Genomic DNA, 55114 nt, shown 5'->3' with positions numbered 1-55114 from the left:
CACGGTGCCCTCGAAGCAGACCTGCCCGCCGCCCGACCCCGCCGCCGGACCGAGGTCGACGACGTGGTCGGCGATCGTGATCGCCTCCGGCTTGTGCTCGACCACCAGGACCGTGTTGCCCTTGTCGCGCAGCCGCAGTAGCAGCTCGTTCATCTTCTGGATGTCGTGCGGGTGTAGCCCGATGGTGGGCTCGTCGAAGACGTAGGTGACGTCGGTGAGCGAGGAGCCGAGGTGGCGGATCATCTTGACGCGCTGCGCCTCGCCGCCGGAGAGCGTGCCGGAAGGGCGGTCCAGGGAGAGGTAGCCGAGGCCGATCTCCACGAACGAGTCGAGCGCCTCCTGGAGCGCGGTCAGCAGCGGCGCGACCGAGGGCTCGTCCAGGGCGCGGACCCACTCGGCCAGGTCGCTGATCTGCATCGCGCAGGCGTCGGCGATGGAGACCTTGCCGATCTTCGAGGACCGGGCCGGGGCGGCGAGCCGGGTGCCCTCGCACTCCGGGCAGGTGGCGAAGGCGACCGCGCGGTCCACGAAGGCCCGGATGTGCGGCTGCATCGCCTCCTTGTCCTTGGCCAGCATGGACTTCTGGATCCTCGGCACCAGACCCTCGTAGGTCATGTTGATGCCCTCGATCTTCATCCGGGTCGGCTCCCGGTAGAGGAAGTCCTGCAGCTCCTTCTTGGTGAACTTGGCGACCGGCTTCTCCGGGTCGAAGAAGCCGGAGGAGGCGTAGAGCCGGTAGTTCCAGCCGCCTGCCTTGTAACCGGGCACGGTGATCGCCCCCTCGGCGAGCGACTTCGCGCCGTCGAAGAGCTGGGTGAGGTCGATGTCGGAGACCGAGCCGCGCCCCTCGCAGCGCGGGCACATGCCGCCGGTGATGCTGAAGCTGCGCCGCTCCTTGACCTGCTTCCCGCCGCGCTCGACGGTCACCGCGCCGGCCCCGCTGATCGAGGGGACGTTGAAGGAGTACGCCTTGGGCGAGCCGATGTGCGGCTTGCCGAGACGGCTGAAGAGGATGCGCAGCATCGCGTTGGCGTCGGTCGCGGTGCCGACGGTGGAGCGGGGGTCCGCGCCCAGCCGCTGCTGGTCGACGATGATCGCGGTGGTCAGACCCTCCAGCACGTCGACGTCGGGCCGGGCGAGGGTGGGCATGAAGCCCTGGACGAAGGCCGAGTAGGTCTCGTTGATCAGTCGCTGTGACTCGGCGGCGATGGTGTCGAAGACCAGCGAGCTCTTGCCCGAGCCGGAGACCCCGGTGAAGACGGTCAGCCTGCGCTTGGGGAGGTCGACGCTGACGTCCTTGAGATTGTTGACGCGCGCGCCGACCACACGGATCAGTTCGTGGCTGTCGGCGGCGGCGTCGTTGACCGCGCTGGTCTTCTTGGTCCGGGTGGCCATGCTTGTCGTGTCTCCGTCTCTTCGGCCCTGCGACGGTCCGTCCATCGCTGTCACTCTAACGACGACGGGGAACACCCGACTTCTTGAATCCTGACCGAACCGATCAGTCGCTCTCGCCCTGGCCAGGGGTGATCAGACCGGTCTCGTAGGCGAGGACGACGGCCTGGACGCGGTCGCGCAGGCCGAGCTTGCCGAGGATGCGGGCCACGTGGGTCTTCACCGTGGCCTCGGAGAGGTGCAGGTGCGCGGCCAGTTCGGCGTTGCTGAGTCCGCGGGCGATCAGGCGCAGCACCTCGGACTCGCGGGCGGTCAGCGTGGCGAGGTTGCGGTGGCGGGTGTCCGGGTCCTGGCCGCCGACCGGGAGGGGGACGTCGTCGCGGCGGGCGAAGCGGGCGACCAGGCGGCGGGTGATGGCGGGCGCGAGCAGCGCGTCGCCGGAGCGGACCATGCGGACCGCCGAGACCAGGTGCTCGGGGCTGACGTCCTTGAGCAGGAAGCCGCTCGCGCCCGCGCCGAGCGCCGCGTAGACGTACTGGTCCAGGTCGAAGGTGGTCAGGATGATCACGCGGGGAGCATGCGCGCCGCCGGTCGAGCGGACTCCGCTCGACACGATCTGGCGGGTCGCCTCCAGGCCGTCCATCCCGGGCATGCGGATGTCCATCAGGACGACGTCCGGCAGGGTCCGCCGCACCGCGGCGACCGCGTCCGTTCCGCTCTCCGCCTCGGCGGCGACCTGGATCCCCTCGGACGCCAGGATCATCCGGAACCCGGTGCGCACCAGCGCCTGGTCGTCCGCGATGACGACGCGCAGGGCGTCACTCACTGTTCCTCCAGCAGGTCCGGGGTGGCCAGGGAATCGAGGGTGTCCAGCGGGATGGTCGCCGTGACGCGGTAACCGCCGGTCAGGCGCGGGCCGTTGTGCAGGGTACCGCCGTGGACGGCGACGCGTTCGCGCAGACCGACCAGGCCCTTGCCGCTGCCGGTGTCGGCCGCCGCGCCCGGTCGGCCCTCGGTGTTGGCCACGTCCACCGTCAACTCCCGTGACCCGTAGTCGACGTGGATGTCCGCGCCGGCCCCGACGGCGTGCTTGACCATGTTGGTCAGCGCCTCCTGGACCACGCGGTAGGCGGTCAGTTCCAGGCCCGGAGACAGCGGGCGCCGTTCGCCGGTGACGGCGAGGTCGACGGCGATGCCGGTGAGGCGGATCCGCCCGGCGAGCGCGTCCAGGCCGTCGAGGCCGGGCTGGGGCGCGAGTTCGGGCTTCTCGGCGAGTGCCGAGTCCGCCGTGTCGCCGCCGTCCGGACTCTCCATCGTCAGCAGGCCCATGACCTGGCGCAGATCGGTCATCGCGGCACGGCCGCTGCTCTCGATCGCGAGCAGCGCCTGCTTGGCGAGCGCCGGATCCTTCTCGACGACCATCCGGGCGGCCCCGGCCTGGATCACCATGACGCTGACGTTGTGGGTGACCACGTCGTGCAACTCGCGGGCGATGCGGGCGCGTTCGTGCTCGACCGCGCGGCGCAGCGACTCGATCCGCTCCAGTTCCATGGCGCGCAGCCGCTGTTGGTTCTCCTCGACTCGGCCGGCCCACAGCCGGTGGCCCAACGCGGCGGCCACAACCGGGAAGAGAAGCAGCACGCCCACCACTTCGTTGGACAGGTGGGGCATCTTGACGCGGGGGGAGAGCAGCACCAGCACCGTGCCGGCGAGTGGCAGGCACGCGAAGGTGAGCTGCCGGTAGGGGCTGTGGGCGAGGGCGCTGTACAGCGCGATCAGCGTGCCGAGCGCGGCGGCGAGCAGCACGTCCGGATATGCGTGGCGGAGCAGGAGCGCCACGCAGAGCGCCAGTTGGACGCAGAGCGCGCCCAGCGGCGCGCGGCGTCGCCAGGCCAGGGGCAGCGCCGCCGCGGCGGCGAGCAACGTCAGATCCGGCGGCGTGGACGGCACGTTCGGCGCGGTGAGCGCGTACCGGACGCCGATCAGGGCGAGGGCCACGGCGAGCACGCCGTCGGCGATCCGTCGGCGCAGGGTAGGCGCGCGCGCGGCACCGACCGGTCGAGTGAAGCGGCTGAGACTGCTCCCCACGCTGTTCTGCCCCCTCACGCGACCTGCTCCCTCACGCGACCTGCTCCCACCTGCCGGACTACATCGGAAGGATGACGGCGCGGACGGTCATCCTCGAGCGGTAGCGGAAATGCCTCTGCCGACCGATGAGGCCGATGATCACCGAACCCTAGCGTTACCGGTGTCGCGACGAGCACGCACGCATCGGAACTTGGGAGAGGAAACGACGATGACCGGCACCGGACCTGTGATCCAAATGGACGGAGTGAACCGCCACTTCGCGGACGGACCGGCCGCACTGCGGGACGTCTCGCTGACCGTGGAGGCCGGCGAGGCGGTGGCGATCCTGGGTCCGTCCGGCAGCGGCAAGTCGACCCTGCTCAACATGGTCGCCGGTCTGGACCGCCCCGACTCCGGCACCGTCACGGTGGCGGGCGTCCGCGTCGACCGGCTCGACGAGACCGGCGCGGCGCGCTACCGCCGGACCCGGATCGGCATGGTCTTCCAGTTCTTCAACCTGCTCGACGACCTGACCGTGCTGGACAACGTGGTGCTGCCCGCCGAGATGACCGGCGTGGCCCGCGGCGAGGCACGGCGACGGGCCAACGGACTGCTGGACACCCTGGGCATCACCAAGCACGCCCGCGTCTACCCCGGACGGCTGTCCGGCGGCGAGCGTCAGCGGGTCGCGGTGGCACGGGCACTGATGAACCGTCCGCCGCTGCTGCTGGCGGACGAGCCGACCGGGGCGCTGGACTCCGCCTCCGGCGAGGAGGTCAGGGCGCTGCTGCGCGAGCTGCACGCCGACGGGCAGACCATCGTGGTGGTCACCCACGACGAGAGCCTGGCCGAGAGCTGCGCGACCCGCACTGTCCGGATCGTCGACGGCCGGATCGCTTCCGACGTCCGCCACAACGTGCCTTCGGCGGTGGCCCGATGAGCGGCGAGCTGAGGCGTAGCGGAGCGCAGCCGATGCGGAGCGCGGAGGAGGAGGCATGAGCGCCCTCGGTACCGTGATGCGTGCCGGTGTGCGGCGGCGCCGGGTGCAGACCGCCGTCACCGGGCTGGCGGCGATGATGGCGGTGACCGCGTCCGTGCTGGGCGGTTCGCTGCTGGTCGCGTCGAACGCGCCGTTCGACCACGCCTTCGCCCAGCAGAACGGGGCGCAGCTGGTGGTCCAGTTCGACTCCGCCAAGGCGAGCGCCGACCGGGTCGGCGCGACCGCGCACGTGGCCGGGGTGACCGCGACGGCGGGCCCGTTCCCGACCGCCTCGGTCAACCCGAGCGGCGTCGTCGGCATGGAGCTGCCCGCAGGGCTGAGCGTCCCGCCGATGGAACTGGTCGGTCGCGCCGACGCGGGCGGTCCCGTCGACGACGTCAGCTTGACCGCCGGGCACTGGGCCTCGGGGCCGGGGCAGCTCGTCGTGTCGGCCGACTGGACGGGGCCGCAACTGTCCGTCGGACAGAAGGTGGAGGTGCCTGCCGCCTCCGGCGGGACCGCGGAGCTCGACGTGGTCGGCATCGCCCGGTCCGTCAGCGCGACCGGTGACGGTTGGGTCGCGCCGGACGAGATCCCGGCGCTCGCGGCTGCGACCAGCCGTGAGGGCGGCAGCACCGGACTGCAGATGCTCTACCGCTTCACCGCCGCGTCCACCGCGGCGCAGCTCGCCGCCGACCGGGCCGCCGTCGCGGCCGGTCTGCCGTCCGGTGCGGTCAGCGGCAGCCGCGACTGGCTGGACGTCAAGAACAGCAACACCAGCTCCACCGGGATCTTCATCCCGTTCCTGACCGCCTTCGGGCTGCTCGGCGTGCTGATGTCGGTGCTGATCGTGGGGAACGTGGTGGCCGGCGCGGTCGGCTCGGGCACCCGTCGGATCGGGGTACTCAAGGCGCTCGGCTTCACTCCGGGCCAGGTGGTCCGCGCCTACGTGGGACAGGCGCTGATCCCGGCCGTCGTCGGCACCCTGCTGGGTGCGGGGCTGGGCAATCTGGCGGCCGGTCAGGTGCTGGGCGCCACCGAGCAGGTGTACGGCACCACCTCGCTGACCGTCGCGCCCTCCGTCGACGTGGCCGTGATGGCGGGCACCTTGCTGATGGTCTCGGTCACCGCCTGCCTCACCGCGCTGCGCGCCGGTCGGCTGCGGACCGTGGACGCGCTGACTGTCGGTCGGACCCCGCAGCCCGGCCGGGGGCGGCGTGCCGCACGGATCGCCCGGGCGCTGCCGCTGCCGAGACCGGTGACCATGGGCCTGGCCCAGCCGTTCTCCCGCCCGGCGCGCAGCATGGCGATGGTCATAGCGATCCTCTTCGGGGCCGTGTCGGTCACCTTCGCGTACGGCCTGGGCACGTCGCTCCAGCGGATCCAGGACGCCAAGAAGTCCAACGCCGACGTGACCGTCCTCAGCGTCGCCCCGCCGCTCCCCGGGAGCACCGGCGCGGGTGCGGCGAAGCCGGGCTCGGTCGATACCACGGCCATGACCGCGGCGATCGAGGCCCAGTCCGGCACCCGGGCCTGGTTCGGCGCCGCGCAGTCCCAGGTCACCGCCGGTGGGACCACAGTCGCGGTCAACGCCACCGCGTTCTTCGGGGACGCGTCCTGGTCCGGCCGCCAGTTGGTCTCGGGCAGCTGGTTCACCCGTCCCGGCGAGGCGGTCGTGTCCACCCCGTTCCTGACCGCCACCGGTACCAAGGTGGGCGAGACCGTGGTGCTCAACGACCACGGCAAGGCGATTCCGGTGAGGATCAGTGGTGAGGTCTTCGTCGCCAGCAGCGGCGCGGCGATGAGTGTCCTCACCGACGCCCGCACGCTGGCGGCGGCCGAGCCGGACCTGCGCCCGCAGGTCTTCTCCATCGCACTCACGTCCGGCACCGACCCGATCCGCTACACCGACGCGCTCAACGCCGCGCTCCGCCCGACCGGAGCCGTGGCCCAGGTCGGGGACGGCGGCGGAGCGAGCCAGATGGTGATCCTGCTGGACGCGCTCACCGGGGTGCTGACCCTGATGCTGGTCGTCGTCGCGGGGCTCGGCGTGCTCAACTCGGTGGTGCTGGACACCCGCGAGCGGGTCCGCGACCTCGGCGTCGTCAAGGCGCTGGGCATGACCCCACGGCAGACCCTGGCGATGGTGATCGCGTCGGTGTCGGTCGTCGGCGTGGTGGGCGGAGTGGTCGGGGTGCCGATCGGGGTGGTCCTGCAGCGGATCGTGGTCCCGGCCATGGGGCAGAGCGCGGGCCTGCGGCTGCCGGGCGAGGTACTGGACGTCTACCACGCGCTGCCGCTGACCCTGCTGGCGCTCGGCGGCCTGGTGATCGCCGTCCTCAGCGCGCTCCTGCCCGCCGGATGGGCGGCCAGGACCCGGACCGCGGTCGCGCTGCGGACCGAGTAGCCGGGCAGACCGGGCCGGGCAGCGGGCCGGGCATCGGGCAGCAGGCGAACAGGAAAGCTTCGGGCGGGTCGTCGGCGGACGGCCCGCCCGAGCGGTGTGCGGCCGAACCGGCGTCAGCTGATCCGGGCGACCGCCGCGATGGGCGCGCCGAGGCCGCCGGGCTCGATCTCCTCGGCACGCCACTTGTAGTAGGAGACCAGGCCGGGCTCGAGCAGCTCGAACGGCTCCAGCCAACCGGCCACGTCCGCCGGGCGGTAGAGCGTCAGCGCCGAGGAGGCGTGGGCGTAGGCGCTCTCGGCCTTGGCGATCTCCTCGTCCGAGAGCGTGCCGCCGGTCGCGACGGACATGACCATGTGACTGCCCGGCGCCAACGGCTCGGTGTAGGCGCGGACCAGCGCGGCCGGGTCCTCCTCACGGCGGACGAAGTGCATCACCGAGATGAGCAGCAGTCCGACCGGCTGGGAGAAGTCGATGACGCCCGACTCGCGCAGGTGGCCCAGGATCTCGTCGGGTCTGCGCAGGTCGCCGTCGAGCGCGGAGACACCCGTGGTGGCGCGGAGGGCGCGGGTGTGGGCCAGCACGACGGGGTCGTTGTCGACGTAGACGATCCGGGCGTCCGGCTGCTGCTCCAGCACGATCTCGTGGACGTTCGGGCTGGTGGGGATGCCTGCGCCGATGTCGACGAACTGGCGGATCCCGCTCTCGGCCAGCAGCCGCACCGCGCGGACCAGGAACCGCCGGTTGGCCTGCGCGATGTCCCGCGCGGTGGGCTGCGCGGAGAGCAGGTGCTCGGCTGCGGCCCGGTCGGCTGCGAAGTTGTCCTTGCCGCCGAGGAGGTAGTCGTAGACCCGGGCCGTGCTGGGCACGTTGGGGTCCAGAGCGGCGGGGGTCTGGTCGACTTCGGACATCTCGGGGCCGTCCTTTTCGGTGACAGTCGGTCACATGTGCGGGCAGTCTAGTGCCTCGCCCGCCGACCTCTGCCCGGCAGCGACGCCCGGCACTTACCTACGCCGTATGCTCGGCTGGATCCGCGAACCGAGAGGTGGCCCTCGATGACCGCGCCCAGCATTCTCACCGTGTTCGGACACCCGGACGACGAGTCGTTGGCGGCGGGCGGGGTCCTGGCCCGGCACGCGGCAGCGGGCGCGCGGACCGCGATCGTCAGCGCGACCTGGGCGGAAGACACGTGGCGCGCCGAGGAGTTGGCCGAGGCCGCGCGCCTGCTCGGCGCGGAGAAGCCGCGGATGCTCGGCTACGCCGACGCGCACTTCGAGCCCTCGGCCCCGGGCCGCGCGCGCTTCTGCGACGCGCCGCTCGACGAGGCCGTCGGCAGGCTGGTGGCGCACATCCGGTCGTTCCGCCCCGAGTTGGTCCTCACGCACGACGCCTACGGCGGGCTGACCGGCCATGTGGACCACCGGCACGCGCACCGGGTGACCGTGCTCGCGGCCCAGGCGGCCGGACTGGCCCAGCTCTACCCGGAGGCCGGTGACCCCTGGCAGCCGCGCGCGCTGTACTTCTCCACCTACCCGCACTCGTGCGTCCCGGCCTTCCGGGAGCTGGTGGGCGAGGCGAGGACGCTCTACACCGTCCCCGACGAGCAGGTCGACACCGCGTTCGAGGTCGGTCCCTGGATGGACCAGAAGATCGCGGCCGTGCTGGCCCACCGCAGCGAGGTGGAGCGGGGCGCGATGCCCGGCGTGATCTCGCAGATGTCGCCGGACGTGCGGGAGCGGCTGTTCGGTACCGAGTTCTTCATCCGGCAAAGCCTGGTGACCGAAGTAGCCTCTGTACAGCCGGAACTGACGGTCTGACAGGGTCGGACAGGGACTGACAGCGAACCACCCGCGCGGGTCAGTCCCCCCAGCCCAGCTCGTTGAGCTCGAAGACGGGGCGGCCGGAGGCGTCCTCGGCGTCGGTGAAGCGGACCCGTGCGCCCGGCCAGAGCTGGTCCTGCGGGCCGCCGAGGACCCAGCCGTCGACGAGAGGGCCCTCGTCGAGCTGAATCATCGTCAGCCGTGGTGTGGAGACCGGCTTGCGGGCGATGGCGGGGGAGTGGACGACCTGGCCGAGGCCCTGGCTCTCCTCCCAGCGGAAGCTCTCGCTGCGGCAGACCCGGCACATCAGCGCGGGACGCGGCTGCGCCGAGTCGCACCAGGTGCAGCGCTGGAACCGCAGGCCGGTGGCCTGACCCGGAGCGGCCGAGGCGGCGGAGTCGACAGCGGGCGGGGCCGGCACGAACGCGGGCACATAGACGGGCACATAGACGGGCGCGACGGGCGCGAAGGCGGTGGCGGTCGCGGTGGGCGGCGGGGTCATCGGTTCTGTTCCTCCTTCGGATCGGACCGGGATGCGGGCAGGCTGCTGCGGTCCTTGGGCAGGGGAGGCGAGATCCGGCGGGTGGGACCGGATACCATTTGGACGGTACTCAGTTCCACGCCAGGTGGCAAGGGGTAGCGACAGCGGGAAACAACAACCGGAAGCAACAAGCGGAAACAAGAGGTGACGAGTGGTGTCCCAGGCCCGGACGCGTCAGGATGTGGCTCCATGACATCGCGCTCAGCGCCCCCGGCGCGCGACCGGCTGGCCGACGCCGCCCTCTCGCTCTTCGACGAGCGCGGATACGACCAGACCACCGTCGACGACATCGTCGAGCGCGCCGGGGTCGGCCGGTCGACGTTCTTCCGCTACTACGGGTCCAAGGAGGCCGTGGTCTTTCCCGACCACGACGGTCTGCTCGACGCGATCCGCGCCCGGCTGGCGACGTCCTCCGACGCCACCGCCCTGGTCGCGGTCTCCGACGCGGTCCGGCTGGTGCTGCTGCACTACCTGGAGGAGGGCGAGATCGCCCGCCGCCGCTACGCGCTGACCAGCAAGGTCTCCGCGCTGCGGGACCGGGAGATCGCCAGCGTGGCGCGCTACCAGCGGCTCTTCCGCGAGTTCATCACGGCCTGGATGGGCGACGAGGCGCCCGGCGCGGCCCTGCGTGCGGAACTGATGGCCGCAGCGGTCGCGTCCGCGCACAACCACGTGTTGCGCCGCTGGCTGCGCGGCGAGTGCCAGGACCCGCTGGCGGAGCTCGACGCCGCGATGCAGGAGGTGATCGCGCTCTTCACCGCCCCGGCCCCGACGGCCGACGGCGCGGGGACGACCGTGGTCGCGTTCCAGAGCTCGCAGCCCCTCGACGCCCTGCTCCCGGCGCTGCGCCGCCTCCTCGCGGAGGACGGTCCGGCGAAGTAGTGGACGGTCCGGCCAGGTAGCGGACGGTCCGGCGAGGCAGTGGAGACAGGGGCCCGGAGAGACGGGACGGGCGTCACGGTCCGTAGCCGGGTACCTCCGCCACCTGGCTACCGGGCGCCCGAGCGGGGAGCCTTACGGGCATGAACAACTCTTCCAGGAGCACAGCCACGGCACTGGTGACCGGCGCCAACAAGGGCATCGGCAAGGAGATCGCCCGACAGCTCGCTGCGGCGGGGGTCAGCGTCCTGCTCGGCGCCCGCGACGCGGAGCGCGGCAAGCGCACCGTCGCGGAGCTGGACGGCGACGTCCGCCTGCTGGTCCTCGACGTCACGGATCCGGAGAGCGTGGCGGAGGCCGCCCGGCAGGTCGAGCGGCTGGACATCCTGGTCAACAACGCCGGGATGATGGCCGACGGCAACGCCGCGCCGGACGCCACGCTCGACTCCTTCCGCCGCACCTTCGAGACCAACCTCTTCGGGGTGCTGACCGTCACCAACGCCTTCCTCCCGGCGCTGCGCCGGTCGTCCGCGCCGCGCATCGTCAACATCTCCAGCGGCACCGGCTCGCTCACCCAGAGCGCGGACCCGAACCGCGGGTTCGCCCTGGGGCCGGGCTCCGGCGCGGCCTACCGCAGCTCCAAGACCGCGCTCAACGCGCTCACCCTGTTCTACGCCCAGACGCTCGCCCCCGAGGGCTTCAAGGTCAACACCATGGCCCCGGGCCTGCGCCGCACCGACCTCAACGCGCTCGCGGCCGGCAGCGAGGGCGACCCCGCCGAGGCCGCGACGGGCGCCGTCCGCCTGGCGCTGCTGCCCGAGGACGGCCCGACGGGCCAGTTCCTCTCCTGGGACGGAACGCCCGTGCCGTGGTGAGACCGCGCCCGGGAGGGTGAGAATGAGTCCGGGGGCCTGTCTTGCGGATCAGGCGGAGCACCATGACCGAGGTGGCGATCGACTACGAACGGGTCTTCCAGTCGTTGCCAGGGATGGCGGCCCTGCTGACCCCTGAGCTGGTCTACCTGGACGCCAACGAGGCGTTCCTGCATTTCTCCGGCCGAACCCGGGACCAGCTGATCGGCCGGTACCTCTTCGACGTCTTCCCGGACAACCCGAACGACCCCGCGGCCGACGGCGTCCGGAACCTCGAGGCGTCCCTGCGCCGGGTGCTCGCCACCGGCCAGCGGGACGTGATGGGGTTGCAGCGCTACGACGTGGAGTCGGCCGAGCGGCCGGGGGAGTGGGAGGAGCGCTACTGGAGCCCGGTCAACGCCCCGGTCCTCGGTCCCGACGGCGAGGTGGAGCTGCTGGTCCACCGGGTCGAGGAGGTCACCGAGCTGGTCCGCGCCCACGACCGCCCCAACGGTGACCGGACCCGGGCGCTGGAGGCCGAGCTCTACACCCGCGTCCGGGAGCTGCAGGAGGTCAACGCGCAGCTGCGGCAGGCCAACGCCCGCGAGCGGGTGATCGCGCTGTCACTGCAACGGTCGATGCTGCCCGCTCCGGGACCGGTCCGGAACCACCCGGTGGCCGTGCGTTACCAGCCGGCGACCGTCGCGCTCAATGTCTGCGGCGACTGGTACGACCTGGTCGACCTGGCCGACTCCGGAACACCCGGCGGGGACCGGATCGGGGTGTCCGTCGGCGATGTGGTCGGGCACGGGCTGGAGGCCGCCGGCGTGATGGGGCAGCTGCGCAGTGCGCTCAGCGCGGCCATCCGCGTCGCGACGGGGCCCGCGCACGCCCTGGAGGTCCTCGGCCGCTACTCCCGCTCGGTCGAGGGCGCGCAGTCGACGACCGTCGTGACGGTCTTCGTCGACTGGGACCGAGGGCTGATCACCTACAGCAGCGCCGGTCATCCGCCGCCCGCACTGGTGCGTGGCGGGAGGCGGGTGGACTTCCTGGACCAGGCCACCGATCCGCCGCTGGACGCGAGGCCGGAGCTCACCATGCGACCGCAGGCCGTCGTCCCCTTCACGCAGGGGGACACCCTGGTCCTCTACACCGACGGCCTGATCGAGCGCCGCGACCGGGACATCGACGTCGGCCTCAACCTGCTCGCCGCCTCGCTGATCCGCCACCGCGACGCGGAGCCGGAGGCGCTGGCCGACGCCGTGCTGACGGACCTGCTCCCGTCGGCGGGTGTCACGGACGACACGGCGCTGGTGATCGTCCGGCTGTGAGGGCGTGTGATGACGTGTCCTGGACTGTGACTACGGCAGGTCGCGGGGCCGGACGAAGGCTTCGAGCCGCGCACCGGTCCTGCCCAGCCCGGACCACGGATCGGTGACCTCCAGCACGGCGGCGGCTCCGGTCGGGAACTTCTCCCGCAGCAGTGCGGCGGCCGGGTGCTCGTCGGGGCGGTCGCCGATCAGCTCCAACACCAGCTCCTGCACGGCCGGTTGGTGGCCCACCAGCATCAGCGTGGCGCAGTGGGCGGGCGCGGAGCGCGCCACGGCCAGCAGGCCGTCGGCGTCGGCGGAGTAGAGGCGCGGTTCCACGCGCACCTCGGGTCTTCCGCCGAGGCCGGTGGTGACCAGTTCCAGGGTCTCCCTGGTCCGGTGGGCGGGCGAGCAGAACACCAACTCGGGCAGGTGACCCGTGGCGCGCAGCCAGGCGCCGATCCGGGGTGCGTCGCGCCGACCGCGCGGGCCCAGCGGCCGGTCCAGGTCGGCCACGCCGTCGGGCCAGGCGGACTTGGCGTGCCGCAGCACGATCAGGTGTCTGGGAGCAGGGGACACACCGCCACCCTGGTCCTGTGCGGTGCCGGACGCAAGCCGACACGGAGGGGAGGCCGACGAAGAAACCGACGGAGAAACGGGCGGAGAAAACCGACGGGGCGTCGGCCACCGGCCGACGCCCCGTCCGTCACTCACGGGTGGCTCACTCCCGCAACTGCTCCGGGTCGGCCTCAAGGAGCCTGCGGACCTGCTCCAGCAGGACGCTCGGGTCCTCCTCCTTGCCGTCCTCCCGGATGCCGCTGCCGCGCAGGGCGTCGGCGATCTCCTTGAACTGGACGTCCCAGTCGTTCTGGTAGACCTGCTCGTGCTCCTCCTCGGCCGCGAGCGGCGACTGGCGCAGACCGACGGTCAGGTCGACCACCTTGCCGATCAGCGCGGTCATGGCGAACGCGAAGAGCCCGATCACCAGCACGGCGACCAGCTGCTTGCCCAGCAGGCTCCAACCGCCGCCGTAGAACAGGCCCTTCTTGCCCGTCATCACGCCGGTGGCGGCGAGACCCGCCATCACCATGCCGAAGAGGCCGCCCCAGCCGTGGATGCCCACCACGTCCAGGGTGTCGTCGACGCCGAAGCGGTACTTCCAGCTGATGGCGAAAGCGCAGGTCAGACCGGCCAGGAAGCCGATCACCGACGCCCACAGCGGGGTCAGGTCACCGGCGGCCGGGGTCATCGCGACCATTCCGGTGACCGCGCCCATGCTGATGTCGAGCAGCCCGACCTGGCGGGTGCGCCACCAACTGGTCACCGCCCAGCCCGCCATGGCCGCACCGGCGGCGAACTGGGTGTTGACGAACGCCATCGGTGCCGCGCCCGGAACGCCCAGCGAGGACCCGGTGTTGAAGCCGAACCAGCCGAACCAGAGCAGCGCCAGGCCGATCACGACCAGCGGCAGGTTGTGCGGACGGATCGTCTGACGCTCGAAGTCCTCGCGTCGGCCGGCGACCGCCGCCAGGGCCAGACCCGCAGCGCCGGAGGCCAGTTCGACCACCGTGCCGCCGGAGAAGTCGACCGCGCCCAGCTGCTTGGCCACCCACCCGTCGGGCGAGAAAACCCAGTGCGCCATCGGGACGTAGACCAGCAGCGTCCAGACCGAGGCGAAGACCAGCCAGCCCTTCATCTTCGCGCGTCCCGCGACAGAGCCGCTGATCAGGGCGACCGTGACGATGGCGAAGGACATGTGGAAGACGGAGAAGGTGAGGGTCGGGACGGACCCGGTGCGGCTGGTGAGGCCGACGCCGGTCATGAAGACGTGGTCGAAGGAGCCGATCACGCCGAGTCCGCCCGCGTCCTTGCCGAAGGCGAGCGAGTAGCCGACCGCGAACCAGAGGATGCTGACCAGCACCACGCAGCCGAAACACATCTTGAGCATGGCGATGACCTGACTGGTCTTCACCATGCCGCCGTAGAAGAAGGCGAGGCCCGGTGCCATCAGCAGCACCATGGCCGCCGCCATGATCAGCCAGGCGGAGTTGCCCGAGTCGAAGATCTGCGGCATCACTTCTCCTGCTCCCGACGCTCCAGCAGCCGCCGCAGCTCGGCCAGCAGTTCGGCGTCGACGCCGACGCCGCCGGACGCGCTGTCCGTCGTGCCCGCACCGCCGACCGCGACCGGGACGGCCACGCGGGCCTGGGCGAGGCGCTCGCGGATCTCGGCGATGGTCTCGTCGTCGTAGGCCTGCTCCTCCTCCGCGCCGGGGACGTCTTCGTACTCCTCGGCGGCACGGAAACCGACGGTCTTCTCGATCGCCTTGGCGATCAGCCAGGTCACGCCGAAGGAGAAGGCCGCACAGACGACCACGCCGACGGCCTGACGCCACAGCAGGTCGAGGCCGCCGCCGTAGAAGAGGCCCTTCTTACCGCTCATCTGGAAGGTCGCGAACAGACCGATGCCGAGGACGCCGACGACGCCGCCCCAGCCGTGCACGCCGACCACGTCGAGGGTGTCGTCGTAGCGGAGCTTGAGCTTGAGGTTGATCGCGAAGGCGCAGACCACGCCCGCGACGAAGCCGATCACCAGCGCGCCGATCGGCGAGACCTCACCGCAGGCCGGGGTGATCGCGACCATGCCGGCCACGGCCGCCGAGGCGACGCCGAGCATCTCGACGTGGCCGAGCCGCCACTTCTCGATCAGCGGCCAGCCGACCATGGCGCCGCAGGCGGCGAGCTGGGTGTTGAGGAAGGCCATCGGCGCGGTGCCGCCGGTCTCCAGCGCGGAGCCGGCGTTGAAGCCGAACCAGCCGAACCAGAGCAGCGCCAGGCCGATCACGACCAGCGGCAGGTTGTGCGGGCGGATCGTCTCGCGCTCGAAGTCCTTGCGCTTGCGGACCACGATCGCGACGGCCAGACCCGCCGCGCCGGAGTTGATCTCCACCGGCATACCGCCGGCGAAGTCGCGCGCGCCCAGGTGCGCGGTGATCCAGCCGTCGGGCGCGAAGACCCAGTGGGCCATCGGCACGTAGACGAAGAGCGTCCACGCGACGACGAACCAGAGCCAGCCGCGCATGGTGGCGCGGCCCGCGATCGAGCCGCTGATCAGGGCGACGGTGATGATGGCGAAGGCCATCTGGAAGGCGGAGAAGATGACGGTCGGTATGGAACCGGTGAGGCTGTTCATACCTATGTCGTGCATCATCCAGTGGGCCGGCGTGCCGATCAGGCCCCAGCCGTTGACGTCCTTGCCGAACGCCAGGCTGTAGCCGATGGCCAGCCAGAGCACGGTGACCAGCGCCAGGCAGACGAAGCTCATCTTGAGCATGACCAGCACGTGCTTGGTCTTGACCATGCCGCCGTAGAAGAAGGCGAGGCCTGGGGTCATCAGCAGGACCATGGCGGTACTCGCCATGAGCCAGGCGGTGTTACCCGTATCGAGGTGGGAGGGCATCCGAGTCTCTCCGGTCGGGGGCACCGTGCCGGACAGCACGGTGACGGTCGTGCCGTTGTGGGGTCAGGACTTGCGCAGCTCCGGTGCGGGCGCGCCGATCAGCAGGCGGCGGACGGCGTCCCAGGCGTGCCGGAGCGCGGCGGTGACGGCGGGGGAGTCGGCGCCGAGGACCCGGAGCCACGCCCCGCAGTCCCCGGGCAGTACGCTCACGCCGAACAGCAGCCCGCTGCCGAACCCGTCCAGTGCGCGGAACAGCGCGTCGGCGACCTCGGCGGCGGGGGCCAGCGGGGTGACCGCGTAGAAGGTCCCGACCAGGTCGTGGCCGGCCAGCACCGCCGGGCCGGTGACACCGCCGCCGTTCCGGCCGGGGGTCAGCCGGACGGTGTCCAGGGCGAGCAGGCGGCCGTCGGGGCGGCGGAACTCCAGGTCGGAGGCGAAGACCTGGTACGCGTTACGCTCCCCGTGCGCCAGGCGGCCCGCCATCACGGTCTCGCCCGCGAGCACGGTGGCCGAGGGTGCGACGGTGATCACGGTCCGCTGGTAGAAGCGCGAGTCCCGGTAGGGGATGGTCGCGTCCGGCAGGTACTCGACGTAGGCGTCCGCGTCGGCGTGCAGGAAGACCTGTTGCGCGGCGTAGTCGGCGTCCATCCGGTGGACCTTGGTGGCCGCCTGGGTTGTCAGGTGGACGGCCGTGCCCGCGCCGCAGTGCAGGTCCATCCGCAGCCGGTCGGCCTGGACGATGCCGCCGCCGGTGGACATCAGCAGGGTGACGGCCAGGTCCGGCCGGGCCGGGTCGAAGTAGAGCGGGCGCATGATCTGGAGCGGCGACTTCTGGTAGTGCTTCACCAACTCCGTCCGCGCGCCGATCCGTTCGAAGCCCAGCTCCAGCAGCCCGATCTTCCCCGGCCTGCCGACGCCCAGCGCCTGCGGCCGTCCCGCGTACCGCCGCACCTCGGCGGGGACACGGGACGGCTCGTAGTGCGCGGGCGTCAGCCGGTCGGCCCGCCCGCCCGGCCGGACGGCGACGGTCTTCACGCAGGAACCCGTCGGTAGGTCTCCAGCAGGTCCGCGACCTGGTCCAGGCCCTCGCCGGTCAGGCTGTTGGTGAGCACCACCGGACGGCCCTCGCGGACGCGGTCGGCGTCGGAGGACATCACGTCGAGATCGGTGCGCACGTACTGGGCGATGTCGATCTTGTTGATGACCAGCACGTGGGAGTCGGTGATGCCCGGACCGCGCTTGCGCGGCATCTTCTCGCCCTCGGCGGTGTCCAGCACGAAGAAGAACATGTCGACCAGCAGCGGGCTGAAGGTCAGCGTCAGGTTGTCGCCGCCCGACTCGTAGATCAGCGTGTCCACGTCCGGGAACTGCTCCAGGAGTTCGGCGCCCGCGGCCAGGTTCATCGTCGGGTCGTCCCGGACGGCGGTGTGCGGGCACGCGCCCGTCTCGACGCCGACCACGCGCTCGGGGTCGAGCACGCCTGCCAGGTTGCGGCGGACGTGGTCGGCGTCCTCCTGGGTGTAGATGTCGTTGGTGATCACCGCAGGCCGTCGGCCACGGGCGATCAGGACCGGGACGAGCGCCTCGATCAGCGCCGTCTTGCCCGAGCCGACCGGCCCGGCGATGCCCACACGGAGCACGTCGTCCGTCATCTTCTGCCTTCTCTCTTGCATGTCCTGGTGTCGGTGTGGGTGTCGGTCATGGCCGGTCATGAGACGAACATCCGTGCCTCGGCCCGTTCGTGGCGTCCGGACATCGCGTCCGCGACCGGGACGCAGCCGCCCAGGTCCGCCGACTCGCGCTCCAGCGCCGCCGCTACGACCTCCGTGATCACCGGCGCGAGCTCGCGCAGCGTGATCTGCGCCCGGCGGTGGTCCGTCAGGCGCAGCCGCAGCCCGGCGCTGACGAAGCTGACGGCGAAGGCGAACAGGTCGCTCGCCACGGCCTGTTCCGCCGGGACACCGCTCGACGCGTAGGCGACCCCGGCGGCCACCGGCTGGCAGCCCGGTGTGGCCTTCGACGCGACCAGTTCCGCGTAGCGGTCCAACTCCGCGCAGCCCAGGGCGAGGCGGGCGGTGTCGAGCATCTGCCGCCCGGTGCGCGTCGAGGCCTGGCGCGCCTCGCGGTTGAGCTTGCTCGCGAAGAGACGCTGGTCCACCTCGACCACCGCGGCCCAGTCGCCGTCGCCGACCGCGCGGTGGGCCAGGGCCAGCGCGGTGGCGTCCGCCGGGCCGACGGAGTGGCGCAGCAGGTCCTCCAGCAGCGGCGGCATGCCGTCGGCGTCCACCCGCTTGGCCTGGAGGTAGCCCTCCAGGCCGTGCGAGAGGGTGTAGAGGCCGCTCGGGAAGGCCGAGTCGGAGAGCTGGAGGCTGACCAGGAGCTGGTCCAGAGAGCTGCTCATGCGAGGTAGAAGAGGTGGTTGAGCGGGAGCGTCCGGGCCGGCTCGATGGTGGCGGGTTCGCCGTCCAGGGTGACCTGGTAGGTCTCCGGATCCACCTGGATCTTGGGCAGCGCGTCGTTGCGGACCATGTGCTGCTTGCCGACCGTGCGGCAGTCCCGCACCGGCAGCACCCGGCTGTCCAGCCCGAGTTCGGCCGGGACGCCGCGCTCGATCGCCGCCTGCGACATGAAGGAGACCCGGGTCGCCTGCCGGGCCTTGCCCATCGCCCCGAACATCGGGCGGTAGTAGATCGGTTGGGTGGTCGGCAGCGAGGCGTTGGGGTCGCCCATCAGCGCCCAGTTGACCATGCCGCCCTTGATCACCAGCTTGGGCTTGGCGCCGAAGGAGTGGATCGGCCACAGGACGATGTCCGCCAGCTTGCCGGGCTCCAGCGAGCCGATCCAGTCGGCGGTGCCGGTGGCGATCGCGGGGTTGATGGTGAGCTTGGCCAGGTAGCGCAGCACCCGCTGGTTGTCGTTGCGCTCACTGTCGCCGTCCAGCTTGCCGCGCTGGTCCTTGCAGTGGTGCGCGGTCTGGAACGCACGGGCGAAGGTCTCGCCGACCCGGCCCATCGCCTGGGAGTCGGAGGAGAAGATCGAGATGACGCCCTCGTCGTGGAGCACGGTCTCGGCGGCGACGGTCTCCGCCCGGACCCGGGAGTCGGCGAAGGAGACGTCCTCCGGGATGTCGTGGCTCAGGTGGTGGCAGACCATCACCATGTCGAGCAACTCGTCGATCGAGTTGACGGTGTAGGGCAGCGTCGGATTGGTCGACGAGGGAAGGACGTTGGGCTCGCCCGCGATCCGCATGATGTCCGGGGCGTGGCCGCCGCCCGCGCCCTCGGTGTGGAAGGTGTGGATGGTCCGGCCGTCGATCGCGTCGAGGGTGTCCTCGTAGAAGCCGGACTCGTTCAACGTGTCGGTGTGGATGGCGACCTGGACGTCGTACTCGTCGGCCACGCGCAGCGCGGTGTCGATGGTGGCCGGGGTCGCGCCCCAGTCCTCGTGCACCTTGAGGCCGCAGACGCCCGCCTCGACCTGCTCGCGCAGCGCCTCCGGCAGCGAGCCGTTGCCCTTGCCCAGCAGTCCGGTGTTGACCGGCATCTCCTCGACCGCCTGGTACATCCGGCCGATGTTCCACGGACCGGGCGTGCAGGTGGTGCCGTTGGTGCCGTCGGTCGGGCCGGTGCCGCCGCCGATGAAGGTGGTGATGCCGTTGGTCAGGCCCTCCTGGGCCTGCTGCGGGGCGATGAAGTGGATGTGCGTGTCCACGCCGCCCGCGGTGGCGATCAGGTGCTCGCCGGAGACGACCTCGGTGCCGGGACCGATCACCAGCTTGGGGTGCACGCCGCTCTGCAGCCGCGGGTTCCCGGCCTTGCCGACGGCGGTGATGAAGCCGTCCCTGACCCCGATGTCGCCCTTGACCACGCCGAGTACCGGGTCCAGCACCACGACGTTGGTGATCACCAGGTCGAGGGCGCCCTTGAGGTTGGTCGCGGCCGGGTCCTGTGCCATCCCGTCGCGGATGCCCTTGCCGCCGCCGTAGACGGCCTCGTCACCGTAGTGGCCCTCGTTGAAGTCCTTCTCGACCTCGACCACCAGGTTGGTGTCGGCGAGGTGGAACCGGTCGCCGACGGTCGGGCCGAAGAGGTCGGTGTACTGGCTGCGGGGGATGAGCGCCATCAGAGCTCACCCGCCTTGCTGCCCGGGCGCGCGCCGAGGAAGCCGCGCTCGGCCGCGCGGCGCAGTGCCGTGGCGCGCGTTTCGGCGGAGTTGAGGCCGCCGTCGACGAGTCCGCTGAAGCCGACCAGCCGCCGGTGCCCGGCGAAGGCCACCAGGTCCACCTCACGCGTGTCGCCCGGCTCGAACCGGACGGCGGTCCCGGCGGGGAGGTCGAGATGCATGCCGAAGGCCTGCTCGCGGTCGAAGTCGAGGGCGCGGTTGACCTCGAAGAAGTGGTAGTGCGAGCCGATCTGGACGGCCCGGTCCCCGGTGTTGCTCACGCGCACACGCGTCGTGGCCCTACCGGCGTTGATCTCTACCGGCGCCTCTCCGTAGAGATAGGCGGGTCTGCCTGCTGACATGGATGCTCTCTTTCGCGGGCTGCGCGGATGGTGACAACGCCGCGGATCAGGCGCCGATGGGGTCGTGACAGGAGACGAGCTTGGTGCCGTCCACGAACGCGGCCTCGATCTGCAGCAGCGGGAGCATCGCGCGGACGCCGGGCATCACGTCGTCGGCTCCGACGATGTCCTTGCCGAGCTCCATGCACTCGGCGACGGTGCGCCCGTCGCGGGCGCCCTCCAGGATGCCTTCGCTGATCAGCGCGACGGCCTCGCTGTAGTTGAGCTTGAGACCGCGGTCGCGGCGTCGGCGGGCCAGGTCGGCCACCACGTACACGTAGAGCTTGTCGATCTCACGCGGCGCGAGGTTCATGGGGGCGCTCCTTCTGCGGGCGCGGGACGGCCGCGCGAGGAGCCGGGCGGCCTGGGTTCTTCCACAATACGGAAAGTTCTTTCCGTTTGAGAGGAAGGTAGAGGTGTGGCCGCGTGGCGTCAACACGTTGTTGAAGGTCCGAAGACTTTCCTTAATCAGTTCTTGTCCGCCCTGGCGGAAGCTACAGCGGACCGGCGTGATCGGATCGTGAACGCACTGATCAGCCGCCCGAACGCCACCCGCCCGGCCCAACCGGACCCGGGGCGGGCGATAGGATCATGTCCGGCAGCAGGCATGGCAGCCGGCCGGGCAGGAGGTCCGAGATGGGGTACCCGCGGTCCCGTGCAGCGAGCACAGGCGAGGGCACGGGGGATGCCGTCGACGCGGTCGTGGCGGACTGGCGGCGCGAGCGCCCGGAGTTGGACACCGAACCGCTGCAGGTGATGGCCCGGCTGCACCGCACCTTCGCGCGGTACCAGTCGCTGCTCACCGACTCGCTGGAGGAGTACGGCCTCAACATCGCCGGCTTCGACGTGCTGACCGCGCTGCGCCGCGCCGGCGCGCCGTACCGGCTGACGGCCGGGCAGTTGGCAGCCAGCGGGCTGATCACGAGCGCGGGCATGACGCTGCGCGCCGACCGGCTGGAGAAGGACGGACTGATCGTCCGTGAGCGCGACGAGAACGACCGCCGCATCGTCCGCTCGCGGCTGACGGAGCGTGGTCTGAAGCTGGTCGACGAGGTCTTCGCGCGGCACCTGGACAACGAGCGCCGGATGCTGGCCGGCCTCTCCGGCGACGAACGACGCCTGCTCGCCGCGCTGCTGGCCCGGCTGGAGACCTCCCTCGACGCGGCTGCCGAGCAGGTGGGCGACGAGGCCACAGCGCCCCAGGACTGAGACCGAAGAGCCCCGGGCCGGAATCGGCTCGGGGCTCTTCGGCTTGTGCTGCCGACCGCAGTCAGGGCGTGACGGCGGCAGCGGCCTGCTTCTCGGCCTCGGCGCGGTACATCCGGCGCACCCGGACGACGCCGAGGTCGTGCTGGTAGAGGTTCTCCGCCTGGTCGGCGTCGGCGGGGAGGGCCTCCAGGACCAGGCGGTCCTGCTCCAGCACCTCCCAGTGGCGCGGCTCCAGCGTTGTTCGGTAGAGGAAGCGCCACACGTCGCGCTCCCAGCCCTGGACCTTGCGGTAGCGCCAGAAGAAGACGACGCTGCGGTCCGCGTCGATCGGCGTGACCATGCCGACGATGCCGAACGGGCCGCCGGGGCCCGCCGTCGGCGGATAGGGGATCTCCAGGTCGACCCAGTCGACGCCGGTCCGGCAGAGCTCGACCCAGTCGAAGTTGACGCCGCGCTGGTCGGTCTTCTCGAAGAAGAAGCCGCGACCGGTCTCGCGGATCCGGAACTTGGCCGTGGTCTCGCCCGCGAACATGCTGTGCGAGTCGCGGTGCAGGAACGAACCGTGCATGGGGTCGAGCAGGTTCTCCATGCCCCAGCGCCAGTTGGCGTTCCACTCGGCGTAGCAGAGGAACGACGTGACGTCCGGGTCGGTCAGCGGCTCCGGCAGGGTGAGCTCGCACGGCTCGGGGTTCCGGCTGTCGCCGAAGTAGGCCAGGATCGCGCCGCCGACCTCGGTGACCGGCGGGGCCTGGACGAGGGTGCGCCCCTCCAGCGTGCAACCGGGCAGGCCCGGCACGGAGGTGACGGTGCCTTGGCCGTCGACCTGGACACCGTGGTACCAGCAGGCGATCCGGTCACCCAGGTGCTTGCCCTGGGACAGCCGCGCGCCGCGGTGCGGACAGCGGTCGGCGAGCATGTGCACGGTGCCGTCGCCACGGCGGAACAGCACCCAGTCGCGGCCGAGCCGGGTGACCCGGCGCATCCCGCCCGCGGGGACGAACTCGGACGGGCACACGGCGTACCACTGGTTGCGCAGGCCGGTGGCGAAGATCTCGTCGGCGCTGGTGGAGTCCAGCCCGATGGATGAGGGGGTGGTCGTCGGCATGGTCAGGCTCCCAGGCGCTGCATCTCGGCGGTGAAGGTCTGCTCGGTCCAGGCGGCGCCGTCGGGCGCGAAGAGACCGCGGTCGTTGAGCCCGGCGACGAGCCCGGCGAGGTCGTGGTCGCCGCCGCCGAAGACCTCCTCGACAGCTCCGGCGAGCCGGATCTCGTAGGGGGCGGGCTTGCCGTCCCGGGACTGACGGATGTTCAGGTACTGGTCCATGGCTGCTCCGTGGGGAATCGCAGAAGCGGTGGTGAGGCTCATAGGTCGAGCTCACAGTTCGAGCTCAGAGGTCGAGGACGAGACGGGCGGAGCGGGCGCGGGAGACGCAGAGCATCATCGACGTCCCGGCAGCCTTCTCGTCGTCGGTGAGCAGGAAGTCGCGGTGCTCGACCTCGCCGTCGAGGACGGGGGTCTCGCAGGTGCCGCAGATCCCGTCCCGGCAGGAGGAGGAGACGGGGATGCCCGCCGCCTCCAGCGCCTCCAGCGTCGAGCGGCCGGGCCCGACGGTGACGGTCGTGCCGCTGCGGTTGCAGACCACCTCGAAGGCGGACTCACCGGACGGGTCGGCGGGCGCGGCGGCCGGGGCCGCGAAGCGCTCGGTGCGGGCGTCGCAGCGCTGCTCGACGGCGGCCAGCAGCGGCTCGGGACCGCAGCAGTAGACCTGGGTGCCGGGGGCGAGGTCGGTCAGCAGACCGTCCAGGTCGATCCGTCCGCACTCGTCCTCGGGCACGAACGCGACGCTGCCGGAGGAGCCGGACGCGCCCGACTCCTGGGCCAGCGCCCGCAGTTCGGCGCCGAAGGCCATCGAGTCGCGGCGGCGTCCGCCGTGCACCAGCTGCCACGGGACACCACGCTGGGCGGCGTCGCGCGCCATGGCGAGCAGCGGCGTGATGCCGATGCCGCCCGCGACGAAGAGGTAGCGCTCGGCGGCGTGGTCGAGCTCGAAGTGGTTGCGCGGCCCGCGCACCCGCACCGTCTGTCCCGGCCGCAGCGTGTCGTGGACGTGCGCCGAGCCGCCCCGCGAGGAGGGCTCGCGCAGCACGCCGATCCGGTACCGCGTCGGGTCGGCAGGGTCGGAGCAGAGCGAGTACTGCCGCACGTGCGCGCCGACATGGACGTCGATGTGCGCACCGGGCGTCCACGCGGGCAGCTCCGCGCCCTCGGGGTGGACCAGCTCGACGGAGAGCACCCCGTCGGCCTCCCAAGTGGTGCGGTGCACCAGCAGGTCCAGGTCACGCTCTTTCATGTCGCGGTCCTCGGTGCGGCTCATCGGGCACCTCCCGTCGCAGTGGGGACGCTCACCGGGGGCGTGAACGGGACGTTCATCGGGCCGAGCGCGGCCAGGTCGACCTCCACCACGGTCGGGCCGTCGGCAGCCGCAGCCTCACGTAGGACCGCGTCAGCGTCGTCGGCCTGGGTGATCCGGTGGAAGGGCAGGCCCAGCGACGAGGCGAGCAGGAAGAAGTCGGGCGTGGTGAGGTCCACGCCGTGGCGCCGACCGCCTCCCGCCTCCTGCATGTTGCGCAGCACCCCGTAGCCGCCGTCGTTGAAGACCAGCAGCGACAGGCGGGGCCGCTCCTGAGCCAGCGTCAGCAACTCGCCGAGGTGCACGGCCAGGCCGCCGTCGCCCGCGATCACCACGGTCGGGACGTCGGGACGGCCGACCGCCGCGCCGATGCCCATGGCCAGGCCCTGGCCGATGCCGCCGCCGCGCGGGAAGACGTTGGTGGCCGGGTCGGTGAGCTCCAGCAGCCGGTTGCCCCAGGTGGAGGAGGGGATGGTGACGTCGCGGGCGATCACGCTGCCGGCCGGGTAGTGGGCGCGGATCGCGTCGCAGATCGCGGCCTGCGGGCCGATGGCGTGACGCTGCCTGTCGCGTGCCTCCTGCCGGGCCTGGCGCACGCGCTCGGGCCAGGCGGCGTCGGTGCGCGGGGTCACCTGGCGCAGCCGAGTGGCCAGTTCGCCCAGCACAGCGGCGGCGTCGCCGACCAGCCCGTGCTTGGCCGGGTAGACGCGGCCGGGCGCGGCCGGGTCCAGGTCGATCTGGATGTGCGCGTCCGGGACGGCGAGCCGGTAGTCGTGGGTTTCGTTGGAGCGGAAGTGCGTGCCGACGGAGAGCAGCAGGTCCGCCTCGGCCAGCAGCGCCCTGCCCGCCGGGGCGGAGGCGTAGTTGCCCACCACGCGCGGGTCGTCCTCGGGGACCGAGCCACGCCCTGAGTTGCTGGTCAGCAGGCCCGCGCCGGTCAGCGTCAGCAGTTCGGCAAGCTCCGCGCGGGCGCCGGTCGCGCCGCCTCCCGCCCAGATCAACGGACGCCGGGCGGCGGCGAGCAGCGCGGCGGCCTCGTCCAAGGCGGCAGCGTCGGGGAGCGGGGCTGCCACGGCAGCGGCGGGGGCACTGATCTGACCGGGCGTCTGCTCCGCGTACTGCAGGTCGATCGGCCACTCGACGCTGGCCGGGCCACCCGGCGCGGCCAGCGCGGCTGCGGCGGCCTCGCGCAGCACGTCGGCGGCCGAGGCGGCGTCGTGGACCGTGGCGGCGTGCTTGGAGACCGCCGTCAGCATGGCGGGCTGGTCCTTGGTCTCGTGGATGAAGCCGCGGCCCAGGCCCAGGTACGGGGTGTCGATCTGACCGGTGACGTGCAGCACCGACGTCCCGGCGCTCAGCGACTCGATCAGCGAGCCCGCCGCGTTGCCCGCACCGGTGCCGGTGCTGGTCAGGGCGCAGCCGAGACGGCCGGTGGCACGGGCGTAGCCGTCGGCGGCGTTGACCGCGGCGGCCTCGTGCCGGACGGGGACGAAGCGCAGCTCGCGATCGACGGCCTCGACGAGCGGCAGGTTGTGGACGCTGACGACACCGAAGACGGTGTCGGTGCCGTGGGCACGGAGCAGCTCGACCAGCAGGTCGCCGCCGTTGGGTGGGGTCATGGGGGGAGTTCCTTCGGTACGGCCGGTACTGCGGGGGCTGTGCGGGGGCGGTGCGGGGGTGTCAGTGGGTGCCGCGGTGGACGCCGCCGGCGACGTCGACGCTGGCGCCGGTGATGTACCCGGCGCGCGGGGAGAGCAGGGTGGTGACCGCGTACGCGACCTCGTCGGCGGTGCCGAAGCGGCCGAGCGCGATACCGCGCCGGGCGGCGAACTCGGCCTGCCAGGTGGCGTAGTCGATCCCGGCGTCGTCGGCCTGGAACCGGCGGGTCCACTGACCGGTGTCGATCAGGCCCAGGCAGACGGAGTTGACCCGGACGCCCTCGGCGGCGAGCTCCTGGGCCAGCGAGGCGGAGAGGTTGAGGATTCCGGCCCGCGCCGCGCTGGTGGTGATCAGGTGCGGCTCCGGCTGCTTGGCCAGCACCGCGTTGATGTTCACCACGGAGGCCGCGTCGGACCTCCGCAGGTGCGGCAGTGCGGCGAGGGTCGGGTTGAGCACGCCGGAGAACTTCAGGTCCAGCTCGTCACGCCAGTCCTCGGCGGTGGTCTGGTGCAGGCGCTTCATCCGAGAGGCGCCCGCGTTGTTGACCAGTCCGTCGAGGCCGCCGAGCTGCTCGGCGGCGCGGCTGACGAAGGCGTCGACCGCCGCTGCGTCGCGCACGTCGCACGGCGCGTGGAACAGGTGGTCGTCGCCGTAGCGCTCGGCGAGCCCGGCGAGGGCTCCCGAGAGCGCGTCCGCACGGCGTCCGCAGGTGGCGACCTTGGCCCCTTCGGCGAGCAGCATGCGGACGGTCGCGAGGCCGACCCCGGAGCTGCCTCCGGTGACCAGGATGCCGCGGCCGGAGAGGCCCAGGTCCATGGTGTTCTCCCTCTTCGTGGTGCTGTCAGTGCAGTGCTCAGTGCATTGCTCAGTGCATGGTGAAGCCGCCGTTGACGGCGAAGGTCTGGCCGGTGATGTAGCCGGACTCGGGGCCGACCAGGAAGGCGATCAGCCCGACCAGGTCCTCCGGCCGCTGCGGACGCTTCACCGCGCGGTTCAGCCGGTAGAGCTCGTGCCGCTCGGCCGGGATGTCGACCGCGGACTCGCCCTCGGTCAGGCCCGGGGCCACCGCGTTGACGGTGACCCCGGCGTCGCCCGCGTCCCGCGCCATCCCCCGGGTCAGCGCGATCACGGATCCCTTGGAGGCGACGTAGTGCGCGAGGCGCGGCGACCCGTAGAGCGCCGCGTCGGAGGCCAGGTTGACGATCCGTCCCTCGCCCTCGGCGGCCAGCAGCGGCCAGAGCCCGCGCGCCACCAGCCAGGGGCCGCGCGCGTTGACCGTGGCGATCCGGTCCCAGGCCGCGACGTCGATCTCGTGGAACGGCTTGCCGCCCACCGCGTTCGCCAGAGCGGCGTTGTTGACCAGGCCGTAGAGCCGGGTCCCGTCCGCGGCCAGCGCGGCGGCCAGGGCGTCGACCGACTCGGGGGAGCCGGCGTCGAGCGGGTGGAAGACCGCGTCGACGCCGGCCGCCCGCAGCTCGGCCACGGCCTGTTCGCCGCGCTCGGCGTCCAGTTCGGCGACGACGACGCGGTAGCCGTCGCGGCCGATCCGGTGCGCCGTGGCCAGTCCGAGGCCGCGGCCCGCACCGGTCACGACGACCGTGCGCCGTACTGTGTCGTCGGCCATCAGCCGCGCGTGACGCCGTGCATCGGCGAGTGCTCGGGGTAGGTCGGGACCTGCGGCTTCTGGGTGCCGATGACGACGCAGAAGAGCGCGTCGGTGTCGCCCTCGTTCTTGAGCGAGCGGGCCACACCGGCCGGGACCACGATCATGTCGCGGTAGCCGAGGGTGCGGTACTCGATCTCGTCGGCGCCGCGGTGGATGCCCACGCGGACCTGGCCCTCCAGGACGAAGAAGGCCTCCTCGACGTCGTGGTGGGTGTGCTCGGGGCCCTCGGCGCCGGGCGGCAGCAGCATGTTGGAGAAGGTGAAGCCGCCGGAGGGGAGGATCCGGTTGTCGCCCTCGTGGTTGCCGGTCGCACCGGAGCCGACGTAGCGGATCTGGGCGCGGCGGTACTGGTCACCGGCCTTGGCCTGGAACGCGAGGGTGTCCCAGTCGGGCTCGCGCGAGGCCTTGGTGGCGATCAGCGAGTCGGTGAACGAGGCCAGGTCGGAGCCGTCGTGGTACGGGGTGGGGTCGAGTGGCATGGAGATGCTCCTTGCTTGCTGGCGAGTTGATATGACGGACAGTCAGAAAGCTCGGGTGGGTGGTCAGAACGGCACGCGCGCGGTGACGTGCAGGTGTGCGCGTACCCAGGAGTGGAAGGCGTCCGGCTGCTCCTGGTTGGCCAGGTGCCCGGCGTCGGCGATCACCACGTAGGCGACGCGCCGCAGTCCTCCGGCGACGGCCTGCGAGGCCGCCGGGCCGGTGACGCGGTCCTTCTCGCCGCAGACCACCAGTACGGGGGCGGTGATCTGCGGCAGTTCGGGGGTGAGGTCGGCCTCGGCCATCGCCTCGGCGGCGTAGCCGTAGCCGGGCAGGCGGATGCTGTCGGCCATGGTGCGCGCCACACGGTCCACCAGCTCGGCCGGGGCCGCGTCGGAGACCAGGCGCGGTCCGCGCTCGGCGGCGAACGCCTCGGAACCCTGCTCAGCCAACTGACCGGCGCGGGCCCGCATCCGCTGCGTGGCGTCCGGATCGGCGCCGGAGCCGACGCTGCAGTCGGCCACCACCAGCGAGGCGACCAGCTCCGGATGACGGACCGCCAGCCGCAGCGCGATCACGCCACCCCAGGAGACGCCGAGCACGTGGGCGCTCCCACCGCGCCGCCGGATCAACTCCGCTGCGGCGTCCGCGTATCCGTCCAGGCCGGGAGCCTGCTCCGGGTCGGCGGAGGCCGCGTAGCCCGGAGCGTCCCAGCGGACGACGCGGACGCTGTCGGCGAGGTCCTCGGCCAGCCGCGCGAACGAGGCGGAGGAGGAGCCGATCCCGTGCAGGCAGAGCAGCAGCGGCGCGTCCTTGCCGTTGACCAGGCGGGGCCCGGACTCGACGACGTGCACGCCGTCGGCGAGCGCTTCCACATCCATTAGAGGACCATCCCGGAGCGGCCCAGCACCGCGTCCAGGCTGCGCAGCACCGCGTGCGGGACGACCTGGCTGGTGGCCGGGTTGACCGGGTCGGGGCGGTGGTTGACCTCGAACCGGTAGCTGCCGTGGGTGCCCTCGGCCTCGATCACGTGCCGGGTCAGCACCGCCGCCGGGTCGGCCATCACGACCACCTCGACCGCGCGCGGGTCGCCGACGGCGAGGGCGACGGACGCGGCGACATTGGTCGACTTGGGGAACTTGGCCGGAACGTCGCAGGCGGTGCCGCGCATCACCTCGACCGGCCCCTCCGCACGTTCCAGACGCTCCGTCAGTTCCGGGTCCATCCACGGCTGGAGGAGCGTGCGCGGCAGCTTGGTGGTGGTGAGCCGGACGGTGGTCAGCGGGCCGAGTCCGCGCACCGCCTGGAGCAGGTCCAGGCCGCCGACCGCACCGCCGGTGAAGTAGACCCGACCGGGACCGGTCGTGCGCAGCCGCTCGGCGAGGGCGGCGTCGGTCAGCGCGCCGCTGGAGCAGACCATCAGGTCGACGCCCGCGGCGAGCACCCGCTCGCCCCACTCGCGGACCACGGACTGCCCGGCCGCCTCGACGATCAGATCGCAGGACTCCAGCGCCTGCTCGAAGGCGAGCTGTTGGGCGGGGAGACCGGTCAGGGTGCGGTTGTCGACGATGCCGACCAACTCGGCGCCGGGGACCCGGCCTTCGGCCAGCGCGTTGCCGACGACCTGGCCGATCGCGCCCCAGCCGACCAGCCCGACGCGCCGCGTTGCGGTCGTTCCGGGTGCCTCGGTGATGGTGCTCATGCGCGCGCTCCTTCGCGGTTGGCGAGCGGGCCCGGGTCCGGGATCCCGGCCATGTGGCTGCGGACGGTGGTGGACGGCGGTCCGGCCGTGCCCCACAGGTCGGACAGTTCCGGCGTCCGGGGCCAGGTCCGGCAGAGCCACTGGTCCTCGACGACCTGGGCGACGTCGGAGGTGTACTCGCAGACCAGCCCGGCCGGGTCGGTGAAGTAGGAGAAGGTGTTGTTGCCGGGCCCGTGCCGTCCCGGTCCCCACTGCGGGGCGATGCCGTGGTGCTTGAGCCGGCCCAGCCCGCGCATGAAGTGGTCCACCGACGGCATCTCGTACGCGACGTGGTTGAGCGAGGCCCACTCCGCCTGGTGGAAGGCGATGCAGTGGTGGTCGCTGTTGATGCGGAGGAAGGCCATCTGGTGCGCGGACCAGTCCGAGACCCGCATGCCGAGCACCTCGCAGTAGAAGGCGACGGCGGCGTCGATGTCCACGGTGTTCAGCACCACGTGGGTCACGCCCACCGGCACGGGCGAGCCCAGCTGGTCGCGCGGGACGACGGCCTCGACGTCCGCGGAGAGCTCGATCAGGCGGCCCTCGGGGTCGGTGAAGCGCAGCCCGTAGCCGCCGCCGACCTGGTCCAGCCGACCGGGGCCCGCGACCGGGACGATGCCGCGGGCGAGCAGGCGTCGGGCGGCCTCGTCGACCTCGGCCGGGGTCGTCACGGCGAAGCTGATCCGGCCCAGGCCGTTGGCCTCGGCGCGCTGCAGGCTCAGCACGTGGTGGTTGTCGCCGGTGCCGCGCAGCCAGCTGCCGTCGCGGTCCGACTCGACCTGCTCCAAGCCCCAGACCTCGCGGTAGAAGTCGCCGGAGGCGGCGAAGTGGGGGGTGCGCAGTTCGACCGCGCGCAGTCGGCGCAGCCGGGCGACGGGCGGGGGCGGCGCGACCGTCAGGCTCATGGGGATCTCCAGGGGTTGGTGCGGGTGGCTCGGCCTCGATGTCCGACGTGGCATCAGACGGCCGCCCAGGGCAGCGGGTCGGCGTCGGTGCCCCAGTACAGGGACTTCTGCCGCTGGTAGGAGCGGATCCAGTCGCGGCCCTTCTCCCGGCCCAGGCCGCTCTCCTTGAACCCGCCGAACGGGGTGGAGGAGCTGAACTGCTTGTAGGTGTTGATCCAGACCGTCCCGGCCTCCAACCGCCCGGCCAGTCGCCAGGCGGCGCGGGCGTCGCGCGTCCAGATGCCGCAGGCCAGGCCGTAGACCGAGTCGTTGGCCTGGGCCAGCAGGTCCTCCTCGTCCTGGTACGGGAGGCAGACCAGCACCGGGCCGAAGGTCTCCTCCTGGCAGGTGCGGGCGTCGTTCGGCAGGCCGTCGATGACGGTCGGCAGGTAGTAGGCGCCACCGGCGTACTGCTCGCCCTCGGGGGCCGCGCCGCCGCAGCGGATCCGGCCGCCCTCCTTGCGGGCCAGCTCGACGTGGGCGGCGACCGCGTCCCGGTGTCGCGGGTGTACCAGCGGGCCGACGTGGGTGGTCGGGTCGGTGCCCGGCCCTACGCGCAACTGCCGCGTCCGGCGCACGAGTTCACCGACGAACTGCTCGTAGATCGACTCCGGCACGAAGAGCCGGGAGCCCGCGATGCAGGCCTGGCCGCTGCTGGAGAAGATCCCGAACAGCACGCCCGCCAGGGCCTGTTCGAGGTCGGCATCGGGCAGCACGACCGTCGGGGACTTGCCGCCCAGCTCCAGGGAGACCGGGATCAGCTTGTCGGCGGCGTGGTGCGCGATGGTGCGTCCGGTGGTGGTGCCGCCGGTGAAGGTCACCTTGGCGACCAGCGGGTGCCGCACGATCGCGTCGCCGATGACGCTGCCCTTGCCCGGCAGGACCGAGAGCAGACCGGCGGGCAGACCGGCCTCCTCGACGATCCGCCCGAGCGCCAGCGCGACCAACGGCGTCCACTCGGCGGGCTTGAGCAGCACCGCGTTGCCCGCCGCCAGTGCCGGGGCGACCTTCTGCGCCTCGGAGGCGATAGGGGAGTTCCACGGTGTGATCGCGCCGACCACGCCCAGCGGCTCGTGGACGCTCATGGTCAGGTAGGAGCCACGGGAGGGGGTGAGGGCATCCTCCGCGGTCTCCAGCGTGGCGGCGACATAGCGGAAGGTCCCGGCGGCGCTGCGGACCAGGGCAGTGGTCTCGGCACGCGTCTTGCCGGTGTTGGCGGTCTGCAGCGCGGACAGCGTGTCGGTGTCGCGCTCGATCAGCTCCGCGATCCGGTAGAGGTAGCGGGCCCGCTCGTGCGGCAGCAGGCTCCGCCACGCCGGGTCAGCGGCGGCCCGGGCACCCGCCCGGGCGGCCTCCTCGACGTCCTCGACCGAGGCAGCCTGAATGACCGTCAACTCCTGGCCGGTGGCCGGGTCGAGAGGCCGGATGGTCAGGCCACGGCCACGGCGCCAGCGTCCGCCGACGAGGATCTCGTCGGCCGGCAACTCCACGCTGTGGGGACTGTGGGAGGGCTCCGACTGCATGCTCATGCGCACCCATTCCTTCCGGGCGGTCGTTCGGTGCGGAGAAATCTAAGTGCTTAATTATTTCCGCGCAAGGCCCTTGGGGAACTTCTTGCCGTGTCGCGTGGATATGTCCGACTGCGGGTGGAGCGTCCACGAGGTGAGAAGCCGTAATCACTAAGGCCAAAGCTATTGACCGCTTAGATAGCTCCTCTTAAGGTCGGCGACACCCCCGCTCCCATTCGAAGGGAACCCGCATGGCCACAGTGGCGCCCACCACGGCCGTCGCCTCCGTCGCCGCCAGAATCGAGAGACTCCCCCAGTCCCGCTGGCACACCAAGGTCCGTACCGTCATCGGTGCGGTGACCTTCTTCGAGGCCTTCGACCAACTGCTGACCGCGTCCACCCTGCCGGTGCTCACCAAGCAGTGGCATCTCACCGCAGGTCAGGGCACTGAGATCATCACCAGCAGCTCGATCGGCATGCTGCTCGGCGCGGTCGCCGCCGGCTGGGCCGGTGACCGGATCGGCCGGGTCCGTACCGTCGCGCTCGGCGTGGCGATCACCGCGGTGGCGAGTTTCGCGGTCGCCGCGGCCCCGGGCTTCGCCCTCTTCTTCCTGTTCCGGACCATCCAGGGCTTCGGCATCGGGGGTGTGGTGCCGGTGGCGGCGACCTACATCAACGAGATCGCCAAGTCGGAGCGCCGCGGGCGCTTCGTGCTGATGTACGAGCTGATCTTCCCGGCCGGACTCGCCGCCGCCACCCTGGTCGCCAGCTGGGTCGTCCCCACCTTCGGCTGGCGCGCGCTCTTCGTCATCGGCGGAGTTCCGGCCGTCCTGATCGCCTTCCTGCAGCGTCGGATCCCTGAGTCCCCGCGCTGGCTCCTGGCCCGTGGGCGCACCGCGGAGGCGGAGCGCGTGCTCGCCGGGATCGAGGCGGAGATCGCCGCGTCCAGCGGCGAGGAGCTGCCTCCGCCTGCCGCAACGAGCGTGCGGGAGGAGTCACGCGGCAGCCTGCGTGACCTCTTCGCCGGGCGCTACCTCAGACGCACCGCAGTGGTCTCGGCCCTGTGGTTCGTCGCGTACTACGTCAACTACGGCACGGCCTCCTGGCTGCCCTCGGTCTACACCTCGCACTTCCACCTGACGTTGCAGAGGGCGCTGGACTACACCCTGCTCAGCAACCTGACGGGTCTGGTCGGCTGTCTGGTGGTGGCGCTCCTGGTGGACCGCATCGGCCGTCGTCCCGCCCTCGTCCTCGGCATGGGCGGCGCGGCCGTGGCCTTGCTCGTCCTGGCGGGCATGGGCGTCCACAGCGGCGGACAGGTCGCGGTGCTGGCCTCGGTCGCGACGCTGTTCGTCTACGCCACCAACGTGACGCTGTACCTCTACACCCCGGAGCTCTACCCGACCCGCACCCGCGCCATGGGTTCGGCGTTCGGCGGGGTGTGGAACCGCCTCGGCATCATCCTCGGCCCGATCGCCGTCGGCGCGATCCTGAGCGGAGGCGGCGACCTGGCCACCGTCTTCGCCCAGCTCGGCTGCGTCGCGGTGGTCGGCACGGTGGTCGCCCTCTTCGCGACCGAGACCCGCGGCCGCACCCTGGAGGAGCTCAACTCCTGAGCGCTCCTTCGCGGTTGACCGCAACCGCCTGATGGCCGGTGGCCGCCCGTTACCCCGGCGGGCGGCCACCCGCCGGGGTGCCCTCCCGGCGGGCGTCGAACGGAGGGGCCGCCGGCAGGCAGGGCCTGCTGTCCGTTCACGATGAGGGGAAGAGACCGCCGAGGACGGTGTCGAGGTACTCGTCGAGCGCGACCAGGTCCGGCTGGTCGAACCGGTCCTGCTCGGCGGCCCACTGCGCGTTGTCGCGCCCGCATGCCGCGAGCACGTCGCTCTCGGCCGCCCCGGTGCGTCCGGCGATCTCCCGTACGTCCTCCGGGTCCAGACCGGTCGACCGGGCGGCGCTGGTCCAGCACCAGAGCAACGCCTCGGGGATCTCCTGCTCGACGATGCCGTTGGCGCGCACCTGCTGCACTATCCAATGGGTGAATCCGGTATGCCACGTGTCGCTGCTCATGGCCCGCGTCCATCCCTTCCACGACGATCTCTTCGATCTCTTCGCGGACTTGCTACCCGCGTTGCCGCCACTCCGTGCCATCGGCGAACGATTGATCTCTGCCTGAGACAGCAGCGCAGTCCGGCCACTTCGTGCTCACGCCGGGTTCACGCGCCCGCGCGGTTCGCTTTGCCGGGAACGCGGCGACCTCGGGGGTGAACGCGCGGACGTGGTCAGTACGGCGGGGCGGAGCTCGGTGCGCCGTGGATGTAGTGCTCCAACTGGTCGATGGTGAACTGCTGGTCGGCGAGCTGCTGCTTGAGCAGGTCGCCGATGGAGATGATGCCGCTCAGCCGTCCGGCGTCGAGGACCGGCAGGTGGCGCATGCGGTGCTCGGTCATCAGCGCCATGCACTCGTCCGCGCTCTGGGTCGGTTCGACGTAGCGGACCTTCGCGGTCATGATCTCCTCGACGCGTGTGGTGGCGGCCGAGCGTCGGTGAAGTTCGACCTTGCGGGCGTAGTCCCGCTCGGTGACGATCCCGGCGATCTGCCCCTCGGCCATGACGACGAGCGCGCCGATCCCCTTCGCTGCCATCAGCGTCAGTGCATCGAGCACCGTGCGGTCCCTTCCGATGGTGTGAACCGTGCCGCCGCCGTCGGGCTTGGCAGCGAGGACCTGTGCAACAGTCAGGGGCATGTCAGTGATCCTTTCGGTGGCCGACGCCTCCCTTCTCTTCATGCCCACCTCGGGTCCCGGCAGAACGACCCCTTACGGGCGAAGGATCGTTGACCGGGATGCCGGGATGCCGGGATCAGGCGTCCGACGTCACGGAGTCCGGGGGCGCTGAGCCCCGGGCCGGGAGAGGTAGCGCGCGCCTTCGGCGAGGAGGGCGGGGAGTGGGGGCGCGGCTGGGTGCCAGGGTGCTTCGTACTCCCAGGACACCCAACTGTCGGGCGGCAGCAGGGCGAGGCACTCCGCGATCGGCAGAACGCCTGCGCCGAGGGCGAGCGGGGTGAGGTCGTCAGGGCCGGCGACGTCCTTGACCTGGGTGTGGCCGAGATGCGGGGCGACCGCCGCCCAGGAGTCGGACGGGGACTCTCCCGCGAGCCAGGTGTGCATCAGGTCCCACAGTGCGCCGACCGACGGGTGGTCGACCCGGGAGACGACGCGCGCCACGTCGCGGGCGGCGCGGTGGGAGTCGTGGGTCTCCAGCAGGACGCGCACGCCCAGTCGTTCCGCCTCGTCGGCGACGGCGGTGAGGCGGTGCGCCGCGCGCTGGTCCCCGTCCGCGAGCGGGCCGTTCCCGCCGCTCGGGAACACGCGGACGGACTGTGCGCCGAGGTCGGCGGCGAGGCGGAGGTGGGCGCGGAGCGCGGCGACGACCGGTGCGTCGTCCCCCGGGGCGACGACGCCGACGTAGCTCGCCAGGCAGAGCGGTGTGATGCCGGACCGCTGCAGCAGGCGGCGCGCCGCGCGGCGTTCGTCGGGACTGAGCTCAGGATGGATGGATTCGCCTGCGGCGCAACGTAGTTCGAGTCCCTGCCAGCCGTGCTGGGTAGCGAGGCGGACGGTGTCGGCCAGCGGCAGGCCGGGCAGACCGAGCGTCGAGAGGGCGAGGCGCACGGGAGCAGCCTAGATCGCACGAGCGGCATTGGAAAGCGTTTACCGGCATGACCGGTGTTACCGGTGCTAGAGGTACGGCAGCTGCGGATCGCAGGTCTCCGCCTGTGCGAAGCAGTCCGGCAGGCGGTGGCGTTCGGCGCGGGGGAGCGCCGTGAGCTGCGGCGGGGCCGGGACCGTCAGGACCGGGCAGTGGGCGTGGCGCAGGCAGTAGCGGGCGGTGCGGCCGTGCACGAGGCGCTCGGGCCAGGCTTGTTCGCCCGAGCCGATCACCAGCAGGTCGTCGTCGCTCGCCGTGGCGACCAGCAGCACGCCCGCGTCGCCGCGCACGACCGCCGTGTGCACCGGCACGCGCCCGTCCAGCCGTCCGACCGTGACCGCCAGGCTCAACCGCAGGCGCTCCGCCGCCTCGCGGCCGAACAGTGCGACGAGTGACGGGCCCGGTGGCACCCGGTGGGTGACCTCGCCCGCCGGGGGACTCCAGGCGAGCACGGCCAGCAGCGGGCGCCGCGTCTCGGACGCCCGGGCGAAGGCGGCCCGCAGCGCGTGCAGGCTGGTCGGGCTGCCACTGACACCGACCACGACACGGCCGTGTCCGCCGTGTACGAGCGATGGCGCGCTGTTCTCCATGACGCGGACCCGTTCCGGTCTGAGTGCTGAGATCTGGCGGGGTGCTGAGTGCTGAGCTGGGTGCTGAGCTGCGTGCTGGTCCGGCGGGACGGCAGCGGAGTCAGGCTGTGAGGACGCTGCGCGCCCCGCCGTGCAGCTGATTCAACATCGGCGAGCGGCGGTGGTCGGCCTCTCCTCACGCATGCCTTACGCGCCGGCGGGATGTCTTGACGCCGTCTTTCCACCACGGTGCTGTCAAGCGCCCCGCGCGGGTGCTGTGACCGCCCGACGGCGGTCCCGCGAGTGATCGGCGTCACCCGCATGGCACGACGCCGACAACATTGCCGCCGCGCGCGTCAGGAACGCGTCAGGACCGGGCCCAGGCTCGGGAGCAGCGGGAATAGCCTTCGTGGCGCGCTCACCGGCCGCAAGAAGGCAGCCGGGTGACGCCCCCTCACCCCTTCTGTCGAAAGGCGCCCGTGATGCTCACCCCTGTCATCGGCGAGGACCCCGAACCCGGCGAACGCATCCCGGCTGGACTGCTTCTGGTCCCGGTCCGGTCGGGTCCTGCCGGGGAGGTGATCCGCTTCTTCCGTTCGCCGCGCGGTGCTCGGACGGCGATCGCCTTCACCAGCGAGCGCCAGCTCGCCGCGGTGCTCGGTGCCGAGCACCGGTGCGTCCGCCTCTCCGAGGCCTCGCTGCGTGGCATGGCCGCAGCCCTGGGTGTCGCCGAACTCACCGTCGACCCGCTGGTGGTCGCCTCGTCACCGACGGCGTCCTCATCGGCCGAGTCGACCGCCGGATGGGCGCGTTGGCCGGAGCAGGTCCCCGCCCGTGGTGTCCCGTCCCACGTGGTCGTGGGCGTCGCCGGAGCCCCCGTGCCCGGGACGCAACGTCGCCGTCCGGTCGGCGCAAAGCGCTGACGGTTCGGTCCTGCCCGCATGAACCCGAACGCCGACAGTTCGACACCCCCTCGCACCAACGAAAGCGTGAGCCGTGACCGCCGACAACGTGGTGGGCCTGCTGGTGGCAGCTGCCCTGGTGGCCTACCTGACAGCCGCCGTGAAGTACCCGGAGCGTTTCTGATGACCGCCGCCACCCGAACCCCCGCCCCGCCGGACGTGGCGCAGCCCGTCCGACCGCCCGACGCCGACCGGTCGCACCGCGTCGGCGGCGGTCTGCTGGACCCGAAGCAGCTCTGGCGCGGCCTGCCCGCCGCGCTCCGCAAGCTCGACCCGCGCACCCTCTACCGCAACCCGGTCATGTTCGTCACCGAGGTCGGTGCGGTACTGACGACCGGCTTGACGATCGCTCACTCCTCGCTCTTCGGTTGGCTGATCACCGGTTGGCTCTGGCTGACCGTCGTCTTCGCCAACCTGGCCGAGGCGGTCGCGGAGAGCCGCGGCAAGGCGCAGGCCGACTCGCTGCGCCGGACCAGGCGGCAGACCACCGCCCGCCGCCTGCTGGACTGGGCCCCCGAGCTCGGCACCGCCGTCGACGGCTGCCGGGCCGAGGAGGTCGCCGCCGCCGAACTGCGGCGCGGCGACGTCGTCGCGGTCGTGGCGGGCCAACTGGTGCCCGGCGACGGTGACGTGATCGCCGGTGTGGCGAGCGTCGACGAGTCCGCGATCACCGGTGAGTCCGCGCCCGTCATCCGCGAGTCCGGCGGCGACCGCTGTGCGGTGACCGGCGGGACGACCGTGCTGTCGGACGTGATCGTGGTGCGGATCAGCCAGGAGCCGGGCGAGAGCTTCCTGGACCGCATGATCACCCTCGTCGAGGGCGCCGACCGGCAGAAGACGCCGAACGAGCTGGCACTCAACCTGCTGCTGGTCATGCTGACCTTCGTCTTCCTGGTCGCGGTCGTCACGCTGCAGCCGATGGCGATCTTCTCCAAGCAGTACATGGGCGCCGCCCACGACACCGCCGCGCTGACCGGCGCCGGGGTGACCGGCGTCGTCCTGGTCTCGCTGCTGGTCTGCCTGATCCCGACCACCATCGGCGGCCTGCTCTCGGCGATCGGCATCGCCGGTATGGACCGGTTGGTGCAGCGCAACGTGCTGGCGATGTCCGGGCGCGCGGTCGAGGCGGCGGGCGACGTCTCCACGCTGCTGCTCGACAAGACCGGCACCATCACCTTCGGCAACCGGCGAGCCGCCGCGCTGCTGCCGGTCGGGTCCACCCCGCTCGGTCAACTCGCCGACGCGGCACGGCTCTCCAGCCTCGCGGACGAGACGCCCGAGGGCCGCTCGGTGGTCGAGTTCGTCGACGACGCGGGAATCGGCGGCTCAGGCACAGGGGGCCGGGTCGCCTCACCGCCCGACGCCGTCTGGGTGGCGTTCAGCGCCACCACCAGAATGTCCGGCGTCGACCTGCCGGACGGCCGACGGCTGCGCAAGGGCGCGGCGGCGGCCGTCGCCGCGTGGGTCGAGGAGCACGGGGGCGTCGTCCCGGAGGCCCTCGGCGCGCAGGTCGACCAGGTGTCCGCCGCCGGTGGCACGCCGCTGGCCGTTGCCGAGACCTGGTCCAATACGGCAGGCGGGGACGCTCGGCCCGCCCGCGTGCTCGGCGTGATCCACCTCAAGGACACCGTCAAGCCCGGTCTGGCCGCCCGCTTCGCGGAACTGCGCCGGATGGGCATCCGGACCGTGATGGTCACCGGCGACAACCCCGTCACCGCGCGGGCGATCGCCGAGGAGGCGGGCGTCGACGACTTCCTGGCCGAGGCGACGCCCGAGGCCAAGCTGGCGCTGATCAAGCGCGAGCAGGAGGGCGGCCACCTGATCGCCATGACCGGCGACGGCACCAACGACGCCCCGGCCCTGGCCCAGGCGGACGTCGGCGTGGCGATGAACACGGGGACGACCGCGGCCAAGGAGGCCGGGAACATGGTCGACCTCGACTCCGACCCCACCAAGATCATCGAGATTGTCGAGATCGGCAAGCAACTCCTCATCACCCGAGGCGCGTTGACGGCCTTCTCGATCGCCAACGACATCGCCAAGTACTTCGCGATCCTCCCGGCCATGTTCGGCGCGGTCTACCCGTCGCTGCGTGCGGTCAACATCATGCAGCTGCACTCGCCGACCTCGGCGATCCTCTCCGCAGTCATCTTCAACGCGGTGATCATCGTCGCGCTGATCCCGCTGGCCCTGCGCGGCGTGCGGTACCGGCCGAGCAGCGCCTCCGCGCTGCTGACCCGCAACCTGTGGATCTACGGCCTCGGCGGCGTGCTCGTGCCGTTCCTGGCCATCAAGCTCATCGACCTGACGATCGTCCAGCTCATCCCGGGGATCTGACCATGAACACCCTCTCCAGGCTGCCCTCGTGGGTGGCCCAACATCTCGTCGCGGCACGGGTGGTGCTGGCACTGACCCTGCTGCTCGGCCTCGCCTACCCGCTCGGCATGACCGCCGTCGCGCAGGTGCCCGGACTGCGCCACGCGGCCCAGGGCTCAGCGCTGGGTGGTCCCGGCAAGGCGGCTGACGCGAGCTCACTGATCGGGCAGAGCTTCAGCGACGCCAAGGGCGACCCGCTGCCGCAGTACTTCCAGCCGCGCCCGAGCGACGCCGGTGCGGCCGGCTACGACCCGACATCCTCCGGTGCGAGCAACCTCGGCTCGGAGAGCGTGGTCGACCACCTCTCCACCGGCAAGAACGACCCGGCCGTCTCCAGCCTGCTGAGCACGGTCTGTGCGCGCAGCCTGGCCGTCGGCCGGCTCGAACACGTCAGCGGCGCCCGGGCGTTCTGCACGCCGGACGGTGTCGGCGCGGTGCTCGGCGTCTACCGCGCGGACGGTCTGACCGGCACGGTGCAGCGCGCCGTCAGCCTCAACCAGGCCTGCCCGGAGAAGCCGTTCCTGACGAGGTACCAGGGCGTCACCGTCGAGTGCGCCAAGCCGGGGGAGGACTACAGCGGCGCGCTGGTCACCCCGATCCGCGGCGACGCGCCCGCCGACCCGGCCGTCCCCGCCGACGCGGTCACCGCGAGCGCCAGCGGCCTCGACCCCGACATCAGCCCCGCCTACGCGCACCTTCAGGCGGCGCGGGTCGCCCGCGTCCGACACCTGGAGCTCGCCACCGTGTTGCAGCTGATCAGCACCTACACCACCGGCCGCACCCTCGGGTTGCTCGGTGAGCCGGTGGTCGACGTGGTCGAGCTCAACCTGGCGCTGGACCGCTCCTACCCGCTGAACGGCGGTGCCTCCCGATGAGCCTCTACGGATGGATGCAGGCGCTGGCCGTCATCGCGGTCGTCGTCGCGCTGCACGTGCCGCTCGGCGACTGGATGGCCCGCGCCCTGGACGGCGGCGGCCACGGGCGCGCCGAACGCGTGCTCTACCGCTTCTGCGGTGTCGACCCCGACCGCGAGCAGGACTGGAAGCACTACCTGACCGCCGTCCTGGCGTTCTCGGCGATGAGCATCGCCGCGCTGTTCGCGCTCCTCACCTGCCAGCAGTGGCTGCCCTGGTCGCTCGGCCACGGTGGCATGCCGTGGCGGCTGGCGCTCGACACCGCCGTCAGCTTCACCACCAACACCAGCTGGCAGAACTACGCGGGTGAGGCCACCACCGGCCACCTGGTGGTCATGGCCGGGCTCGGCGTCCAGGCCTTCGCCTCGGCCGCGGTCGGCCTCTGCGTCGCGCTGGCGCTGGTCCGCGGCCTGGTTCGGCGCGGCACGGACGACCTGGGCAACTTCTGGGTGGACCTGGTCCGCACCTGCTTCCGGGTGCTGCTGCCGATCGCCGTCATCGGCGGCCTGGTGCTGATCGGCCTCGGCGTCGAGCAGAACCTGACGGGCGCGCACACCGTGCAGACGGTCGCGGGCGGCACGCAGACGCTGATCGGTGGTCCGGTCGGCTCCTGGGAGCCGGTCAAGCTCTTCTCCGGCGACGGCGGCGGCTTCTTCAACGCCAACAGCGCCCACCCCTTCGAGAACCCGAACGCACTGAGCAACGCGATCGAGATCGTGCTGATGCTGGTGGTCCCGGTCGCCTGCGTCCGGATGTTCGGCCGCATGATCGGCAGCCTGAAGCAGAGCTGGACGCTGCTGGCCATCGTCGGCATCCTCTTCGGCCTGCTCCTGGTCGGCGCGAGCCTGGCCCAGGGAGCCCACACCGGAACCGTCGCCCAGGCGGTCGGCGGGCAGACGGAGGGGACGGAGCAGCGGTTCGGCGTCTCCGGCAGCACGTTGTTCGGCGTCTCGGCGACGGGCTCGGCGGACGGCGCTGCGGACGCGTCGTACGACAGCTTCTCCAGCCTCGGCAGCGGCGTGCTGATGGCGGCGATGATGCTCGGCGAGATCGCGCCCGGCGGTGTCGGCAGCGGGCTCTACGGGTTGCTGATCGCGGTGCTGATCGCCGTCTTCATCGGCGGTCTGATGGTCGGTCGCACGCCGGAGTACCTGCGCAAGCGGATCGGCTTCGGTGAGATGCGGCAGGTGGTGCTGTATGCCCTGGTCGGGCCGACGGCGGTGTTGTTCTTCTCCGCGCTGGCCGTCGCCCTGCCGGAGGGGCGCTCGTCGATGGGCAACTCCGGGCCGCACGGCTTGAGTGAGTTGATCTACGCCTACACCAGCAACGTCAACAGCAACGGCAGCGCGATGGCGGGCTTCAACGGCGCCACGAACTTCCACAACCTGCTGATGTGCGCGGCGATGCTGGTCGGCAGGTATCTGCCGATGGTCTTCCTCCTGGCGTTGTCGGGTCGGCTGGCACGTCAGCGCCCCGGAGTGGTGACCGCGGGCACGCTGCGGGCGCAGGGGATCAACTTCATCGCTCTCGCGACGGGGGCGGCGCTGATCCTGGCGCTGCTCAACTTCCTGCCGGCGCTGTCGCTCGGGCCGATCGCGGAGGGGCTGCAGTAGGTGCGACACCTGGGGCGCGGAGCAGAGACCCGCGCCCCTGAGGTGTCGCAACGTCAGAGGCCCGGAACCAGATCCTCCGTGGCGGCGTCCGGCAGGAGCTCGCCGGACTCCGCGCCCGCGCCCGCGCCCGCGCCCGCGCGCTCAGCGCTCCGCCGCCGCGCGGGCGCGCCGCACGCGTAGAAGACCAGCCCGATGACCAGGAACAGGGCCAGCGGCACCACCTGGCTCAGCGTGTACTGCAGCCGCTGCTGCGCGAAGCTCGGCGGCAAGGACGCCGCGGCGGAGCCGCTCGTGCCGAACCAGCCGACGCCGAAGCCCGGCCAGATCAGGTCGACCACGGTGAAGGCGACCAGCCCCGTCGCGAGGATCGTCACCGCCCAGACGCCTGCCATGCCGCCAGGGACCCGGTACGGGCGCGGGGTTCGCGGATACTTGCGCCGCAGCACGACCAGGCTGGGGAAGGTGATCACGTAGGAGATGAACGTGGTGGAGATGGCCAGCCCCAGCCCCGCCGCGAAGTACTTCTCGCCGTTGCCCTGGGTCAGGTTGAGCGCGACCACCAGCAGGACGGACGCCAGCACCGCCGAGAGGACGTTGACCCGCACCGGGGTGCCGTAGCGCTCGGAGATGCTGCCGAACCAGGCCGGGCCCGCCCCGTCCGCGCAGGCGACGGCCTGGGCGCGGTGCGCGCCCATGGCCCAGGTGATGCCGCTGGTGAGCAGGCCGATGATGAGCCCCGCCGCCGCGATCCCGCCGAGGACGGAACCCGCTCCGGTCAGCGTGATCGTGCCGTCGGCGGCGACATGGCCGCCGTAGACGGTGAACACCGCCTTGCACGCGTCGATGAAGCCACCGAGGCCGCCGATCTCCTTGGCCGGAAGCACGAAGAGGATGCCCAGGATCGGGCCGCCGTAGAGGACCAGCGAGGCGAGCCCGGACCGCAGGATGGAGAGCGGGATGTCGCGCCGTGGGTTCTTCATCTCCTCGGCCGCCGAGCTGGGCAGCTCGAATCCGACGTAGTTGAAGATCAGCACGGGGACCAGGCCGACGAACCCGACGTAGGTGGGCGCGAACTGACCACTCGGCAGCGCGTGCACGCCGTGCTCGATCGCGTAGACGACGACGGAGACCAGGAAGAAGCCCAGCAGCACGATCCGGGCGACCGCCCCGGCGATGGGCACCCACTTGCCGACGCGGACCGACTGGACGACGGCGAACGCGCCGATCCAGATGAGGACGAGCCCGGCCGCGTACTTCCACAGGCCGGGCAGCGGGGTGAAGAACTGCTCCCAGGTGGTCAGCGCGATGATGCAGAGGCTGCCGCCGACCCAGACCGGGTTGGAGATCCAGTACAGGACCTGGTTGAGCCCGGCGGTGAACCGGCCGAAGGCCAGCCGGGTCCAGACGTACGGGCCGCCCTGGACCGGGAAGGCCGAGCCGAGTTCGGCGACCAGCAGGCCGTAGGGGAGGAAGAAGACGACGGCCAGGACCGCCATCCAACTGAGGCCCTGCGGGCCTTGGGCCGCGACCGAGCCGATGGTGTCGAGGCCGACGAGGGTGCAGATCAGGAAGAAGAGGACGTCGCGTCGGCGAAGGTCCTTGCGCAGTCGCGAGCGTTGTTCGCCCCAGCCTTCGGACAGGTCAGGGGTGGCGGACTGCGGGTGCTGGGGGGATGGGTGCAGGGGGGACCGTGGGGGCTGCGGTGCTTGGGTCATGGGGGGTGACTCCTCGCGCAACTGACTGAATGTGCAGTTAGTAGGGGTACTGTGGTGCCGCCGCGAGGCGGTGTCAAGAGTCTGAACAGGCAGCCGTATAAGGTGGCGCCGTGGCGAGAGTGCGTTTGAGCGTGGAGGAGCGGCGGGCGGAGATCCTGCGCGCCGCCGTCGAGCAGATCGGGCAGCGCGGCGTCGCGGCGGTCCGGGTCGCCGACGTGGCTGCCGCCCTGGGTGTCAGCAACGCGCTGATCATCTATCACTTCGCGACCAAGGAGAAGCTGGTCGCGGAGGCCTTCGCCTTCGCCGCCGAGGCCGACCTGGCCCGGCTGCGCGAGCTGCTCGGCCGGCGCGGCAGCGCCGTGCAGCGGCTCAGGGCCGCGGTGCGCTGGTACGCGCCGACAGGGCAGGCGAAGGGCTGGACGCTCTGGATCGAGGGCTGGGCGGTCTCGCTGCGCGAGGCCGGGCTCCGCGAGGTGGTGCAGCAGCTCGACCAGCAGTGGAAGGCGGCGCTGGCCGAGGTGATCGGCGAGGGGGCCGCGGCCGGCGAGTACGTCTGCGACGACCCGCAGGGCGCCGCCTGGCGGCTGACCGCCCTGCTGGACGGGCTGGCCGTGCAGATGACCGCCTACACGGGCTCGCTGTCACGCAAGGCGATGCTGGAGTGGGTCGACGACGCCCTCGCCCGAGAGCTCGGCGTGACGCGGGAGGCTCTCTCCCGCTGACGGCTGCCCCTCCTGTGCTCTGACGGTGCATCAGCGGCATCAGCGGCATCAGCGACATCAGCGGCCGTAGATCTGCTTGCCCAGCCACTGCCCGCCGTCGATGGTGAGGCACTCGCCGGTCAGGTACGAGGCCCGGTCGCCCAGTAGGAACAGCGCCGCGTCGGCGACCTCCGCCGGATCGGCGAAGCGGCCCGCCGGGACGGTTGCCAGGACCTGCGCGCGGGCGTTGTCGTCGGCCCACAGCGCCGCCCCCGCGCCCTCCGTCTCCGTCGGGCCGGGCGCGATGCAGTTGAGCCGGATCCCGAGCGGCGCGAGCTCGACGGCCAGGGTCCGCGTCATCGCCAGCACGCCCGCCTTGGCGGCGGCCGAGTGGACCGTGCCCGGATGGCCGTGCCAGGCGTAGGTGGCGATGACCGAGAGGATCGATCCGCCGGTGCCCTGCTCGCGCAACTGCCGTGCCACGGCCCGGGTGCAGAGGAACGAGCCGTTCAGGACGATGTCGATGACGGACTTCCAGCCGTTCGGGCTCAGGTCGATGCCGGGCGAGACGAAATTGCCCGCGGCGTTGTTCACCAGGCCGTCGACGGAGCCGAGGTGACAGACAGTCAAGTCGACCATGGCATCGACGGCGGCGGGGTCGCGGACGTCGGTGGGGACGGCGAGGCCTTCGGCGCCCTGCTTGGCGAGGAGCGCGACGGTCTCCTCCAGCCGCTCGGGGGTACGACCGGCGACGGCGACGCGGGCTCCGGCGTCGCCGAGCGCGAGGGCGATGGCGCGGCCGATGCCGCTGCCGCCGCCGGTGACGATGAACGTGCGATCCGTGAACACGGAGGTTGGTCCTTTCGAAGCTTCCGAGGTCTGCGGCGAATCAGCGGGCGAGCACGGCATGGGCGTCGAGGGCGACCGCGCCGCCCGGGTGGACGAGCAGCGGGTTGACCTCCAGCTCGCCCAGCTCGGGGTGGTCGACAGCGGCCTGCACGAGCGCGGTGACCGCCTCGGCCGCCGCGTCCAGGTCGACGGGCGGTGCGCCGCGCCAGCCGGTCAGCAGCGGGGCGTGGCGCAGCGAGAGCAGCAGTTCGCGTGCGGCGTCGCGGGTGAGCGGGGCCAGGGCGAGGGCGGTGTCGCCGAGCAGTTCGGCGGTGGTGCCGCCGATGCCGACCATGGCGACCGGCCCGAACGCGGCGTCGCGACGCACACCCGCGATCAGTTCGACCGCGTGCGGCACCCGGGCCATCGCCTCGACGGCGGAGCGGTCCGCCCCGGTGGCCGCCCGCATCCGGGCGAAGGCCGAGCGCAGCGCGTCCTCGTCGCGGAGATCCAGCGCGACGCCGCCCGCCTCGGTCTTGTGGGCCAGTCCCATCGCCTTGAGCGCGACCGGACCGCCGATCCGCCGCGCGGCCTCGACCGCCTCGTCGGCGGTGGCCACGAAGGCCGCCTCGGGGAAGGCGAGACCGTAGCCGCGCAGCAGCGCACGCGTCGACTCGTAGCCGCCGTCGGTGAGCACGTCGCCCGCTCGGGCCGGGAGTTCGGGGACGGAACCGGGCTTGAGCCGCGTCCACCGCAGCGCGTGGGCGAGCGTGGCGCAGGCCTGCTCGATGCGCTCGTGGACCGGGACGCCGTGCGCGCGCAGGACCGTCAGGGCCGGGGTGTCCCGGGCCATGGTGTGGACGACGAGCGGCCTGCCGGACGCGCGGACCGCCTCGGCCATCCGCCGGGCGACGGCGCACTCGTGGTCCTGCTGCTGCGGGTTGGCGCTGGCGTAGTCGCCGAAGTAGCCGGTCAGCAGGACGGCGTCCGTCTCGCCGCGCTCCAGCAGGGTGGTGACGATCCCGGCGTAGTTGTCGAGATCGGCCTCGCCCGCTCCGGCCAGGTCCACCGGGTTGGCGGGCACGACGCCCGCCGGCAGGTACGCGGCCAGCCCGGCGCACGCTTCGGCGGGCAGTGGCGGGACGCTGAGCCCGTGGACGGCGAGTGCGTCGGCGGCCAGCGCGCCCTGGCCGCCGCTGTCGCCCGCGACGGCCACCCGCGTGCCTCGCGGCAGCGCAGGGGAGAGCAACGCGACGGCGGTGTCGACGAGTTCACCGGCGCTGTCCAGCAGCAGCGCTCCCGCGTCCCGGCAGGCGGCGGCGACCGTCGAGCGGGCGCTGACCAGGGCGCCGGTGTGGGACGCTGCCGCGCGCCCGGACGCCTCGCTGCGGCCGACCGTCAGCAGCAGCACCGGTTTGCCCGCCCGTCGCGCCTCGGCCAGGACCCGAACCAGCCGCCTGCCGTCCCTGAAGTCCTCGATATAGGCGGTGATCACCCGGGTCGGCTCGTGGGCGACGAGCGCTTCGAGCGCGTCGGCGGCGTCGATGTCGCGCTGGTTGCCGAGCGAGACGAAGCGCGAGAAGCCCTGGTCCGAGCGGGCCAGCAGCCGTCCGATCTCCAGCGCGAGGTTGCCGCTCTGCGAGACCAGCCCGACCGCCCCGACCGGGAACTCGCCCCAGCTGAGCTGGAGTCGGCTGCCGGTGTCCACCACGCCCATGCAGTTCGGACCCAGCAGCCGCGCTCCGTGGGAGGTGATCAGCGCGGCCAGTTCGCGCTCCTCGGCGACGGTTGCGCCGCCTGAGGTCACCACAGTGAAGCAGCGGGCACCGGCCGCGAGGCCCTCGGCCACGGTGCCGTGGACGTGCGCGGGCGGCACGGCCACCACCACGTGCTCGGCCGGGCCGGGGAGCGCGCCGAGACTCGGCAGGAACGGCACGCCCTGCAGGCCGCCGCCGCGCCGGTTGACCAGATGGACCTCGCGGAGTTGACGACCCGTCAGCGCGCCCATGGCCAGCCAGTAACCCCACTTCTCCGGGTTCTCCGACGCGCCGACGACGGCGACCGAGCGCGGGGCGAAGAGCACGTCGAGCGTCGATGCGGCCTTGGCGGGAGATGCGGCCCCGGCGGGAGATGCAGCGCTGGTGGGAGGAGAAGCCGTCACCGGTACCACCCGAACCGGTCCGCCAGCTCCGGCAGCCGGTCGGCCACGATGGCGTGTGCGGCGCGGCGCGGGGTGCTGCCGTCGGCGTCGGCGCGGGCGAGCATCAGCTCGATCAGGGCGCGCATCGAGCGGCGGATATGGGCGAACGCCTCGTCGGCTTCCGCGCCTATGTCGCCGAAGAGGGTCCACCACCACCAGGCGTTGGTACCGGAGTTGACGACCACGTCGGGCAGCGTGGTGACACCGCGTGCGGCCAGCAGCTGCTCCGCCTCGGGCAGCACCGGCATGTTGGCCGCCTCGACGATCCAACGGGCCTTGATCCGCTGCTGGTTGGCCGCGTCGACGCAGTACGAGACGGCGGCCGGGACCAGCACCTCCGCGTCCGCCGCGAGCCAGGCGTCGCCCGGCAGTTCGGCGTCGCCCGGACGCAGGGCGGCGCGGTCGACCGTGCCGAAGGCGTCGCGGGCGGCGAGCAGCGCCTCGACGTCGAGACCGTCGGGGTTGGCGAGGGTCCCCTTGACGTCCGCGACGGCGACGATCCGCAGCCCCGCGCGGGCGAGGAACCGGGTGGTGGCCCCGCCCATCGTCCCCAGGCCCTGCACGGACACCCGCGTCCCCGCGTAGGGCACGCCCGCGCGGTCCAGGGCGACCAGCACGGCCTCGGCGACGCCGCAGCCGCCCGCCAGTTCGTCCAGCCCGATGCCGTCCACCTCGACGGCGAAGGCGTCCGCCAGCCGCTTGCGGGCGGTGGCCTCGTCGTCGAGCAGCGGGTAGACGGCCTGGATGGAGGAGACCAAGCCCGCCTCCGCCGCGGCCCGGTCGACGACGTCCTGACGCAGGCCCAGATCCTCGCCGGTGGTCCAACAGCTCTCGACGTACGGGCGCATGGCGCGCAGATAGCGGACCAGCACGCCGTACGCCTCGGGGTCCTGCGGGTCGCAGTCGATGCCGCCCTTGGCGCCGCCGAGCGGGATGTAGCGGGCCTCGGGGTTGTAGTGGAGGGCCTCCTTCATCGTCATGCCCTGGGCGAGGCCGGTCACCTCCTCCAGCGTGCAGCCCGCGCGCATCCGCAGCCCGCCGCTGGACACCCCGCGCACCAGGCGGTCGACGACGAGATAGCCGCGGCGGCCGGTGACGTGGTCGGTCCAGGTGATCGACATCAGCGGTGTCGACGGTGTTCCGCTCATCGGTCTGCCTCCTCGGGAACGCTTTCGGAAACGGCTTCGGGAACGGTGATGACGGTGGGTCCGGGGGTGGTGAGCGCCGCACGCAGCGCGGCGGCCAGCTCGTCCGGCGTGGTGACCCGGGCGCCGTGGCCGCCGTAGGCGCGGGCGAGCGCGGGGAGGTCCACGGACGGCAGGTCGACGCCGACCGGGGCGTCCCCGCGCGCGGTCATCTCGTCGCGGATCTCGCCGTAGCCGCCGTTGTCGAAGACCACGACGGGCAGCGGCAGCCCCAGCTGGGTGGCCGTGCCGAGCTCCTGGACGCTGAACTGCAGTCCGCCGTCCCCGCTCAGCGCGACGACCTGACGCTCCGGGCAGGCGGCCTTGGCCCCGATCGCGGCCGGGAGCGCGTAGCCGAGCGTGCCGAAGCCGGTCGGGTGCAGGTAGCGGCCGGGCGGGTCGACGGGCAGGTGGGGGAGCGCGCCGTAGTAGCAGGCCTGCGCGCTGTCGGAGGTGATCACGGCGTCGGGAGCCAGTACGGAGCGGATCACCGTGAGGAACGGCAGCCAGCGGGCGTCCCGGCTCGCGGACTCCGGGTCCCGTGCCGCGCGCAGCTGCGCGACCGCGGCGGGGGTGTCGTCGCCGGGGCACTGCGCCACGGCGGCCAGCAGGTCGCGCAGCACCTCGCCCGCGTCGCCGACCAGGGCGAGGTCCGCGGGTAGGCCCGCGTACATCTGCGCGGGGTCGAGGTCCACCCGGATCAGCGTGCCGTTCAGGGTGAGCGGGCCGGACCACAGGTCGGATTCGGCCAGCTCGGTCCCGACGGCCAGGACGACGTCACGGTCCGTCAGCCACTTCTGCACGGCCGGGCTGTGCAGCGCCACGCCGAGCGAGAGCGGATGCGACTCCGGGACGACGCCCTTGCCGTTGGCGGACGTCACGACGGGCGCACCCAGCCGCTTCGCCAGGGCGCGGGCGGCATCGCTCGCGCCGCGTGCCCCGCCGCCCAGGATCAGCGCCGGTCGTCGGGCCGCGCCGAGCACGGCCGCCGCCTCGGCGACGGCCTGCGGAGCGGGCCGGGGGAACGCGGTCCAAGGAGCGACGCGCGGTTCGCCCGCAGGCTCGGCGGTCTCCAGCAGGTCCAGCGGGATCTCGATATGCACGGGCCGGGGCCGCCCGCTTTGGAACAGGGTGAACGCACGCGCCACCGCCACGCCGATCTCCGCGACCGAGGAGACCCGGTGGCTGAACGCGGCGATGTGCCGGAACGCCTCGGTCTGGCTGGGCATTTCGTGCAGCAGGCCGGTCGACTGCCGGGGGTGCCGCAGCGGCATCCCGGGGGAGATCACCAGCAGCGGCACGCTGTCGGAGTACGCCTGCCCGACGGCGGCGGCGATGTTCAGCAGCGCAGGCCCGGTCGTGGTGACGGCGACGCCTGGGCGTCCGGTGGTCCGGGCGTAGCCGTCGGCCGCGTAGCCGGCGCCCTGCTCGTGACGTGGCGTCAGATGCTGGATCCCGTAACGTCCGAGGTGCCGGTAGAGCTCCAGGTTGTGGGTGCCGGGGATGCCGAAGACCAGGTCGGTCCCGTGCGCGGCCAACGCCCGGACGACCGCCTCACCGCCTGTGATGTGGGATCGCTCTGCCATCACAGGCTCCGCGAGATGACGAGGCGCATGATGTCGGAGGTGCCCTCCTCGATCTCCTCCAGCTTGGCGTCGCGCATCCACTGCTCGACCGGGTACTCGCGCGAGTAGCCCCAGCCGCCGAGGGTCTGCACCGCCGCCCAGGTGCACCAGGCGGCGGTCTCCGAGGCGGTCAGTTTGGCCATCGCGGCCTCGGCCGTCGCGTCCAGGCCCGCGTCGAGGCGCTTGGCGGCGCGCCAGGTCATCAGCCGGGACTGGTCGATCCGCGTGCGCATGTCGGCGAGCCGGAACGCCACCGCCTGGTGCTCGATGATCGGCTTGCCGAACTGGACGCGGGTGCGCGCGTAGTCGCGGGCGTACTCGTAGGCGGCGCGCGCCACGCCGGTGGCCGCGGCGCCCAGGACGGTCCGGGAGATGTCGAAGGTCCGCATCAGCCCCTTGAAGCCCTGGCCCTCCGCGCCGAGCAGGTTCTCCTCGGGCACGAAGGCGTCGGCGAGGAAGACCTCCCGGCAGACGATGGCGCGCTGGCCCATCTTGCGCATCGGCTCGCCGAACGTCATCCCCTCGGTGCCCTTGTGCAGCAGGAAGGCGCTGACGCCGCGTGAGCGCGCGGCGGGGTCGGTCTTGGCGAAGACCACGTAGAAGTCGGCCTCGCCCGCGTTGGAGATCCACGCCTTCTGGCCGCGCAGCAGATACCCGCCGGTGGTGCGGGTGGCCGTGGTGGTGATGGATCCGGCGTCGGATCCGGCGCCGGGCTCGGTGGTGGCGAGGGATGTCATCGGGGTGTCGGGACCGGCGAGCGGGGTGAGCCAGATGCGCTTCTGCTCCTCGGTGCCGAGCTCCAGCACGAGGTCGGCGAAGAACCCGTTGGAGCAGAGCAGGTTTCCGATGCCGAGGTCCCCGACGCAGAGCTCCTCCTGCACCAGGCACTGCGAGAAGACGTCGGTGAACCCGCCGCCGCCGTACTCCTCGGGGAGCATGAAGCCGGTGATCCCGACCTTGGCCGCCGCCCGCCACAGGTCCCAGGGGGTCTGCGTGTCGGCCTCGTCGACCGCGCGGGCACGTGGGCGGATCTCCTCCTTGGCGAAGCTGCGGGTGAGTTCGACGATGTCGTTCTGCTCTGGGGTGAGCGGGCACAGCTCTACGGGCAGCACGGACACGGTGCCTCCAGGCGCGACGCGGACGCTTCCAACTGAATTGCCGTTCAGTATCCGGAGCCGGTAGAGGGGCTGTCAACGGTTCTACTGACTGAACCTACATTCAGTAACGCAGGAGAGCCGACCACCAGTGCGGGCGGTCGGCTCGTCGTCCTGCCGTGCGCGGGAAGCCGCTCAGTGGGCGGGCGGCACCGCAAGCGTGGTGACCAGCGCGCCGGTGCGGTCGCGGATGTCGATCCGCGCCGGGAGGGTCCGGCCCCGGACCCTGGTCCCACCGCAGCCGACCTCGTGCTCCTTGCCCAGCACGTCCCGGACCGCCGAGGCCACCGCCTCGCCCAGGATCGGGTCGGTGACCGTCTCCGTCTCGTCTCTCAGCCAGTGCAGCGTCAGCACCCAGCCGCGTCGCGTCGGTTCGCTGCGCGGCTGCGTCGGCTCCGTGCTCAGCCCGAGCTCTTCGAACGCCTCGATCAGGTACTCGACGTCCTGGCCGTCGAGGTGCTGGAAGTTCTCCTCGATCAGAAGCTGTGCCATGGCGCGGTCCCCCGTGTGCTGGTCGTGAATGCGGTGGTGTGGAGCATCGGTTGAGCGTGCGTCCACTTGCGGACGCCGCAGGATATTCCATCGTGATCTTCGAGTCGATCTTGACTTCCTTGACGCGCTCCGTACGACGCGATCACGCGTCCTGTCGCGTTCTTAGCGCTGGTGCGGTCGCGCGATGCGGCTGTATCTGTCCTCCGTCCGTCTCGGCGACCATCCGGACCGGCTCGTGAGCCTGCTGGGTGGTGAAGCCGTCGGACCCTCCCGGATCACAGCGAGGTCGAGCGCGCGCTCGCGCCGCTCCCGGCGTATTAGGAAGTCTGGACTTGCAATGTTGCCATTGGAAGGCTAGCCTTCTTATTATGAACGCTCGCGATGATCTGAACCGGTCCACCGCCACCGCGATCCGCGTCGCGGTGGGGATGATCAAGCGGCGCACCCGCGAGACCGTGGCCTCCGGGGAGCTGACGGCCCCGGAGCTGGCGGCGCTGGCGCAGATCGAGCGCGGCGGATCGACCACCGTCGCCGATCTGGCGCGTCAGCAGCAGATCACGCCGCAGGCGATGGGCTCCACCGTCGCGTCGCTGGAGCAGCGCGGGCTGGTGACGCGATCCGCGGACCCCGACGACCGGCGGCGATCGCTGCTGACGGTGACCGGCGCGGGCAGCGATGCCCTCCACTCCGGCCGTAACGCGCTGTCCGATCGCATGGCCCTCGCGCTCGCCGACTCGTTCACCGACGACGAGGTCGCCCTTCTCGCGGCCGCGGCGCCGCTGCTGGAACGCCTGGCCCAGCGCATCTGAACTCTCGATGCGAACCAACTCCCATGCCCGAGCATGCGGAGGCGATGACGTGCGGCCTCGACCGCACTCAAGGACGTGCATATGTCATTGACCGAAAGGCACTCAGCGACTCTTCCCGCGGACGGTGGACGCCCGTTCTCGTGGCGTTTCACCACGCCGCTGTTCCTCGGTTCGGCCCTCAACCCGATCAACAGCTCACTGATCGCGACGGCGCTGCTACCGATCGCCCACGACCTGGGCATCCAGATCGGCCAGACCGCGGCCCTGGTGGCCGCCCTCTACCTGGCGAGCTCCATCACCCAGCCCACTGCGGGCAAGGCCGCCGAGGTGTTCGGGCCCAGGCGCGTCTTCGTGTCCGGCATCGTCATGGTCGCCCTCGGCGGCCTCTTGGGCGGCTTCGCGAACAGCCTGTGGATGCTGATCGTGAGCCGGGTCGTCGTGGGACTGGGCACCTCGTGCGCGTACCCGACGGCGATGCTGCTCATCCAACGCCGCGCGCGGGACGCGGGCATGGACAAGCCGCCGGGCGGCGTCCTCGGCGGACTCATGATCGCCGGGATCGCCACCGCCTCGCTCGGTCTTCCCCTTGGTGGGGTCCTGGTGAACGCCCTGACCTGGAGGGCCGTCTTCTTCGTCAACGTTCCCGTCGCCGTCGTCGCGTTCGTCGCCGCGGTCGCCTGGATCGAACCCGACCCGAGGCGTGCCGAGCGGATGAGCGCGCGTGACATCGCGTCAAAGCTCGACGTGCCCGGGATCGTCGGCTTCGCCGGAGCCATGCTGACGCTGCTGATCTTCCTGTTCGACCTGCCTGCCGTGCACTGGTGGATCCTGGCGCTCTCCATAGCGATATGGGCGGTGCTGGTGCTGCGGGAGCTGCGAGCGCGAACGCCCTTCCTCGATGTGCGGCTCCTGGCCGCCAACCCCGGACTCGCCAACACCTACCTGCGCTTCGGCCTGACCCAGCTGTGTGTGTACGTGGTCCTCTACGGCATCACCCAGTGGATCGAGAGCGTCCGTGGCTTCAACGAGTCGGCCGCCGGACTGCTCCTGCTGCCGATGACCCTGATCTCGGGTCTCATCATCACGCCGCTCTCCCGGCGCGGTCTCGTCCGCGGACCGGTCGTCGCAGCCGCTGCCACCTGCCTGCTCGGATCGGTCGGCGTCCTGCTGCTGAGTTCAACGGTCTGGATCGGCACCGTGGTTGTCCTGACCCTGGTGTTCGGTCTTGCCATCGGCTTCTCGACCGCCGGCAACCAGATCTCGCTCACCCAGCACGCGCCCGCCGATCAGCTGGGCACCGCGTCCGGGCTGCTGCGGACCTTCGGGTACGTCGGCTCCATCGGCGCCAGCGCCGTCACCGGCCTGGTCTTCCACCACAGCGTCACCGACCAGGGCGTCCACCAGATCGGCTGGATCATGACCGCCGTCAGCCTCGTGCTGGTGGTGCTCACCCTCGCCGACCGCACCCTGCGGCCCACGCGGCACTGACCGGGGCTGACCGGCAGTGACCGGCCCACCCGGCACCGACCGCGCAACACCACATCAACTGATCCAAGGAGACACCCATGCCCATCACCACCATCGACCCCGACACGGCCCTCATCGTCGTCGACCTCCAGGCCGTCGCGCCTCACCTGCCGACGGTCCACCCGTTCGACGCCGTCCTGGCGAACGCCGTCAAGCTCGCCGACGCCTTCCGGGCCAAGAAGCTCCCCGTCGTCCTCGTCAACGTCGCCGGCGGTTCCCCGGGCCGCACCGAGCAGGGCTTCGAGGCCTCGGCCGCGGCGCTCCCCGACGGTTGGACCGACCTGCTTCCGGAACTCAACCGGCAGCCCGGCGACAAGACCGTCACCAAGTACACCTGGGGCGCGTTCCACAACACCGACCTGGCGGAACACCTCAAGGAACTCGGCGTCACCCAGGTCGTCGTCTGCGGTGTCTCCACTGCCATCGGTGTCGAGTCCACCGCCCGACAGGCCCACGAGCACGGCTTCCACGTGACGCTGCCCCTCGACGCCATGACCGACCTCGACGCCGCCGCGCACGAGAACTCGGCGACGGTGATCTTCCCCCGCCTCGGCGAGACGGGGACCACCGCCGAAGTCCTCACCCGCATAGGCGCCTAGGGGCTGTCGTGTGGGTCAGGCCGGGCCCGCGGCGTCAGGAGCGGCCCAGTACGCCGCGGACCAGCATCGGCAGCTTGGCACCCTGGAACGCGCCGTAGGCGCCGTTGGCCATCAGCTGGAACCTGACGCCCTCCTTGCCCTTCGGGCGCTCGTAGCCGCTCGGCTGGTAGCGCTGGTAATGCTCACTGGCCTTCTGGAAGAACGCCTGCCGCTCGTCGGTGGGGATGCAGTCGGCCAGGGCGAGCAGGAAGAGGTAG

Annotated in this window: 54 protein-coding genes (2 of these 54 only partly in view); 17 read left to right on the top strand and 37 right to left on the bottom strand. The window is 71.9% G+C overall.

Annotation, left to right across the window (positions count from 1 at the left end):
* From ABH940_RS18330 to ABH940_RS18320, 3 genes are all read right to left on the bottom strand, one after another.
* A protein-coding gene (locus ABH940_RS18330) for an ATP-binding cassette domain-containing protein (RefSeq protein WP_370105726.1) crosses the window boundary here: on the bottom strand, window positions 1–1395 show its 5' portion. It extends 1008 nt beyond the left edge of the window; only the first 1395 of its 2403 coding nucleotides appear in the window; its start codon is at window positions 1393–1395; its stop codon lies off the left edge, out of view.
* Window positions 1396–1498: 103 nt separating this feature from the next.
* A complete protein-coding gene (locus ABH940_RS18325; protein ID WP_370105725.1) occupies window positions 1499–2218 on the bottom strand; it encodes a response regulator in 720 nt (239 codons plus the stop codon).
* Window positions 2215–3480 carry a sensor histidine kinase gene (locus ABH940_RS18320; RefSeq protein ID WP_370105724.1) on the bottom strand — a complete coding sequence of 422 codons (1266 nt, stop codon included), beginning with the start codon at window positions 3478–3480 and terminating at the stop codon, window positions 2215–2217. Before ABH940_RS18320 ends, ABH940_RS18325 begins: the two co-directional genes overlap by 4 nt.
* Window positions 3481–3688: 208 nt before the next feature.
* On the opposite strand from ABH940_RS18320, the gene ABH940_RS18315 reads away from it, so the two are divergent.
* Both ABH940_RS18315 and ABH940_RS18310 read left to right on the top strand, forming a co-directional pair.
* A complete protein-coding gene (locus tag ABH940_RS18315) occupies window positions 3689–4399 on the top strand; it encodes an ABC transporter ATP-binding protein (protein ID WP_370105723.1) in 711 nt (236 codons plus the stop codon).
* Between the two features lie 55 nt (window positions 4400–4454).
* Complete coding sequence (locus ABH940_RS18310; protein ID WP_370065836.1) at window positions 4455–6845, top strand: ABC transporter permease; 2391 nt, start codon at window positions 4455–4457, stop codon at window positions 6843–6845.
* Between the two features lie 113 nt (window positions 6846–6958).
* Here the strand turns inward: ABH940_RS18310 and ABH940_RS18305 are convergent, their stop codons facing one another.
* Complete coding sequence (locus ABH940_RS18305; RefSeq protein WP_370065838.1) at window positions 6959–7753, bottom strand: SAM-dependent methyltransferase; 795 nt, start codon at window positions 7751–7753, stop codon at window positions 6959–6961.
* Window positions 7754–7897: 144 nt separating this feature from the next.
* Between ABH940_RS18305 and ABH940_RS18300 the strand changes: the two genes are divergently transcribed.
* Window positions 7898–8659, top strand: coding sequence for a PIG-L deacetylase family protein (locus ABH940_RS18300; protein ID WP_370065840.1), 762 nt, complete (start codon window positions 7898–7900; stop codon window positions 8657–8659).
* A 40-nt stretch (window positions 8660–8699) separates the two neighbouring features.
* Here the strand turns inward: ABH940_RS18300 and ABH940_RS18295 are convergent, their stop codons facing one another.
* Window positions 8700–9164: a Zn-ribbon domain-containing OB-fold protein gene (locus ABH940_RS18295; protein WP_370065842.1), complete on the bottom strand. Its 465-nt coding sequence runs from the start codon at window positions 9162–9164 to the stop codon at window positions 8700–8702.
* 228 nt (window positions 9165–9392) lie between these two features.
* Between ABH940_RS18295 and ABH940_RS18290 the strand changes: the two genes are divergently transcribed.
* The 3 genes from ABH940_RS18290 to ABH940_RS18280 all read left to right on the top strand — a co-directional run bounded on the left by ABH940_RS18290 (window position 9393) and on the right by ABH940_RS18280 (window position 12264).
* Entirely contained in the window at window positions 9393–10085 is a 693-nt protein-coding gene (locus tag ABH940_RS18290) for a TetR family transcriptional regulator (RefSeq protein ID WP_370065843.1), read from the top strand.
* Window positions 10086–10225: 140 nt separating this feature from the next.
* Window positions 10226–10957: an SDR family oxidoreductase gene (locus ABH940_RS18285; protein WP_370065845.1), complete on the top strand. Its 732-nt coding sequence runs from the start codon at window positions 10226–10228 to the stop codon at window positions 10955–10957.
* 62 nt (window positions 10958–11019) lie between these two features.
* Complete coding sequence (locus ABH940_RS18280; protein WP_370065847.1) at window positions 11020–12264, top strand: PP2C family protein-serine/threonine phosphatase; 1245 nt, start codon at window positions 11020–11022, stop codon at window positions 12262–12264.
* Between the two features lie 30 nt (window positions 12265–12294).
* Here ABH940_RS18280 and ABH940_RS18275 read toward each other — a convergent pair whose 3' ends face one another.
* The 9 genes from ABH940_RS18275 to ABH940_RS18235 all read right to left on the bottom strand — a co-directional run bounded on the left by ABH940_RS18275 (window position 12295) and on the right by ABH940_RS18235 (window position 20577).
* On the bottom strand, window positions 12295–12822 hold the full coding sequence (locus ABH940_RS18275; protein WP_370065849.1) for a histidine phosphatase family protein: 528 nt from the start codon (window positions 12820–12822) through the stop codon (window positions 12295–12297).
* A 142-nt stretch (window positions 12823–12964) separates the two neighbouring features.
* The gene (locus ABH940_RS18270) at window positions 12965–14317 is read right to left on the bottom strand and encodes an ammonium transporter (RefSeq protein WP_370105722.1); all 1353 of its coding nucleotides are present in this window, start codon (window positions 14315–14317) and stop codon (window positions 12965–12967) included.
* Window positions 14317–15702, bottom strand: coding sequence for an ammonium transporter (locus ABH940_RS18265; protein WP_370065853.1), 1386 nt, complete (start codon window positions 15700–15702; stop codon window positions 14317–14319). The genes ABH940_RS18270 and ABH940_RS18265 overlap by 1 nt, the downstream gene beginning before the upstream one ends.
* A gap of 63 nt (window positions 15703–15765) precedes the next feature.
* On the bottom strand, window positions 15766–16737 hold the full coding sequence (locus tag ABH940_RS18260) for an urease accessory protein UreD (RefSeq protein ID WP_370105721.1): 972 nt from the start codon (window positions 16735–16737) through the stop codon (window positions 15766–15768).
* Window positions 16734–17354 carry an urease accessory protein UreG gene (gene ureG / locus ABH940_RS18255; protein WP_370065857.1) on the bottom strand — a complete coding sequence of 207 codons (621 nt, stop codon included), beginning with the start codon at window positions 17352–17354 and terminating at the stop codon, window positions 16734–16736. Before ureG ends, ABH940_RS18260 begins: the two co-directional genes overlap by 4 nt.
* A 56-nt stretch (window positions 17355–17410) precedes the next feature.
* Window positions 17411–18103: an urease accessory protein UreF gene (locus ABH940_RS18250; RefSeq protein ID WP_370065859.1), complete on the bottom strand. Its 693-nt coding sequence runs from the start codon at window positions 18101–18103 to the stop codon at window positions 17411–17413.
* Window positions 18100–19824, bottom strand: coding sequence for an urease subunit alpha (gene ureC, locus ABH940_RS18245; protein ID WP_370065861.1), 1725 nt, complete (start codon window positions 19822–19824; stop codon window positions 18100–18102). Before ureC ends, ABH940_RS18250 begins: the two co-directional genes overlap by 4 nt.
* On the bottom strand, window positions 19824–20225 hold the full coding sequence (locus ABH940_RS18240) for an urease subunit beta (protein WP_370065863.1): 402 nt from the start codon (window positions 20223–20225) through the stop codon (window positions 19824–19826). The genes ureC and ABH940_RS18240 overlap by 1 nt, the downstream gene beginning before the upstream one ends.
* A 46-nt stretch (window positions 20226–20271) precedes the next feature.
* A complete protein-coding gene (locus ABH940_RS18235) occupies window positions 20272–20577 on the bottom strand; it encodes an urease subunit gamma (protein WP_370065865.1) in 306 nt (101 codons plus the stop codon).
* 323 nt (window positions 20578–20900) lie between these two features.
* On the opposite strand from ABH940_RS18235, the gene ABH940_RS18230 reads away from it, so the two are divergent.
* Window positions 20901–21473, top strand: coding sequence for a MarR family winged helix-turn-helix transcriptional regulator (locus tag ABH940_RS18230; protein WP_370065867.1), 573 nt, complete (start codon window positions 20901–20903; stop codon window positions 21471–21473).
* A 61-nt stretch (window positions 21474–21534) separates the two neighbouring features.
* Here the strand turns inward: ABH940_RS18230 and ABH940_RS18225 are convergent, their stop codons facing one another.
* The 11 genes from ABH940_RS18225 to ABH940_RS18175 all read right to left on the bottom strand — a co-directional run bounded on the left by ABH940_RS18225 (window position 21535) and on the right by ABH940_RS18175 (window position 31893).
* A complete protein-coding gene (locus ABH940_RS18225; RefSeq protein WP_370065869.1) occupies window positions 21535–22578 on the bottom strand; it encodes a Rieske 2Fe-2S domain-containing protein in 1044 nt (347 codons plus the stop codon).
* Between the two features lie 2 nt (window positions 22579–22580).
* On the bottom strand, window positions 22581–22796 hold the full coding sequence (locus ABH940_RS18220) for a recombinase-like helix-turn-helix domain-containing protein (protein ID WP_370065871.1): 216 nt from the start codon (window positions 22794–22796) through the stop codon (window positions 22581–22583).
* A 64-nt stretch (window positions 22797–22860) separates the two neighbouring features.
* Complete coding sequence (locus tag ABH940_RS18215) at window positions 22861–23847, bottom strand: 2Fe-2S iron-sulfur cluster-binding protein (protein ID WP_370065873.1); 987 nt, start codon at window positions 23845–23847, stop codon at window positions 22861–22863.
* The gene (locus ABH940_RS18210) at window positions 23844–25502 is read right to left on the bottom strand and encodes a thiamine pyrophosphate-binding protein (protein WP_370065875.1); all 1659 of its coding nucleotides are present in this window, start codon (window positions 25500–25502) and stop codon (window positions 23844–23846) included. The genes ABH940_RS18215 and ABH940_RS18210 overlap by 4 nt, the downstream gene beginning before the upstream one ends.
* A 61-nt stretch (window positions 25503–25563) precedes the next feature.
* Window positions 25564–26358, bottom strand: coding sequence for an SDR family oxidoreductase (locus tag ABH940_RS18205; protein ID WP_370065877.1), 795 nt, complete (start codon window positions 26356–26358; stop codon window positions 25564–25566).
* Window positions 26359–26407: 49 nt separating this feature from the next.
* The gene (locus ABH940_RS18200) at window positions 26408–27166 is read right to left on the bottom strand and encodes an SDR family oxidoreductase (RefSeq protein ID WP_370065879.1); all 759 of its coding nucleotides are present in this window, start codon (window positions 27164–27166) and stop codon (window positions 26408–26410) included.
* Complete coding sequence (locus ABH940_RS18195; protein ID WP_370065881.1) at window positions 27166–27687, bottom strand: cupin domain-containing protein; 522 nt, start codon at window positions 27685–27687, stop codon at window positions 27166–27168. The genes ABH940_RS18200 and ABH940_RS18195 overlap by 1 nt, the downstream gene beginning before the upstream one ends.
* A 63-nt stretch (window positions 27688–27750) precedes the next feature.
* Window positions 27751–28566: an alpha/beta fold hydrolase gene (locus ABH940_RS18190; RefSeq protein WP_370105720.1), complete on the bottom strand. Its 816-nt coding sequence runs from the start codon at window positions 28564–28566 to the stop codon at window positions 27751–27753.
* Window positions 28566–29387, bottom strand: coding sequence for an aspartate dehydrogenase domain-containing protein (locus tag ABH940_RS18185; protein WP_370105719.1), 822 nt, complete (start codon window positions 29385–29387; stop codon window positions 28566–28568). Before ABH940_RS18185 ends, ABH940_RS18190 begins: the two co-directional genes overlap by 1 nt.
* Window positions 29384–30331, bottom strand: a complete 948-nt coding sequence (locus tag ABH940_RS18180) for a VOC family protein (protein ID WP_370105718.1) — start codon at window positions 30329–30331, stop codon at window positions 29384–29386. Before ABH940_RS18180 ends, ABH940_RS18185 begins: the two co-directional genes overlap by 4 nt.
* 53 nt (window positions 30332–30384) lie before the next feature.
* Window positions 30385–31893, bottom strand: coding sequence for an aldehyde dehydrogenase (locus ABH940_RS18175; RefSeq protein WP_370105767.1), 1509 nt, complete (start codon window positions 31891–31893; stop codon window positions 30385–30387).
* A gap of 236 nt (window positions 31894–32129) precedes the next feature.
* Here ABH940_RS18175 and ABH940_RS18170 point away from each other — a divergent pair, with 236 nt between their 5' ends.
* Window positions 32130–33494 (top strand): MFS transporter, encoded by a 1365-nt coding sequence (locus tag ABH940_RS18170; RefSeq protein ID WP_370065889.1) that lies wholly within the window; start codon window positions 32130–32132, stop codon window positions 33492–33494.
* Between the two features lie 136 nt (window positions 33495–33630).
* Here ABH940_RS18170 and ABH940_RS18165 read toward each other — a convergent pair whose 3' ends face one another.
* The 4 genes from ABH940_RS18165 to ABH940_RS18150 form a co-directional block, all read right to left on the bottom strand.
* The gene (locus ABH940_RS18165) at window positions 33631–33948 is read right to left on the bottom strand and encodes a hypothetical protein (protein WP_370105717.1); all 318 of its coding nucleotides are present in this window, start codon (window positions 33946–33948) and stop codon (window positions 33631–33633) included.
* 212 nt (window positions 33949–34160) lie between these two features.
* Window positions 34161–34625, bottom strand: a complete 465-nt coding sequence (locus ABH940_RS18160) for a CBS domain-containing protein (RefSeq protein WP_370065891.1) — start codon at window positions 34623–34625, stop codon at window positions 34161–34163.
* Window positions 34626–34754: 129 nt separating this feature from the next.
* Window positions 34755–35552, bottom strand: a complete 798-nt coding sequence (locus ABH940_RS18155; RefSeq protein ID WP_370105716.1) for a sugar phosphate isomerase/epimerase family protein — start codon at window positions 35550–35552, stop codon at window positions 34755–34757.
* Between the two features lie 66 nt (window positions 35553–35618).
* Window positions 35619–36179, bottom strand: coding sequence for a universal stress protein (locus ABH940_RS18150; RefSeq protein ID WP_370105715.1), 561 nt, complete (start codon window positions 36177–36179; stop codon window positions 35619–35621).
* A gap of 461 nt (window positions 36180–36640) precedes the next feature.
* On the opposite strand from ABH940_RS18150, the gene ABH940_RS18145 reads away from it, so the two are divergent.
* The 5 genes from ABH940_RS18145 (at window position 36641) to kdpA (ending at window position 42023) form a co-directional block, all read left to right on the top strand.
* Entirely contained in the window at window positions 36641–37081 is a 441-nt protein-coding gene (locus ABH940_RS18145) for an SAV_915 family protein (RefSeq protein WP_370065897.1), read from the top strand.
* Between the two features lie 73 nt (window positions 37082–37154).
* Window positions 37155–37244 carry a potassium-transporting ATPase subunit F gene (locus tag ABH940_RS18140; protein WP_370065899.1) on the top strand — a complete coding sequence of 30 codons (90 nt, stop codon included), beginning with the start codon at window positions 37155–37157 and terminating at the stop codon, window positions 37242–37244.
* A complete protein-coding gene (kdpB, locus tag ABH940_RS18135; RefSeq protein WP_370105714.1) occupies window positions 37244–39457 on the top strand; it encodes a potassium-transporting ATPase subunit KdpB in 2214 nt (737 codons plus the stop codon). Before ABH940_RS18140 ends, kdpB begins: the two co-directional genes overlap by 1 nt.
* A 2-nt stretch (window positions 39458–39459) precedes the next feature.
* Window positions 39460–40371, top strand: a complete 912-nt coding sequence (locus ABH940_RS18130) for a potassium-transporting ATPase subunit C (protein WP_370105713.1) — start codon at window positions 39460–39462, stop codon at window positions 40369–40371.
* A complete protein-coding gene (gene kdpA, locus ABH940_RS18125; protein ID WP_370105712.1) occupies window positions 40368–42023 on the top strand; it encodes a potassium-transporting ATPase subunit KdpA in 1656 nt (551 codons plus the stop codon). The genes ABH940_RS18130 and kdpA overlap by 4 nt, the downstream gene beginning before the upstream one ends.
* Window positions 42024–42076: 53 nt before the next feature.
* On the opposite strand, the gene ABH940_RS18120 is transcribed toward kdpA, so the two are convergent.
* Window positions 42077–43738, bottom strand: a complete 1662-nt coding sequence (locus ABH940_RS18120; RefSeq protein WP_370105711.1) for an APC family permease — start codon at window positions 43736–43738, stop codon at window positions 42077–42079.
* A gap of 110 nt (window positions 43739–43848) precedes the next feature.
* On the opposite strand from ABH940_RS18120, the gene ABH940_RS18115 reads away from it, so the two are divergent.
* On the top strand, window positions 43849–44460 hold the full coding sequence (locus tag ABH940_RS18115; RefSeq protein ID WP_370065908.1) for a TetR family transcriptional regulator C-terminal domain-containing protein: 612 nt from the start codon (window positions 43849–43851) through the stop codon (window positions 44458–44460).
* A gap of 57 nt (window positions 44461–44517) precedes the next feature.
* Here ABH940_RS18115 and ABH940_RS18110 read toward each other — a convergent pair whose 3' ends face one another.
* The 6 genes from ABH940_RS18110 to ABH940_RS18085 all read right to left on the bottom strand — a co-directional run bounded on the left by ABH940_RS18110 (window position 44518) and on the right by ABH940_RS18085 (window position 51922).
* A complete protein-coding gene (locus tag ABH940_RS18110) occupies window positions 44518–45288 on the bottom strand; it encodes an SDR family oxidoreductase (protein WP_370105710.1) in 771 nt (256 codons plus the stop codon).
* Window positions 45289–45328: 40 nt separating this feature from the next.
* On the bottom strand, window positions 45329–47428 hold the full coding sequence (locus ABH940_RS18105; RefSeq protein WP_370105709.1) for an acetate--CoA ligase family protein: 2100 nt from the start codon (window positions 47426–47428) through the stop codon (window positions 45329–45331).
* Entirely contained in the window at window positions 47425–48615 is a 1191-nt protein-coding gene (locus tag ABH940_RS18100) for a Glu/Leu/Phe/Val dehydrogenase dimerization domain-containing protein (RefSeq protein ID WP_370105708.1), read from the bottom strand. The genes ABH940_RS18105 and ABH940_RS18100 overlap by 4 nt, the downstream gene beginning before the upstream one ends.
* The gene (locus ABH940_RS18095) at window positions 48612–50237 is read right to left on the bottom strand and encodes a 5-guanidino-2-oxopentanoate decarboxylase (RefSeq protein ID WP_370105707.1); all 1626 of its coding nucleotides are present in this window, start codon (window positions 50235–50237) and stop codon (window positions 48612–48614) included. Before ABH940_RS18095 ends, ABH940_RS18100 begins: the two co-directional genes overlap by 4 nt.
* Complete coding sequence (locus ABH940_RS18090; RefSeq protein ID WP_370105706.1) at window positions 50237–51394, bottom strand: acyl-CoA dehydrogenase family protein; 1158 nt, start codon at window positions 51392–51394, stop codon at window positions 50237–50239. The genes ABH940_RS18095 and ABH940_RS18090 overlap by 1 nt, the downstream gene beginning before the upstream one ends.
* A 171-nt stretch (window positions 51395–51565) precedes the next feature.
* Window positions 51566–51922, bottom strand: a complete 357-nt coding sequence (locus ABH940_RS18085) for a hypothetical protein (protein WP_370065920.1) — start codon at window positions 51920–51922, stop codon at window positions 51566–51568.
* Between the two features lie 368 nt (window positions 51923–52290).
* Between ABH940_RS18085 and ABH940_RS18080 the strand changes: the two genes are divergently transcribed.
* The 3 genes from ABH940_RS18080 to ABH940_RS18070 all read left to right on the top strand — a co-directional run bounded on the left by ABH940_RS18080 (window position 52291) and on the right by ABH940_RS18070 (window position 54857).
* Window positions 52291–52731, top strand: coding sequence for a MarR family winged helix-turn-helix transcriptional regulator (locus ABH940_RS18080; protein WP_370065922.1), 441 nt, complete (start codon window positions 52291–52293; stop codon window positions 52729–52731).
* A gap of 81 nt (window positions 52732–52812) precedes the next feature.
* Window positions 52813–54219: an MFS transporter gene (locus ABH940_RS18075; RefSeq protein WP_370065924.1), complete on the top strand. Its 1407-nt coding sequence runs from the start codon at window positions 52813–52815 to the stop codon at window positions 54217–54219.
* 77 nt (window positions 54220–54296) lie between these two features.
* Complete coding sequence (locus ABH940_RS18070) at window positions 54297–54857, top strand: isochorismatase family protein (RefSeq protein ID WP_370065926.1); 561 nt, start codon at window positions 54297–54299, stop codon at window positions 54855–54857.
* A 34-nt stretch (window positions 54858–54891) separates the two neighbouring features.
* On the opposite strand, the gene ABH940_RS18065 is transcribed toward ABH940_RS18070, so the two are convergent.
* On the bottom strand, window positions 54892–55114 hold the end of the coding sequence (locus ABH940_RS18065) for a glycosyltransferase family 2 protein (RefSeq protein ID WP_370065928.1). 779 nt of this gene lie beyond the right edge of the window; the window shows 223 of its 1002 coding nt (coding positions 780–1002); its start codon lies beyond the right edge, outside the window; the stop codon is at window positions 54892–54894.

It is taken from the genome of Streptacidiphilus sp. BW17, assembly GCF_041262485.1.
In the GTDB taxonomy this organism is placed as follows: domain Bacteria; phylum Actinomycetota; class Actinomycetes; order Streptomycetales; family Streptomycetaceae; genus Streptacidiphilus.
The sequence above is the reverse complement of the archived record's forward strand: the minus strand, read 5'-3'. Positions and strand labels throughout refer to the sequence as shown.

Excerpts from the sequence above, each read along its gene's own strand:
- ABH940_RS18305 (WP_370065838.1), bottom strand. The coding sequence starts at position 7,753 with ATGTCCGAAGTCGACCAGACCCCCGCCGCTCTGGACCCCAACGTGCCC.
- ABH940_RS18150 (WP_370105715.1), bottom strand. The coding sequence starts at position 36,179 with ATGGAGAACAGCGCGCCATCGCTCGTACACGGCGGACACGGCCGTGTC.
- ABH940_RS18230 (WP_370065867.1), top strand. The coding sequence starts at position 20,901 with ATGGGGTACCCGCGGTCCCGTGCAGCGAGCACAGGCGAGGGCACGGGG.
- ABH940_RS18200 (WP_370065879.1), bottom strand. The coding sequence starts at position 27,166 with ATGGCCGACGACACAGTACGGCGCACGGTCGTCGTGACCGGTGCGGGC.
- ABH940_RS18225 (WP_370065869.1), bottom strand. The coding sequence starts at position 22,578 with ATGCCGACGACCACCCCCTCATCCATCGGGCTGGACTCCACCAGCGCC.
- ABH940_RS18075 (WP_370065924.1), top strand. The coding sequence starts at position 52,813 with ATGTCATTGACCGAAAGGCACTCAGCGACTCTTCCCGCGGACGGTGGA.
- ABH940_RS18095 (WP_370105707.1), bottom strand. The coding sequence starts at position 50,237 with ATGGCAGAGCGATCCCACATCACAGGCGGTGAGGCGGTCGTCCGGGCG.
- ABH940_RS18310 (WP_370065836.1), top strand. The coding sequence starts at position 4,455 with ATGAGCGCCCTCGGTACCGTGATGCGTGCCGGTGTGCGGCGGCGCCGG.
- ABH940_RS18085 (WP_370065920.1), bottom strand. The coding sequence starts at position 51,922 with ATGGCACAGCTTCTGATCGAGGAGAACTTCCAGCACCTCGACGGCCAG.
- ABH940_RS18160 (WP_370065891.1), bottom strand. The coding sequence starts at position 34,625 with ATGCCCCTGACTGTTGCACAGGTCCTCGCTGCCAAGCCCGACGGCGGC.
- ABH940_RS18145 (WP_370065897.1), top strand. The coding sequence starts at position 36,641 with ATGCTCACCCCTGTCATCGGCGAGGACCCCGAACCCGGCGAACGCATC.
- ABH940_RS18190 (WP_370105720.1), bottom strand. The coding sequence starts at position 28,566 with ATGGATGTGGAAGCGCTCGCCGACGGCGTGCACGTCGTCGAGTCCGGG.
- ABH940_RS18235 (WP_370065865.1), bottom strand. The coding sequence starts at position 20,577 with ATGAACCTCGCGCCGCGTGAGATCGACAAGCTCTACGTGTACGTGGTG.
- ABH940_RS18220 (WP_370065871.1), bottom strand. The coding sequence starts at position 22,796 with ATGGACCAGTACCTGAACATCCGTCAGTCCCGGGACGGCAAGCCCGCC.
- ABH940_RS18285 (WP_370065845.1), top strand. The coding sequence starts at position 10,226 with ATGAACAACTCTTCCAGGAGCACAGCCACGGCACTGGTGACCGGCGCC.
- ABH940_RS18130 (WP_370105713.1), top strand. The coding sequence starts at position 39,460 with ATGAACACCCTCTCCAGGCTGCCCTCGTGGGTGGCCCAACATCTCGTC.
- ABH940_RS18295 (WP_370065842.1), bottom strand. The coding sequence starts at position 9,164 with ATGACCCCGCCGCCCACCGCGACCGCCACCGCCTTCGCGCCCGTCGCG.
- ABH940_RS18120 (WP_370105711.1), bottom strand. The coding sequence starts at position 43,738 with ATGACCCAAGCACCGCAGCCCCCACGGTCCCCCCTGCACCCATCCCCC.
- ABH940_RS18250 (WP_370065859.1), bottom strand. The coding sequence starts at position 18,103 with ATGAGCAGCTCTCTGGACCAGCTCCTGGTCAGCCTCCAGCTCTCCGAC.
- ABH940_RS18215 (WP_370065873.1), bottom strand. The coding sequence starts at position 23,847 with ATGAGCCGCACCGAGGACCGCGACATGAAAGAGCGTGACCTGGACCTG.
- ABH940_RS18270 (WP_370105722.1), bottom strand. The coding sequence starts at position 14,317 with ATGCCGCAGATCTTCGACTCGGGCAACTCCGCCTGGCTGATCATGGCG.
- ABH940_RS18240 (WP_370065863.1), bottom strand. The coding sequence starts at position 20,225 with ATGTCAGCAGGCAGACCCGCCTATCTCTACGGAGAGGCGCCGGTAGAG.
- ABH940_RS18175 (WP_370105767.1), bottom strand. The coding sequence starts at position 31,893 with ATGCAGTCGGAGCCCTCCCACAGTCCCCACAGCGTGGAGTTGCCGGCC.
- ABH940_RS18210 (WP_370065875.1), bottom strand. The coding sequence starts at position 25,502 with ATGACCCCACCCAACGGCGGCGACCTGCTGGTCGAGCTGCTCCGTGCC.
- ureC (WP_370065861.1), bottom strand. The coding sequence starts at position 19,824 with ATGGCGCTCATCCCCCGCAGCCAGTACACCGACCTCTTCGGCCCGACC.
- kdpB (WP_370105714.1), top strand. The coding sequence starts at position 37,244 with ATGACCGCCGCCACCCGAACCCCCGCCCCGCCGGACGTGGCGCAGCCC.
- ABH940_RS18080 (WP_370065922.1), top strand. The coding sequence starts at position 52,291 with ATGAACGCTCGCGATGATCTGAACCGGTCCACCGCCACCGCGATCCGC.
- ABH940_RS18205 (WP_370065877.1), bottom strand. The coding sequence starts at position 26,358 with ATGGACCTGGGCCTCTCCGGCCGCGGCATCCTGGTCACCGGAGGCAGC.
- ABH940_RS18280 (WP_370065847.1), top strand. The coding sequence starts at position 11,020 with ATGACCGAGGTGGCGATCGACTACGAACGGGTCTTCCAGTCGTTGCCA.
- ABH940_RS18195 (WP_370065881.1), bottom strand. The coding sequence starts at position 27,687 with ATGCCACTCGACCCCACCCCGTACCACGACGGCTCCGACCTGGCCTCG.
- ABH940_RS18170 (WP_370065889.1), top strand. The coding sequence starts at position 32,130 with ATGGCCACAGTGGCGCCCACCACGGCCGTCGCCTCCGTCGCCGCCAGA.
- ABH940_RS18290 (WP_370065843.1), top strand. The coding sequence starts at position 9,393 with ATGACATCGCGCTCAGCGCCCCCGGCGCGCGACCGGCTGGCCGACGCC.
- ABH940_RS18070 (WP_370065926.1), top strand. The coding sequence starts at position 54,297 with ATGCCCATCACCACCATCGACCCCGACACGGCCCTCATCGTCGTCGAC.
- ABH940_RS18180 (WP_370105718.1), bottom strand. The coding sequence starts at position 30,331 with ATGAGCCTGACGGTCGCGCCGCCCCCGCCCGTCGCCCGGCTGCGCCGA.
- kdpA (WP_370105712.1), top strand. The coding sequence starts at position 40,368 with ATGAGCCTCTACGGATGGATGCAGGCGCTGGCCGTCATCGCGGTCGTC.
- ureG (WP_370065857.1), bottom strand. The coding sequence starts at position 17,354 with ATGACGGACGACGTGCTCCGTGTGGGCATCGCCGGGCCGGTCGGCTCG.
- ABH940_RS18265 (WP_370065853.1), bottom strand. The coding sequence starts at position 15,702 with ATGCCCTCCCACCTCGATACGGGTAACACCGCCTGGCTCATGGCGAGT.
- ABH940_RS18185 (WP_370105719.1), bottom strand. The coding sequence starts at position 29,387 with ATGAGCACCATCACCGAGGCACCCGGAACGACCGCAACGCGGCGCGTC.
- ABH940_RS18165 (WP_370105717.1), bottom strand. The coding sequence starts at position 33,948 with ATGAGCAGCGACACGTGGCATACCGGATTCACCCATTGGATAGTGCAG.
- ABH940_RS18315 (WP_370105723.1), top strand. The coding sequence starts at position 3,689 with ATGACCGGCACCGGACCTGTGATCCAAATGGACGGAGTGAACCGCCAC.
- ABH940_RS18300 (WP_370065840.1), top strand. The coding sequence starts at position 7,898 with ATGACCGCGCCCAGCATTCTCACCGTGTTCGGACACCCGGACGACGAG.
- ABH940_RS18100 (WP_370105708.1), bottom strand. The coding sequence starts at position 48,615 with ATGAGCGGAACACCGTCGACACCGCTGATGTCGATCACCTGGACCGAC.